Here is a 57,671-nt window from a genome sequence, read left to right as displayed (position 1 = left end):
TAAGAAAGTGCTTGTAATTATTGTTAAGAAAAATTTCATTTGTTTATTATTTTGAGACAAAGGACAAAGAAGATTTAGGAAGAAATTAGGAATTGAAGTTTTACCCCTTTAAAAATCTAACCTATTAAATTTTGAAGTTTTTTGATACTTATCATTTTAAGAATAATAAAAACTATCTTATCTTAGTCGATGAATTAACACCACATTTAAGACAATCAAACAATTATGAGTTCCTACGAATATTATAACTTTCCGATACAGTTGATAAACGGTTTTTTAGATGATTCTAAAAAAGTTTTGATTGATATTTCACATTATTGTATTTATAGAGTTTTTATAGATAATTTCGAGAAATATTCGGGTTCTTTTACAGGTTATCAGAAGGCTTGTGATGATTTTGGAATCGAATTTAAAAATGTTGCAGCAGCTTATCAAAATGGTAAAGATTTGTATGAAGCAACAATAGATAAAAGTCCGATGGTTGGAATGACTTCTGAAATGTATTGGGATTATATGACCAATGAAAAATCTGAATTTGAAAAGGTTTTACTGCTTGGGGATCTTGCTTTTAAAAGCATTTTAGGTGCAAAATCATATATAAAATTGGATAATAAATATTGGTTTAGCCGAATGAATGGTTCTGTAAAATCAATTGCGAAAGAAGAAATTTCTCCAAAACTTCAACGTTATTTGAACGAATATCAAACCAAAAAGATTAAGAATCAATTAATTGCTGGTTGGGGATTAGCTTCATATTCAAGATATAATCGCGGATTTTATGTGAGTTATAAAATGACATTAGATGATTTGGCTTATCATGCAGAAAAGATTAGAAAATCTACACAAGATAAAAAGATCAAAAATGATGTAAAATCAGCTCACGAAAAAGCATTAGAGAGATTGGAGAAGGAAGGTCAATAGTGTATATATTTTATAGAACAAAAAACCTGAAGATTAACTTCAGGTTTTTATTTTATTTACGTTTAAAAAGGTTTTTAAAAAATCCACCTTTATTATGGTTTTCTCCATAACCATAGCCATAACCATAGCCATAACCTTTTGTAAAGTCAACATCATTAATAACCATAGCCATATTCTTAAGTCTATTTTCTCTATATAAATCTCTTGGAATTGCTAGCATACGTTTATCTAAGTAGTTGGCACGAACTACGTACATTGTAATATCTGCATCGTCTGAAATTAATAGTGTATCAGTTACTAAACTTACAGGAGCTGTATCAACTATTACATAATCATAATGTTCCTTTCCATATTTAATAATATCATCAAATCGTCCATTCATTAATAATTCGGATGGATTAGGTGCTATTTGACCTGAATAAATAACATCGAATTTATAATGTGCAGGTTTTTTTATGATAATATCATCAATATTAACATCATTAGAAATTAAATATTCAGTTACACCATATTTATGTATATATTGATCAGAAATACCTAAATAATCTAATACTTTTGGACTTCGAATATCAGCTCCGATTAACAATACTGATTTTCCAGACATTGTTAAAATCTGAGTTAAGTTAGTTGATATAAATGATTTTCCTTCTCCACTAGTTGTAGATGTAATATAAATACATTGAGGATCTGTTGAGTTCTTTAATAAGAAATTTACATTTGTTCTTAAGATTCGGAAAGCTTCAGCAGCACTTGAGTTATCATTATTTTCTAATATAGAAATATTACTTTTCGGTACTTGTCCTGCGATAGGTGCTCCTACGGCATTTTCTACATCTTCTTTTGAATTAACTGTATTATTTAATAATTTGTATATATAAATTATTATAAAAGGTATTATAAGACCTACAATAAGCGCTCCTAAAAATATAATACTTTTTTTAGGGGAAACAGGTTCTTTTATACCATAAGCATAATCAATTACTTTAATATTTTCTGGTGTTGCAGCAGCTTTTATTTCATTTTCTTCTCTTTTCTGAAGTAAGAATAAATATAAAGCCTCTACAATTTGTTGTTGGCGAGATATATCTCTAAAACCACGCTCTTGACTAGGTACTTTTTTAATTTTTCCAGCAATTTGATTTTGCTTTCCTTGTATTGTATTTAAAATAGTTTGTGTGTTATTTCTATATAATTTTAAACTATTCTTCAGGTTTCTTTTTACATCATTTATTTGCTCTTGTAATTTAATAACATTTGGATGTTCATTTGTTACAGATTTTAACATATCTTCTTTAGCTAGGACTAGTTCGTTGTATGAAGATATTTCTGATGAAATAGATTTATCTTCTAAACCAATATTTGAAGGAAGTAAATCTGTACGAGACGTATTAAGAGCTCCATTCATATATTCAACTAATTGTAGTTGTGTAGAAGCATCTAATAATTTCTTTTCATTATCAGCAGCACTCTCTAAAAAAATATTTGCTTCAGAGGTAACATCTGTAATATTATTACTTTGTTTATATTGTTCTAATTGTTTGTCAACACCATCTAAATCGCCACTAACAATAGCTAACCTTGAATCAATAAACTTAGATGTAGCTTCAGTTAATTTATGGTTATCGCCTACAATATCTTTGTTGTAATTAATAATTAAATCATTAATTACTTTTTTAGAAATCTCAGGAACAGGACCTACTAATGAGAAGTTAATAATTTTAGAACTTTTTTCACTGTTAGGATCTATAGCAAGTTTCTTTTGGTAATTATCTACAGTCTTATCAATAGAATTTAAAACAATCAGATATTCATTATCAATTGATTTAGCTAAGTTTTTATTAGGACTGATAACAAAACTTCCAATCTTATCATTTATTTTTTGTCCAAAAGAATATTCCTTTTCTGTAGAAGTTGTTTTGTTTGTTAAAATAAATTTTGTTGTAGATTTTATTTGAACAATAAATTTAGCTTCTAAATCTTCATTGGTTTTATCAGCTTCGTTTAGAAAAATAATTTTAATAGGAGATTTCTCTTGAGTTAATTCAACTTCAGCTACACGACCTTTACTAAAATATTGAATATTTAAATTATTTTCTTCTACAACCTTAGTAATTAGTCGTTTTGATTTTAAAACATCAATTTGATCACCAACTTCAGCATTTGTTGAAGATCCCCCTCCAAGCATAGCTTGATCCATTAAACCAGCTAATTCACCTGTTGCAGATTCTTTCTCATTTAATAATATTTTAGCTGAAACTTGATATTGTTTCTGAGTATATTTAACATATAAAAAGGCTAAGGTTAAAGAAATAATAACTCCAAATACAAACCATTTCCAGTAATAAAGATATTGTTCTAAAATTTGTCTGATATTAATCGTTTCTTCAGACTCATCGAAGTATTGGTCTTCTAGGTTATTTTTATTTGTACTCATTTTTATTTAGAAATAACAGCAATTACAGATATTATAACACCAGCAACAGATATCCATAATGAATAGTTTGGTGTAAATTTAGATGATGAAATTTTAGCATTATTTGGTTCTACATAAATAACATCATTTTGGGCTAAATAATAAACAGGAGAGTTTAGTATTTCTTTGGATGTTAAATCGACGTTATATGTTTGTTTTTGTCCATTTTGTTCACGAATAACCATAATATTATTTCTAACACCATTAATAGTTAAATCACCAGCCATACCTAAAGCATCAAGTATACTTACTCTTTCGCTTGGAATTGTAAAATTACCAGGTTTAGCAACTTCTCCTAAAACGCTAATTCTAAAATTTGTAAAATTAATATTTACCCCAGGATTAACGATATATTTTGAGATTTTTGCTTTTAATTCATTTTCAGCTTCTGTTCTAGTTAATCCACCTACTTTCACATTACCAATTAACGGATAGTTGATATAACCATTTTCATCAACAGTATAAACCTTCGCATAAGGATTATTTTGCACCCCAGAATTTACTTGATAAACACTTTGTTGATTAAAAGGTTCTGTAGCTTTTATATCAGCAGCACTTACACTGATTGCTAGCATATCAGAAGATTGAATTTTAGGAATATATTCTTCGTATTTCGTAGTAGATTGTTGATCTCCTTGAAAGTAGACTAATTCTTTTTTTGATGCACAAGAAGAAATAGTGAGTATAACTATTACAATTAAAAGATTAAAAATTTTATTTTTCATAAATTAAGTTATCAAGTTTTTCAAATTCTGAGTTTTGAGATTTAAATTCTGGTACAATCTCTTTTATTTTAGCCACTAAATGCATGACTTGCTCATGTTTTTCTATGGTTGAAGACATTAAGCATAGTTCTTCAATTAGTTTTTTATTGTCTTGACATTTGTTTGTATTAACTTTTGCTATCATTATTTTTTCATGATGGGTCTTTACTGTATTTTCATCATTAGCCAATAACTCTTCATAGATTTTTTCACCTGGACGCAAACCTACAATTTTTATATCAATTTCTTCAGGATATTTAAAGCCACTTAATCTAATCATCCTTTTAGCAAGATCAATAATTTTCATTGATTCGCCCATGTCGAATACAAAAATCTCACCACCTTTTCCCATAATAGCCGCTTCTAATACTAATTGGCAGGCCTCTGGAATAGTCATGAAAAAACGTGTAATATCGGGATGTGTTACTGTCAAAGGACCTCCGTTTTCTAATTGACGTTTGAATAAAGGTATTACAGAACCATTAGATCCTAAGACATTGCCAAATCGAGTAACAATATAATTTGTTTTAGATTTTTCATTTGTACAATTTACATAAATTTCTGCCACACGTTTGGTTGCTCCCATCACGTTAGTCGGATTAACCGCTTTATCTGTTGAAACCATAACAAATTTTTCGGCACCAAATTCATTCGCTAAATCAGCAATAATTTTTGTTCCATAAATATTTGTATTAATTGCTTCATATGGAAATCTTTCCATTAAAGGAACATGTTTATATGCAGCTGCATGAAAAATAATTTGCGGATGATATTTATCAAAAAGGCTTAACATTCGTTTTCGATCTCTTACACTCGAAACGATATAATCTATTCTATTTTGTTTTTCTTCAGAAATTTCATTTTTTAAAGACTGTTGAACATCATATAGAGCCGATTCTGCCTGATCAATCAAAATTAGTTGAGCAAAATCCATCATAGCAAGTTGCCTTGAAATTTCACTTCCTATAGAACCTGCAGCACCAGTAACAAGTATTACCTTACCTTGTACATTTTCATTAATAATAGGGTTTTTCAACTTAATTGATTCACGACCTAATAAATCTTCAATTTTTAATTGTTTGATTTGAGCAGGCTTGTATGTACCATCAATCCAATTAGAAATAGGTGGAATTATTTTTATGTTTACATTCAAATCTTCTAATGATTTGGATAGATTTAATAATTGATTCGTTTTAATATTTTGAATAGAAATAATAATTTCTGAAATATCATTTCGTTCAATGAATTTATTATCAATATCATTTATAGAATAAATTTTAACACCATCTATAAATGTTCCAATTTTAGAAGGTTTATCATCAATAAAACCTACAACTTTATAATTAAACTGAGTATCATTTTGTAAAATATCTCGAGTAATTAATCCTGAATCTCCTGCACCGTAAATTAATATTTTTTGTTGTTCCTTATTTTTTGAGAAAAAATAATTATAAATCCATTTATAATATAATCTGGCAATAACCATTATTACTGTTGAAATAAATAAATGGACAAAGATAACAGAGTAAGACATTCTGAAAACATATGAAACAGGAGTGTTCTCCGAAAGATTAGATTCAATGAATTGTCTATAGATAAAAGAGATGAAGAAAAGAATCAGAAAAGCCGTAGTATTAGATACAAATACATTTTCAGCATCTTTTAACCCCGTTTTTTTTACAATTCCCTTATATGTTTTGAAGTATAGGAAACATAGAGTATATGCTGCTACAACAAATGGTAATTTAAATAATAATTTTTCTAAACTAAAAGAATTTAGAAAACTATTAAGTATAAAATTGGTTATTACATAGCTAAAGAAAACAATAAGTATGTCTAGCACTAATACTACCCATCTAGGAGCATTAAAGTGTTGGTTAAAAGGATTCAATATTTTAGTAATTTAAGTGGTGGTAAAGATAATAAAAAAATCAGGAATAGAGACTCCAAAAAATGGAAAAATCTATCCCTGATTAATATCTTAAATTAAGAGAGAATTATTTTACTCTGAAAACAACTCTTCTTGCTAATTGATGAGATGAAACTTGAGAGTTTTTGAACTCTTTATCTTCCCCTTCACCAACAGTAGTTAATTGAGAAGCATTAGCTCCTTGACTAACTAAAATAGCTTTAACATTTTCTGCTCTTCTACGAGATAAGTCTTTATTGAAAGCATCTCCTCCTACTGGATCAGCAAAACCTAAAATGTCAATTTGAGCATTTGGTTTAGCTTTTAAGTACTCAGATACAAATTTGATACCTCCAACAGATTGTTGGTATGGTTTGTCAGAGTTGTAATCGAAGTATACGTTGATAATACCTGAATTAATCATTTGCTCTAAGAAATCAGCATCGTTAATGACAGTTGTGTTTCCTCCTGCATTTTGTTTGATATATTCTTCAATATTATCTGGAATTCCGTTTCCGTTGTGGTCGATAGTAACACCTTTTGTGTCAACTACTGCACCTGGAGCTGAATCTGGTTCTTGATCTAAGTAATCAGCAACACCATCACCATCAGTATCTTTTAACATTTGTTCGATGTTAGAAATACGATCTTCTAAGTCAGAACGAGTTGGTTCGTAAACCCAGTCAGCATGTTTTTCGTTTTTACCTAAGTAAAATGTTAAACCTAAAGTAGCATTCCAAATTTCACCTCCAAATCCTGAACCTGATGTGTTAGCTGTGCCATCAAATGTTACATTTTGACGAATATTTCTTACGTAAGATACATCTCCTGTTAAAACAACACGATCAGTTAATCTTAATTGTGGTGTTAAACCAACCATAACATTTACCATGTTATCATTGTCGTCGAAAACTTTACCATCAGCACCTTTTGTCGCATCATTATTCATCCAAGAGTAACCTGCACCACCATGAGCTAATAATCCAATTCTATTTGTCCATGTTTCAAAATTCATGATTCGTCCTAAGTTCGCAACCCCTTGTAAATCTACACGGTAATAATTAGAACGGAAACGAGCTACATCTTCGCCTTCTTTGATACGATCATATCCACCATCTAATTTTAAACCAAATTTTGGATTGAACATATAACGTACACCAAAATCAGCATGGAAAAAACTTGGTGTTTCTGAATAATAACCTGGAGCGAATGCTTTTCTTGCTTTTACCGCACCTCCATTGGCCTCGATAGACCATTTGTTGTAATCGTTGTTAATTGTTTCAGTAGTTTCTTGCGCGTGAGCAAAAATTCCTAATCCAATTACACTTAATAGGTATGAAATCTTTTTCATGAGGATATATTTAATTGCAAATTTATATAAATACTTAAAAACGAATCAATCAAAAACTGTTAAAAAACACTATAACTAACGAAAGTCATGATTATGTCTTTATGATTATTTTAACTTGTTTAAAAAATATTCAATAATTGTGCCGAAATTAATTTTTGATTTTCTTATATCATTTTTAAATCATTTAAATTATTTTTGCATAAATATTTCCCAAAACAAACAATGGAACAATCAGCATTTCTTTTTTCGACCAGAGGATCATTAGAATTAGCACAAAAAATTGCCGATCAATATGGTCAAGAACTTGGTAAATCTAAAATTGTAGAATTTAGCGACGGAGAATTTGTACCCGCTTTTGAACAGCCAATTCGCGGAGCTCGCGTTTTCTTAATTGGTTCTACAATGCAACCAACAGACAATTTAATGGAATTACTTTTAATGTGTGATGCAGCAAAACGCGCATCTGCTAAAAGTATTACAGTTGTTATTCCTTATTTTGGTTTTGCTCGTCAAGATCGTAAGGATGCTCCACGTGTGCCAATTGGAGCAAAATTAGTTGCAAAAATGTTAATGACAGCTGGAGCAACTCGTGTAATGACTATGGATTTACACGCTGATCAAATTCAAGGATTTTTTGAAGTTCCTGTTGATCATTTATTTGCTTCAACAATTTTTGTTGAATACATTAAAGGTTTAGGCTTAGATAATATTTGTATTGCTTCTCCAGACATGGGAGGTGCTAAACGTGCAAATACATATGCTAAATACCTTAATGCAGATATCGTAATTTGTCACAAAGAACGTAAAGTTGCAAACCAAGTTGATAGCATGATGTTAATCGGTGAGGTTGAAGGTAAAAATGTTATTTTAGTGGATGACATGATTGATACAGCGGGTACACTTGCAAAGGCGGCTGAATTGATTATGGAAAAAGGAGCAAAATCTGTTCGTGCGATTGCAACGCATGGAGTTTTATCTGGACCAGCTTATGAGCGTCTTGATAACTCTCTATTAACGGAAATTGCTATAACTGATAGTATTCCATTAAAAAATACTTCCGTATCTAAAATAAAAGTATTATCTTGCGCTCCGCTTTTTGCTGATGTTATGCATCTAGTACATAGCAACAAATCTATTAGTCAACGTTTTGTTATCTAGTGGTTTAACTAAATATTAAATTATTTTTATTATATACATATTATTATGAAGTCAATTACAATTCAAGGTGTAAAAAGAGAAGACTTAGGTAAAGTGGCTACACGTAACCTACGTAATGCTGAACAAGTACCTTGTGTGGTTTACGGTTCTGGAGAGCCTATCCACTTTTCAGCTGATGAAAAAGCATTCAAATCATTAGTTTACACTCCAGATGCTCATACAGCAACTATCGAGTTAGCTGATGGAGCTAAAATTCAAGCAATTTTACAAGACATCCAATTTCACCCAGTAACGGATAAAATCTTACACGTAGATTTTTACCAATTAAACGAGGACAAACCAGTAACTATGGAAGTTCCAGTTCGTTTAGTAGGACGTGCTCGTGGTTTAGTAGCTGGTGGGGTTTTACGTTTCAATATGCGTAAATTAAAAGTTCGTGCTATTCCAGCAAACTTACCAGACGAAATCGAAATCGATATCACTCCAATGAGAATTGGTCACAAAATGTATGTAGAAACATTGAAAAATGATAACTACACATTCGCTCATCCAGATAACGCAGTAGTAGTAGCTATTCGTACTTCTCGTAACGCAGTTAAGGATGCTGATCAAGACGAAGACGAAGATTAAGAAATTTTCTTTTCAGATAATATTAAACCACTCATTTTTGAGTGGTTTTTTTATTTTTAAAAATTTAATAAGATAAATTTGTCCGATTTAAAATTAGTTGTATATTTGCTTCATAATTTATAATGAATAAAAGAAATTAATGTTTTCTAAAGCGTGCGAATATGGAATTAAGGCTTGTGTGTTTATTGCACAAGAATCTGTAGAAGGAAAGAGAGTCAATTTAAAACAAATTGCAAATTCTATTAATTCTCCAGAAGCTTACACAGCCAAAATTCTTCAACAATTAGTTAAAGCAAATGTGATTTCATCTGTCAAAGGAAAAATGGGAGGTTTCCAAATGGATGCAGCGCATTTAGAAGATATCAAATTAGTGAATATCATCAAAGCGATTGACGGAGATGGTCTTTATCATAGTTGCATTTTAGGTTTAGTAGAATGCGATACTAACAAACCTTGTGCTTTACATAGCCGTGTTTTTGCAATTCGTAATGATTTGCGAGGTATGCTAGAAAAGACATCGATGTTTAATTTGATTGATGATCTAGAGAAAGGAATTGCTTTTCTTAAGCATTAAAAAAATTTGATTAAAAATAAGATAAAAATATCCGATTATCCGAATTGAAAAATTATAACAATGAACCTATTAATAGAACTTCCTCAAACAACTGCTTCTCAGATGAGTTATACTGTAACAGTAAATCTAAATGAAGCGTGCGAAAGGCATCATAAAACATTATTTTTTTGTTGGAATATTCGTGCTGGAATAGATAAAGGAGTCGATATTCAACGAATTGTTGATTATGTAAATTGGTATGGGGAAAAAGTATTATTCAAAAAATTTGAGATAGAAGAAAATTACTTGTTTTCGCTTTTAGATGAAGATCATTACTTGGTAAAAAGAGCATTGAAAGAACATAGACGTTTGAGACGCTTGTTCAAAATAGATGCAAAAAATCCGATGAAAAGTTTGATTTATATCGAAGAAGAATTGGATTTGCACATCAGATTTGAGGAGAAACAAATGTTTCCTGAATTTGAGAAAAATGCAACACAAAAAAAGTTAAAAGTAATTAAAGAACAATTTAATTCACTTTTAACTAACACAGATTGGAAAGATCAATTTTGGTTATAGGATCTTTCATAACCATAAATTTTTACTTATAATTTTTTAGATGATTTTTGAAAAAGAAAAGCTCGATTTTGCAGGTCGAGCTTTTTGCTTTTTTATGTGTTAAGGAAATTATTTCTTAATCTTAATTTCAAATATTTTATCCCAGTTTTTACCTGTTAATAACATATTTCCGTTGTCTTTGAAAGCGATTCCGTTCAATTCTTGTGCTTGCGGATTTCCTTGTTTTCCTTTCAATTCAGCGAAGTTAAACTCTACTTTTACAGCGCCAGTTTGCGGATCAATTACCACAATATTACTGTTATCTGCATGTCCAGATTTTAGGTAAACATTTGCATAAATTAAACCATCGTGGTATTCAATTTCATTCAAATAACTATATGGTTGTTGACTGTCAAAAGCTTGAACAGTTCTTAGATAATTAAAGTTTTCATCAAAGAAATGAATACGTTGAGAACCTTCTGTTATGGCCAATTCTTTTCCAATTGTTGTAATTCCCCAACCTTCGATAATTTGAGCTGGCATATCAAATTTTTCAACTTGATTAAAGTTTAAATCATATTTATAAATCACACGATCTTGCCATGTTAATTGATAAATAAAACCATTCAGTTCTGTAATTCCTTCTCCAAAAACATCGTCTTTGATTTGATATAATTTTGTAGGTTCAGTTGCCCCCAATTTATATTCAATCAAACGTGTTTTTCCTCCGCGAAGTCCAGTTCCTTCGAAAATATTTCCGTTTTTGAAATAAAAACCTTGCGTAAAATAATCTGGATTATGTGGATAAGTTCCTACAATTTCATAATTCCATTGCGCAGCCGGCTCATTTGCATAAACCACAAACGTAAAATCGCGCGAATTTGTTTCTTCTTCTCCTTTGAAGAATTTCAAATTAACCGTATGATTTCCTAATCCAATTGTTTTTCCGTCAATCGTAAAATCAGCAGGAACTTCTTGTCCATCTACCGAAACAATAACTTTCGTAATTCCATCTAAATTAGTTAAAGGAATATCGATTTTGTCGCCAATTTTGTATTTGTTTTGTTCAATTTTCGAAACAATTTCAGTGATTGCAGTATTGTTTTTTCCAGTCGAATCTTTACAAGAAAATAACACTGAAGAGAAAACTGTTGCACAAACTGATGCTGCGATTAAATATTTTTTCATTTGATGTGTTTTATGTTTTACGAATTAGGTTGCTAATTCTACTACAAATATATTTTATTTTGTTCGATTCGGATTATTTTTTACAAAGGCATCCCAACTCGAATAAGAATTTGACGTCCCAGTTGTTTTACCCGAATTTAGATAATGACAAACCGCAACGGCAAGACCATCTGTGGCATCCAAACGTTTCGGAATTTCTTTCAAACCAAGTAAATGTTGTAACATGCCCGCAACTTGTTCTTTTGATGCATTTCCGTTTCCAGTAATCGCCATCTTAATTTTTTTTGGCGCATATTCTACCACAGGCATATCGCGATGCAGGCAAGCGGCAATACAAACGCCTTGTGCACGTCCAAGTTTTAACATAGACTGAACATTAACGCCAAAAAACTGCGCTTCAATGGCTAATTCATCAGGATGATATTGATCGATAATGGCTAAAGTTTTTTCGAAAATCTTTTTCAATTTCGTTTGCTGGTTCGGAAGTTTATGCAACAACAATTCGTCTAAAGTAATCAACTTTATTTTGTTATTTTTGACTTCAATCAAACCAAAACCCATCACCATTGTTCCAGGATCAATCCCTAAAATAATCTTTTCCATCGTTGCGAAGGTATTAAGATATTCTGAAAATTAAGCCGAATTTCGACTCGCATTAATATTTCCGAATAACGAACGCATCACAATTTGCTCATAGATTGATTTGAACTCACTTTCATGATGAATTTTGTTCAACGCAAATTGTTGAATCGTTAATAATGGTAACACAATTTTTTCGCGCATTTGTACCGAAGATTTGTTCAATGGTTCGTCTTGCATCAATTCTGTGTAACCCGAAATTTCTAAACATAATGCTTTTGATAATTCAAATTCATCGTGCAAAATATTCCAAAATTCACCATATTCAGGATCATTTTTCATATAAGATGTTAATGGAAAATAAGTTTTTTCCATCGACATCATACTATTCTGGATCAATGTTTTGAAGAAGCTCGAATTCTTGAATAAATCTTTTACATCCTCTAAATGACCTTGTTTTTTCAATTCATTTATAGCTGTTCCAACACCAAAATATCCCGGAACATTTTGTTTTAATTGACTCCAAGAACCCACAAATGGAATAGCACGCAAATCATCGAACTCTAATTTTTTATCACCACCTCGTTTACTCGGACGGCTTCCGATATTCGTTTTTCCATAATAGTTAAGCGTACTCATATTTTCTAAATAAGGTAAAAATGAAGGATGCGCTTTCAAATCTTCGTATTTCTGATAACTAATTGTGGCTAATTTATCAATCAAAATTCGCTCATCTGGCGAAATCTGACTTGTGCTTGTCGAGAAAACATCCGAAATAATACCAGCTGTGTACAATTGTTCAAAATTATATTTTGCCTGCGGCATTGTTCCATAATTCGACGTAATTGTTTGTCCTTGAATTGTAATTTGAATTTCGTGATTCGCAATTGTTTTCCCTTGAGAAGCGTAAAATTCGTGCGTTTTTCCACCACCACGCGCAGGAGGTCCACCACGACCGTCAAAGAAAATAACTTCGATTTGATTTTTATCCGAAACATTCGAAAGGATTTCTTTGGTACGATAAATTTCCCAATTCGCTTTGATGTAACCACCATCTTTTGTTCCGTCCGAAAAACCTAACATAATCGATTGACGTTGTTTTCTACGTTCTAAATGTTGCGCATAAATAGGTAAATTATACAATTTATTCATCGTATTTTCAGCACCATCTAAACCTCTAATCGTCTCGAAAAGTGGCATGATATCAAACTTAATTTCATCGTCTTGATAACCACAAAATTTGAATAAAGCATAAACATTTAAAACATCGAAAATGGTTTCAGAATTTGAAATAATGTATCGGTTAACACCTAATTCACCATTTCGTTGCTGAATTTTTTTTAATTGATAAACATTTTTGATTGTATCAATCACAATATCATCTTCAAAATCTTCTGGTTTAGCTGTAAAAGACGGATTTATTAACAATTCGATTTGTTCTGCTTCGCTTAAATCTTTCAGATTAATTCCAGTATATTTTTCAACAATTCGGTTAATCACTTTTTGATGAACACGCGAATCTTGACGAATATCCAAAGAAGCAAAATGCAATCCGAAAATATCAACACGTGTGATAAAATCATCTAAAATATCTAAGAAAACACCATTGTGTTGTTCAATTAAAATTGTACGAATCGTTTGTAAGCGCGTTTTGATTTCATCAATTGTAATTGTTCCATTTTCATTGAACATATTTTCGTAAATCAAATTACTCAACGCTTTTAAAGGTTCTGTAACATGCTTGAATGTTAATCTACGTTGAACAATTTTAAGATGATTGTAATAATTTTTTAAGATACTTGTACGCAATAAACTTGCAACTTTCCATGTAATTTCTGCTGTTACAAACGGATTTCCATCGCGATCGCCTCCAGGCCAAAAACCTAATTGAATAACAGGAGATTTTAGAGGTTCACTTTCTGTAAAAAACAATTGGTTGATTTCGTTGTATAATCGTCCAATTGTTTGATAATATACATTTCTCAAATAATAAATAATAGAAACAGCTTCATCGTAAGGAGTTGGTTTTTCTTCGTTGATAAAAGGTGTTTTTCCTAATTGTTGCAACAATAAATCAATTTTACTTACCGAATCTTGTTGAATTGCGTCGCGTAAATCTTGAATAATTTGTTGAACATTTGTTGGATAAAACTGCGTTGGATGGGCTGTAAAAACAACTCTTGTTACAAAATCTTCGATTCTGGTTTTTACTTGCTCCATTTTACCTTGCGCTTGTGCAATATGATAAATGCTTTCCAAACTTCCTTTTTCATTTTCGGAATGTAATGACGGAAATGCAGCATCTTCGATACTATCAAACAAAACAACTTGTCGCTCGATGTATTGTATCATTCGAAACATCAAATCGATTTGCTCTTGTTCGGTTTTTAAATCAGTGTATTTCTCAAAAAAATTGTTGATGATTTCATTTGGTGATTTACCTTCGGGTAAACCTTTTTGACTTTCATCATACAAAAACGGAATCAATGATCCGATGTTTTGCATTTTTTCGTAGGGAAGACTCATAAAGAGACTGTTGTAAATTTGAAACTTATTTTCCACAATTTGGTGGAATTTAAGTTCAGATAAATTCGTACTTCGCATTAATAGGTATTTTTTCTCTTAATAGTAAATTTACTTGTTTCGAGGTAATTATCCTATTTATTTTAAACCAAAAAAAGAGAATCATATTGATTCTCTTTTTTATTATGATCGATTATTTAATTCAATTAATGGTTCAATAAAGTCTCTTGTATTTGATAAACGAGGAACTTTATTTTGTCCACCTAATTTACCTCTTGAAGCCATCCATTCGATGAATAATTTTGTGCGTGCTTTGTGTACAATCGGTCGATTAAGTGTCATATTATTGTAACGTTTTGCTTCGTAATCGGAATTAACTTCTTGCAAACCTTTATCTAAACAATCAATAAATTGCTCAAAATTTTCAGGCTCTTTATCAAACTCTATCATCCATTCGTGAGCGCCTTTTTCTTTTCCTTGCATAAAAATTGGACCAGCACTATATTCAGAAACAATTGAATTTGTTTGCATACAAGCACGTTTCAAAGCTTCTTCTGCATTTTCTATCATCAATTCTTCGCCAAATGCATTGATATAATGTTTTGTTCGTCCAGAAACAACAATTCTGTGTGGATTAGTTGAGGTAAATCGAACCGTATCACCAATAATATAACGCCATAAACCACCATTTGTTGTAATTACCATGGCGTAATTTTTACCAACTTCAACTTCTTTAATCGTTAAAAATCGTTGAGCTTCTGAACCAAATTCTTCCATTGGAATAAATTCGTAAAAAATTCCGTTGTCTAATAATAACAACAACTCTTTACTATTTAATTGATCCTGAATTCCAAAAAAACCTTCGGAAGCATTATATAATTCGAAATAATTTAATTTTTTCTGAGTAATTAAATTATAATTTTCTGCATAAGGTTTGAAGCTGATTCCACCATGAAAAAACACTTCGAGATTTGGCCACAATTCGTCCAAATAATTCTTTCCAGTTTCGGCTAATAATTTATTCAAAACGACTAACATCCACGAAGGAACACCAGTTAAAGAACTAACATCTTCATTTTTTGTTGCATTAATAATAGCATTCATCTTTACATTCCAATCAGACATTAGAGAAATCTCACGATTTGGAATGTTTTTCATTTCTGCATAAAAAGGTAAATTATCAATCAGAATAGCTGATAAATCACCAAAACGCGTATCATATTTTTGATAAAGTTCACTACTTCCACCAATTCTTAAGTTTTTGTGCATAAAAATATCCGTTTCGGGATAAGCGTTTAAATACAATGCAAACATTGTTTTTCCTGCTGCGTAATGGCAATCTTCTAAGGATTCATTACTAATCGGAATAAATTTACTTTTGGCATTTGTTGTTCCAGAAGATTTCGCAAACCATTTTATTTTTCCATGCCAAGTAACATCTTTTTCACCTTTTCTTGCTAATTCAATATAAGGTTGAAAATCCTCGTAATGCACTGCAGGGACTTGCTCTTGAAATTTATGTGTCGTTTTGATTTCGTCAAAATGAAATTCTTTTCCGTAAATAGTCGATTTGGCTTTTTTGATATTCTCAAATAACACACGTTGTTGCGTACCAACTGGATTTTTGATACTTTCCTCGATGATATTCATTCGGCTACGCATCATAATTTCCATAATCTTATTGACTATTCCCATCCGCTAAAAGTTTTGTAGATTTACACAAAATTAATTAAACTTTTTTAGCAAGATGCAGTTTGAAGGACAAATTCGTAAAATGACAACTGAAAATGGAACGCCAATCAATTATTATTGGAATTTCAAGAATGATTTTATTGTTATGAATCAATTGTTAGGAAAAAAAATCAAGATTAACTTTGATCATTACGAATGTTTAAACTGTCACGAGGACAAAGAGATTTATCAGATGGGATATTGTAAAAATTGTTTTTTTACAGTTCCAGAAGCTAATCCAAGTATTATCAATCCAGAACTTTCTACAGCACATTTGGGAATTGCGCAACGTGATTTAGAGTTTGAAACGAAATTCGAATTGCAACCGCATATTGTGTATTTGGCAAATTCTTCGGGAATAAAAGTTGGTGTAACACGTTTAACTCAAGTGCCGACTCGTTGGATCGATCAAGGAGCATCAGAAGCTATTATTATTGCACGAACGGATAATCGTTACGAAGCTGGAATGATAGAGGTTTCGTTGAAAAATGTTATTGCAGATAAAACAAATTGGCAAAGAATGTTGAAAAATGATGTGCCAGAAATTAATTTGTTTGAAAAGTATCACGAAATCAGAAATGAAGTGAATCCAGATTTTCAACAATTTTTGGTTGATGAGCCAGAAGTTTGGAAGTTAGACTATCCAGTTTTATCTTATCCAGAAAAAGTAAAATCATTAAACTTGAAAAAAACGCCAGAAATAGAAGGTGTTTTGAAAGGAATAAAAGGTCAATACTTGATTTTTGAAGACAATACCGTTTTCAATGTTCGAGGTCACGAAGGTTTTTATGTGAATTTTAAAGTGTAAAATTTATTTTACAATAAAATATATTCAAAAGTCGATTTTGTAACAGAATCGACTTTTTTTGTTTCTATCTATTTGATTTCAATAAAAATACTTGTTTTTTATCTTATTTATTTTTACATTAGTTATAATCAATTAACACAAAAAATAGGAATTATGAAAGCAAGTGCATTACTTATGGTTGGTGGTATTTTGGCTTTAACAGCATGTAATAAAAAATCAGATTTGCCAGATTATAAGGTGAAAGAAGCAGTTTTAGATGTTTACAAATACAGAGCAGATAAGCCAGATTCACTTTTTTCGAAAGTAGAAGGCGTAAATGTGGATGATTTGAATGCGGTGGTTAAACAATATGGGCCAGTTGATGTCTACAACTTTGAGAAAATGACGCCTCTTGAAGATGGTGACAAAACAGTTTACGAAGCAGTTTATAAAGTATCTTTTAAAGGAGCAGAAGGTACAGAAACTTTTAAAGTACGAAAAATTGATAAACTAGACGGAATTGTTGTTGGCTATGCAAGTGATGTAAAACCTGTTGCTGAACCAAATGATTCATTGGCTGTAAAAAAGGATTCGGTGAAATAAATATAAAAAAAGAATAAATACGTAATGATTTATTGAAAAAGTTTGTATATTCGTTATCAATAATGAAACAAAACGGATTAGATACAATCATTTCAATTACGACGACTTCTAGTGTTCACACTTAGAGGAGTTTTGTTATGTATTTAATTCTAAAAAAATAATGCAAAAGCATCTTCTCAAAAGGAAGATGCTTTTTTTATGATCAAAATTTAAATTATGAAAGTTTTAAAATTCGGAGGAACATCAGTCGGATCGGTAGAAGGTATTCGCGCGGTCGTAGAAATTGTTAAACAGGAAAAGCAACAAAATAACTCGATTATTTTGGTTGTGTCTGCTATTTCTGGTTTGACCAATTTATTAACCAAAATGTCTGAAGAAGCTTCATCAGGAAATTTTGATGAAAATGATTTAAAACTTTTTCAAGACAAACATTTCGAAATTGTAAAAGCTTTAATCGATGTGCCGAATCAAAATCCGATTTTAACAAAATTAAAATTGTTGATGAATGAGTTGGAAGCATTATTAGAAGGGGTGGAAATTCTGAAAGAATTAAGCCCTCAAACAAAAGATTTGATTTTGAGTTTCGGCGAAAGATGTAGTGCTTTATTAATAGCAAAAGTAATGCAAGAGCATGTTGGAAATTCATTGGCGATTAATGCATCAGATTATATTTTGACTGATCATAATTTTGGTCAAGCGAATGTTATCGAGGAAAAATCGTTTCAGAATATTCAACAATTAGCAAAAGATTATTCGGATAAATTATTAGTTGTAACAGGGTTTATTGCTGCTAATGAAGAAGGACGAGTGACAACTTTGGGAAGAGGAGGTTCTGATTACACTGCGGCTTTGATTGGTGCGGCTTTACATGCAGAACAAATTGAAATTTGGACAGATGTAAATGGAATGATGACGGCGGATCCTCGTTTTGTGAACAAAGCTTTTTCGTTAGAAAATTTATCGTATACAGAAGCGATGGAATTGTCGTATTTCGGTGCGAAAGTGATTTATCCGCCAACAATGGCTCCAGCTTTTAAACTTCGAATTCCGATTTTAATTAAAAACACATTTCAACCGGATTTTGAGGGAACAAAAATTCAGTTCGATTCGCAACCAACAGATTATCCAATTAAAGGAATTTCGTCGATCAAAGATATTGCATTAGTCAATATAAAAGGAAGCGGCTTGGTTGGCAAATTGGGCTTTAGTGGAAAACTTTTTTCACTTTTAGCGCAACATCATATCAACATTGTGTTGATTACGCAATCTTCGTCAGAGCATAGTATCACGCTTGCCATTCATCATAATGAAGTCGAAAAAGCAAAGCAATTAATTGAAGAAGAGTTTTGTTTGGAAATTGCAGTAAAATGGTTGGAACCAATTGAAATTGAAGAAAATCTCGGAATTATTGCAATTGTTGGAGAAAACATGAAGAAAATGGTTGGTGTTTCGGGCAAGTTATTTTATGCATTAGGACGAAATGGAATCAATGTCAGAGCGATTGCGCAAGGTTCTTCGGAGTATAATATTTCGGTTGTGATTAACGAAAATGATTTGTCAAAAGCTTTAAATGCGGTACATGATGCGTTTTTTAATCATTTGAAAAAAACAATTCATGTTTTCAATGTTGGAGTAGGAAATATTGGGTCGACATTTTTAAATCAATTAGAAAAACAGAAAGATTTTTTAGCAAAAAATAATGATATCGAAATAAAATTGGTTGGATTATCAAATTCAAAAAAAATGATGTTTGATGAAAACGGAATTAATTTATCGAATTGGAAAAATGAATTAGAAAATTCTTCTTCTCCAGCTGATTTGAATGAATTTATCCAAAAAATGAAACAGTATAATTTACCAAATTGTGTTTTTGTAGATAATACTGCGAGTTCTGATTTGCCAAATTATTACAAACAAATTTTTGAAAGCAGTATTTCGGTTGTAACATGTAATAAAATTGCGAATTCATCTTCTTATCAAGAGTATAAAAAATTGAAAGAAACTGCTCGAAAATATGGCATTGATTTCCTTTATGAAACGAATGTTGGAGCAGGTTTACCAATTATTAGCGTGTTGAAAGATTTAAGAATGAGTGGAGATCAAATCTTAAAAATTGAAGCAATTTTATCAGGAACAATTTCGTATATATTTAATCATTTTAAAGGTGAAAATACATTTGCCGAAATTGTAAAAAAAGCGCAAGAATTAGGTTATACAGAACCAGATCCTCGCGATGATTTGAGTGGAATAGATTTTATGCGAAAAATGTTGATTCTTGCTCGTGACAATGGTTACGAAATTGAAGCGGGAGATGTAAAAATCGATTCTATTTTGCCTAAATCTTGTTTAGAAGCTGCAACTGTAGAAGATTTTTATCAAGAATTAGTCAACGAAAATGATTATTTCGAAAAGATAAAACATCAAGCAGATGAGGAGCAGAAAGTGATTCGTTACATCGGGATTTTAGAAGATGGAAAAATATCAATTTCGTTAGAATTGGTGGATAATCAACATCCGTTTTATGCCTTGTCTGGAAGCGATAATATTATTTCTTTTACAACAGCGCGTTACAAGGAACGTCCTTTGGTTGTGAAAGGACCTGGAGCTGGTGCAGAAGTTACAGCAGCTGGCGTTTTTGCAGATTTAGTTAATATAAGTTCAATACGATAAAAGATGAATCAAATAATCGAAAATAAATATAAGCTTGATCAAGCGAAGTTTTTAGATAAAGTACATGTTTTTGCTCCTGCAACAGTTGCCAATATGATCTGTGGATATGATATTTTGGGCTTTGCGGTGGATTATCCAGGTGATGAGGTAATCATGAAAAAGACAGAAAAGTTAGGAATCGAAATTCTGACAATTACAGGTGACGAGGGTAAATTGCCTTTGGATGCGATGAAAAATACAGTTTCTCATTCGGCATGGAAATTATTTTGTGATTTAGGTCTACAAGATTCTTTTGGATTATCGATAGAATTACACAAAAAAATGCCAATTGGAAGTGGTTTAGGTTCAAGCGCGGCGAGCACAGTTTCTGGACTTTTTGCATTGAATGAATTATTAGGAAAACCACTTTCTAAAAATGAGCTTTTGCCTTATTGTATGGAAGGCGAACGATTGGCTTGTGGCGCTGCTCATGCGGATAATGTTGCGCCATCGTTGTTTGGAGGAATTACGTTGATTCCTTCTTATGAGCCGATTTTGGTGCGTTCTTTACCTGTTCCTGAAAATTTATATGTCACACTGATTTACTCAAAAGTAGAAGTGCCAACAAAGGATGCGCGCAAATTAATTAAAGATAAAGTGCAATTGAGTAAAGCAATAAAGCAATGGGGAAATATTGCAAGTTTGGTTGCAGCGCTTTATGAGAATGATTACGAAGAAATTGGTCGTTCGATGCAAGATGATATTGTCGAACCAAATCGTTCTTTATTGATTCCATATTTTAATGAAATGAAAAGTATTTCGCTCGAAAATAATGCATTAACATTCGGTATTTCTGGTTCTGGACCAACAGTTATGGCGTTATCTAAAAGTAAATTGGGTGCAGAAAATATCGAACAAAAACTAAATGATTTTTTGACGATAAAAGAAATTGAACATTTATCATTTGTCTCTAAAATTAATCAACAAGGACCTTACATAAAATACTAAAAATGGAATTATATAGTACAAATAATCATAATAATAGAGTCGATTTTAAACAAGCCGTTTTTCAATCTTTGCCAGAAGATAAAGGATTGTATATGCCTTTGTCGTTACAAAAAATAGATGATGAATGGATCAATTCGATTGAAAATTATTCATTTCAAGAGATTGCGAAAAAGGTTACAAATCATTTATTAAAAGATGATTTTTCTGAAGAAACGATTAATAATTTGATTGATGAGGTAATCAATTTTCCTGCGCCTTTGGTGTTTTTAGAAGATGATTTAGCTATTTTGGAATTATTTCACGGACCTTCTTTTGCTTTTAAAGATTTTGGAGCAAGATTTATGAGTCGCGTGATGGCGTATTATTCGAAAAAAGATAATGAATTGTTAGATATTTTGGTCGCAACTTCTGGCGATACAGGAGGCGCTGTCGCACTTGGCTTTCTGGGAGTAGAAGGAACGAGAGTAACGATTTTGTATCCAAAAGGAAAAGTGTCGCTGATACAAGAATTGCAATTAACGGCGAATGGAAAAAATATTCGTGCCATAGAAATCGACGGAACTTTTGATGATTGTCAAGCCTTGGTAAAGCAAGCTTTTTTAGATAAAGATTTAATGAAAAATCTAAATTTAACCTCAGCAAATTCAATTAATATTGCTCGCTTAATTCCGCAATCTTTCTATTATTTCGAGGCATTTGCCCAAGCAAAAAGAAAAGGTTTTGAGAAAGTATCATTTGTTGTTCCGAGTGGGAATTTTGGGAATATTACGGCTGGTATTTTGGCTTCAAAATTAGGATTGGAAGTGGAACAATTTGTTGCGGCTACAAATGCGAATGATACTATTCCGTCGTTTTTAGAAACCGAAAATTATCAACCAAAACCTTCTGTACAAACGTTATCGAATGCAATGGATGTTGGAAATCCGAGTAATTGGGTTCGCGTGATGGAATTTTTTGAGCAAGATGTGGGGCAATTAAAATCAAAAATGGTTTCAAAAGCTTTTTCAGATATTGAAACGACAAATGCAATTGTTAAAATTAATCAAGAATATGATTACATTGCTTGTCCGCATACGTCGATTGCGTGGTTGGCAGCGAAGGAATACCAAGCGAAAAAGCAAGATGAAAAAGAGTTAGTGGTATTTTTATCGACAGCGCATCCGTGTAAATTTCCTGAAGTTTTTCCGAAAGAAATACGAGATAAAATTGTCTATCCAAAAGAAGTCGAAGAATTGAAATCGAAACAATCGAATAAAGTTAAAATGAACAATAATTTTGATGAGTTAAAAAATTGGTTGTTGAATAATTAATAAATTAAAAAGCAAAGTTTCTAACTAAATAGAAGCTTTGCTTTTTTTGAATAGTATATTAATGATGGAAAAATTATCCAATCATTAACGAAAAGAGTGTGTTGTCTGTGTTAAGATATTGATAGTCGAAATGATGATTTTCTAATCTAAAAATTAAACCATCTAAATCTTCTTTTTTGTCTAATTCAATGCCAACTACTGCTGGACCTGTTTCTTTGTTATTTTTTTGCGTGTATTGGAAATAGGTGATGTCATCATTTTCACCCAAAACTTCGTTCACTAATTCTTTTAAAGCGCCAGCACGTTGAGGAAAATTGATAATGAAATAATGTTTCAAACCTTCATATTGCAAACTTCTTTCTTTTATTTCTTCCATTCGCGTAATGTCGTTGTTGCTTCCACTAAGCACGCAAACCACATTTTTTCCTTTGATTTCTTCCTTGAAAAAATCTAAAGCCGAAACACTCAAAGCGCCTGCTGGTTCTACAACAATTGCGTCTTCATTGTACAAACGCAAAATGCTCGAACAAACTTTTCCTTCTGGAACAGCACAAGTTGTTTCTAAACCTTCTGCACAGATTTTGTAGGTTTTTTCACCTGCTTTTTTTACAGCTGCGCCATCTACAAAAGGGTCAATCTTCGCTAATGCAACAGATTGTTTTTGTTTGATAGCTTCTGCCATACTTGCTGCGCCACTCGGTTCTACGCCAATAATTTTGGTGTTTGGACTAAGTGTTTTCATCACAGAAATAACGCCAGATGCTAAACCTCCACCGCCAATTGGCACGAAAATATAATCGATTGGTTGATTGCATTGATTCAAAATTTCTAAAGCAACAGTTCCTTGTCCTGCGATTACTTTTTCGTCATCAAAAGGATGAATAAATGTAATATTTCCTTCTTGGGATAATTGATGTGCAAAAGCCGATGCATCATCAAATGTATCACCATGTAAAATGATTTCGATTTGATCTTTCCCAAACCATTTTACTTGTTTTATTTTTTGTTGAGGTGTCGTCGTTGGCATCACAATTTTACCTTTGATATTTAATTGTTGACACGAATACGCCACACCTTGTGCGTGATTTCCTGCACTTGCGCAGATTACACCATTATTTTTTTCTTGTTCTGATAACTGAACGATTTTATTATAAGCACCACGTAATTTGTATGAACGGACGACTTGTAAATCTTCTCGTTTTAGATAGACATTCGCATCAAATTGACGACTTAAATTTTCATTGAAATCGAAAGGAGTGTTTTTGGCAACTCCTTTCAAATTCATTTGTGCTAAGTTTACTTCGTCAAGCGAAACGCCTAAGGTCTCAGTTTTCTCACTTCTAAGTCCCTTTGTCATAATTCACTATTTTCTTAGTTATTTTAATATTTGATTATGCCGTTTTTATGGTTTTCATAGCAGTCATTGCTTTACGAAGTTTTTTTCCCACAGTTTCGACAGGATGATTACGTAAAACATCATTTATGTGTACCAATGTCGCATTGTCAACAGCATTGTCTTTTCCTTCGTTGTAATTTTTTCCGACAACGTCTACGTTTACTTTTGTCATAAAATCTTTTAACAAAGGTTTACAAGCCTGATCGAAAAGATAACAACCATATTCTGCTGTATCAGAAATTACACGATTCATTTCGAATAATTTTTTACGAGCAATTGTATTTGCAATCAATGGTGTTTCGTGTAATGATTCGTAGTAAGCAGATTCAGGTTTAATACCTGCTTCCACCATAGTTTCGAAAGCTAATTCAACTCCAGCACGAACAAAAGCAACCATTAAAGTGTAATGATCAAAATATTCTTGTTCAGTAATATTTGCATCTCCAGCGGGTGTTTTTTCAAAAGCAGTTTCTTCAGTTTCAGCTCTCCATTTTAATAAGTTTTTATCATCATTCGCCCAATCTTCCATCATTGTTTTACTAAACTCACCAGAAATAATGTCGTCTTGATGTTTTTGGAATAATGGACGCATAATATCTTTTAATTCCTCTGATAGTTCAAAAGCTTTAATTTTAGCAGGATTACTTAATCTATCCATCATACCGCTAACTCCACCATGTTTTAAGGCTTCTGTAATTACTTCCACACCATATTGAACTAATTTTGAAGCATAACCAGCATCAATTCCGTTTTCAATCATTTTTTCGAAAGAAAGAATAGAACCTGTTTGTAAAAGACCACATAAAATGGTTTGCTCTCCCATCAAATCTGATTTTACTTCCGCAACAAATGATGATCTTAAAACTCCCGCTCTGTGACCACCAGTTCCTGCACAATATGCTTTTGCTTGATCAAAACCTTTTCCTTCGGGATCATTTTCTGGGTGAACGGCAATTAATGTAGGAACTCCGAATCCTCTTAAATATTCTGCACGAACTTCCGAACCTGGACATTTTGGTGCAACCATTATTACTGTAATATCTTTACGAATTTGCACACCTTCTTCTACGATATTGAATCCATGAGAATATAAAAGTGTAGCACCTTGTTTAATAAGTGGTTGAACAGTATTGATAACTTGCGTATGTTGTTTATCCGGCGTTAAATTCGCAACAACATCAGCATTTGGGATTAATTCCTCGAAAGTTCCTACTGTAAAATTATGACTTGTTGCATTTTTCCAAGAATCTCTTTGTTGTTCAATCGCTTCTTTGCGTAACGCGTATGAAACATCTAAACCGCTGTCTCGTAGATTTAATCCTTGGTTTAACCCTTGCGCACCGCAGCCTACAATCACAATTTTTTTGTCTTTTAATGCGTCTGTACCTTTTGCGAATTCTGAGTTATTTAGAAATTCTGCTTGTCCTAGTTGATATAATTGACCTCTTAATGATAGTGAATTAAAGTAATTAGTCATTTTTGATTTTTTAATAAAATTATTTGTTGAATTATTCGTCTTTACATTGTGAAAACTGAGGTTCCTTCGTTTAGGAATTCATTTTCGATTACTTCTTTTGATGGCTCGTCTTTTTCGAATTGTAATAATTTTTCATGGAAACCAGCACTTGCTTTTATAATGGCTATTCTAGCTCCACGAACAAATTCTATTAAGCCATATTTAGTCAGCTCTTGTGTTAGATTATCAATTTCCTCACGATGACCAGCTGTTTCAAAAACTGTATAATCATTGCGAATCACAACTGTATTCGCGCCATATTGACGTAATAAACGTTCAACGTATGCCTTTTCAGCAATAATGTTAGTGGGTACTTTGTATAAAGCTTGTTCTTGCCAGATTAATTCATCATTATTATTGAAATAAGCTTTAAGAACATCGATTTGTTTTTCAATTTGCATGCAAAGTTTTCGAACGACTTCTTCAGATTCTTCAATTACAATTGTAAATCGGTGTACATTTTCTATTTCTGATGGAGAAGTGCTTAAACTTTCAATATTAATTTTTCGTCGAGTAAAAATTCCTGCAACTCTTCCCAAAATTCCTATGGAATTTTCTGTATATAGCGTAATTGTATATTCTTGTTTTGAGTCCATAATAATTTATTTTAATCTAATTTCAGAAACACTTGTACCTTGTTCTACCATAGGAAATACATTGTTTTCTTTTCCTACCATAACTTCTAAAAGATAAGAACCATCATGCTCTAACATCTCTTTTAAAGCATTTTTCAAGTCGTTTCTTGCTTCTATTTTTTGACCTTCTATTTGGTAGGCTTTTGCAAGTGCTACAAAATCTGGACTTGTAATATCTACGAAAGAATAGCGTTTGTCGTTGAATAATTCTTGCCATTGACGCACCATTCCAAGGAAGCTATTGTTTAGGATTAATATTTTTACTTTAGCTCCAAATTGCATAATCGTTCCCATTTCTTGTAACGTCATTTGGAAACCACCATCTCCACAAACCATGACAATGTCTTTTTCTGGTGCTCCATACCATGCTCCAATTGCTGCAGGTAAACCAAATCCCATTGTTCCTAATCCTCCTGATGTAACCAAAAGCTTAGAATCTTTGAATTTCGCGTAACGACAAGCCGACATCTGATGTTGTCCTACGTCTGTCACAATAACGGCTTCTCCTTTAGTTAATTCATTTAAGGTATTGATAACCTCAGCCATAGATATCACATCAGTTGTTGGATGGAATTCTTTATTAATAACTTCTGTACGTTCTTCTTTTTCGAGATCTCTAAATTCTTTTAACCATTGAGAATGATCATTAGGATGAATCAAATTTGTTAATAACAGAAGTGTTTTTTTACAATCTCCCCAAACAGGGACAGCAACTTTTACATTTTTACCAATCTCTGCTGGGTCAATATCAAGATGAATCACTTTGGCTTGTTTTGCATATTTGTCTAAGCGTCCAGTTACGCGATCATCAAACCTCATTCCTATGGCAATTAATACATCGCAATCATTTGTTTTAACATTAGGTGCATAATTACCATGCATACCTAATAAACCTACATATTGTGGATGATCAGTATCTAAAGAACTTAATCCCATCAAAGTTGTTGCTACAGGAATTCCAGATTTTTCTAAGAAATCGTTTAATTCTTGTTCAGCTTTTCCAAGTAATATTCCTTGACCAATAATCGCAAATGGTTTTTTTGCTTGATTAATAAGTTTAGCAGCAGCTTTTATATATTCAGTTCTTATCTCTGGTTCTGGTCTATAACTGCGAACATGCGTGCATTTCTCATACTTTTTCTTTTCGATAAGTTGTATTTGAGCATTTTTTGTAATGTCAATTAAGACAGGTCCTGGTCTTCCAGAGCGAGCAATATGAAATGCTTTTGCTAGAACATCATTTATTTCTTCTGCATCAGTAATTTGATAATTCCATTTCGTGATAGGATTAGTAATATTGATAACGTCAGTTTCTTGAAAAGCATCCGTTCCTAAAAGAGAAGCGAAAACTTGCCCTGTGATACATACAATAGGATTGCTATCAATCATGGCATCTGCAATTCCAGTGACTAAATTCGTTGCGCCTGGACCACTCGTGGCAAAAGCTACACCTACTTTTCCTGAAGTTCTTGCATAACCTTGCGCAGCGTGAATGCCTCCTTGTTCATGACGAACTAAAATGTGTTCTAATATATCTTTGTAATCATACAAAGCATCATATATAGGCATAATTGCGCCACCAGGATAGCCAAAGACTGTTGTAACTCCTTCGGACAATAAAGCGTTAATAATCGCTTGTGAACCTGAAATTTGAGTTGGTTTATTGGTCAGTAAGACATCCTTCTGAAGCGTTTCCGACTTGCTTTGCGTATTTGTATAAGACTCCATTTTTTACTTTTAATGCGGGTTGTTTCCAGTTATTTTTTCGATTTTCTAATGTTTTTTCATCAATCAAAAGGTTTAATTCATTTTTGTTGATGTCAATTTCGATGAGATCATTATTCTCGACTAATGCGATTGGACCTCCTTCAAAAGCTTCTGGTGTTATGTGACCGACGACAAATCCGTGCGTTCCGCCACTAAATCGTCCGTCTGTAATCAAAGCGACTTTATCTCCTAATCCAGCTCCAATAATGGCAGATGTTGGTTTCAACATTTCTGGCATTCCAGGACCACCTTTCGGACCTTCGTTTCGGATGACGATAACGCTTCCAGCTTTGATTTGTAAATCTTCGATTGCTTTTAAAACTTCAACTTCGCTATTAAAAACTTGTGCTTTTCCTTTAAAATAAAAACCTTCTTTTCCAGATATTTTAGATACCGATCCGCCAGGAGCAAGGTTTCCGTAAAGCATTTGTAAGTGTCCAGTTTCTTTTATGGGATTAGATAATGGACGAATAATATTTTGTTTAGAGAAATCTAAATCAGGAACCGATGCTAAATTTTCGGCTAATGTTTTTCCAGTAACCGTTAAACAACTTCCATCGATTAAATCTTCTTGTAACATATACTTTAAAACAGCAGGAACTCCACCAACTTTACTCAAATGTTCCATCAAGTATTTTCCACTAGGTTTTAAGTCTGCTATTACTGATGTTTTATCGTTAATTGCTTGTATATCGTCTAATGATAATTTGATATTCATAGTCGCTGCAATTGCTAATAAGTGCAAAACAGCATTTGTGCTTCCGCCTAAAACAACAATTGTTTTGATTGCATTTTCTAAAGAATTCTTCGTGATGATATCACTTGGTTTAATATCTTTTTCTAATAAAATTCTTAGATAATGTGCCGCAGTTGTACATTCGTTTTTCTTTTCTTGACTAAGAGCAGGGTAAGACGAAGAATAAGGTAAACTCATTCCCATTGCTTCAATCGCCGCTGCCATTGTGTTTGCTGTATACATTCCGCCACAAGCACCTGGACCAGGACAAGCATTCTGAATGATTCCACAAAAATCTTTGTCATCAAGATTTCCGTTTAATTTTTTTCCTAATGCTTCGAAAGCAGAAACAATGTTTAATTCCTCTTCTTTGTAATGTCCCGGAGCAATTGTTCCACCATAAATCATGATCGAAGGACGGTTTAAACGTCCCATTGCCATAATCGATCCTGGCATGTTTTTATCACAACCAGGAATAGTAATTACGCCATCGTAAAAGTGTCCTGCACAAACAGTTTCGATAGAATCTGCAATGATTTCTCTACTTACTAAAGAGTAGCGCATTCCTGAAGTTCCGTTGGTAATTCCATCGCTAATTCCGATAGTGTTGAACTTCAATCCGATTAGGTTTTCGGCTTTCATTCCATCTTGTACCAACTGTGCAAATTGATTTAGGTGCATATTGCAAGTATTTCCATCGTACCCCATGCTTGCAATTCCGATTAATGGTTTTTTAAGGTCTTCGTTTGTTAAGCCAATCCCATGTAACATCGCTTGTGACGCGGGTAAAGTGTCATCTTGCGTAACGGTTCGACTATGTTTGTTTAGTGCTTTGTTGTTGTTTTTCATCACTATTTATTTGACATTGTTTGTATTAAAAACATAAAAAAAAGCCACCCTGAATAAAGGTGGCTCATAAAAAATCGTTCAAAAAATTTGTCATAAAACCACCTTTCCTAATCGTAAGACCAAGACTAAAATAATAATGATAATAATGACGAAATTGTTTTGCATAATATTGTTTAATTAATTTTTCTCCATAAAAAAAGCCACCTCGTTAAGAAGTGGCTTTAATTGTTATTTTGTACGTACACAACTAATTACCACTCCCTGGGATAAGAATGACTAAAATAATCAAGTTGATAATGTTGTGAACTAATTTCATTTTCTTTTTTTGATAAGCCAAAGCTAGGATTAATTTTTTTAACTTAGCTCAACTTTTTTTATAAATTTTCCGAAAAATTTTCATTAATTGAAAATTCGCATTTTAACATTGCTTTTTTTAAAGATTGTTTAAAAATAAGTTTATAAAATTTTATATTTGCAAAACTTTGGAACAGAAAACTATTCACAACGTTTTTAGCTTATACGATTCTTCAGATTTCGTACAGAAGCTTATTGTCAATTTTAAAAATAATCCACAGCATAAAGTCAATATCAAAGGTTTTTTAGGTTCAGGATTGAGCATTATAACTGGTCATTTATATGATCGTGTTGCGCGTCCTACGATTCTAATTTTTGATGATAAAGAAGAAGCGGCTTATGTGTTAAATGATTTGGAAACTTTGTTTGATAAAGAACAAATTCTATTTTTTCCGTCTTCTTATAAGCGTCCTTACGAAATTGAGGAAGTAAATAATGCAAATGTTGTTATTAGAACAGAGGTTTTAAATGTATTATCGCATTCGAAACGCCCAAAAATTGTGGTGACATATGCGGAAGCCTTGTCTGAAAAAGTAGTGACAAAAAAAGCGCTTTCTACGAATACACTTAAAGTGAAGGTTGGAAATGATTTAGGAATTGATTTCTTAACGGAGGTTTTATCTTCTTATAATTTTCATCGTGTTGATTTTGTTTCTGAACCGGGAGAATTCTCGATTCGTGGTGGAATTATAGATGTTTTTTCGTTTTCGAATGAGCATCCTTATCGAATTTCGTTGTTTGGTGATGAGGTGGAAACCATCAGAACGTTTGATATCGAGAATCAATTGTCCATTGCAACGACAAAAGAAATTACGATTATTCCAAATCTTGAGAGTAAATCGATTAACGAAAAACGAGAAAGTTTCTTAGAATATATTTCGAAAGATAGTTTAGTTATCGCGAAAAATATTTCTGTTTTAGCGAAACAAATCACCAAGAATTTTGAACAAGCGGAAGTTGCTTTTTCAGAATTGAAAGGAGAAATTAAACAAGCAGAACCGAATCATTTATTTTTGAATGAGAATGCATTTCTTCAACAAATTTCATCTTATGGAGTTATTGAATGTTCCATGAAATCTTATTTTGAAACAGTTGAAGAAATAGAATCACCATTCAAACCTCAACCAAGTTTTAATAAGCAATTCGAGTTATTAATTGATGATTTGAATGAGCATAAAGCCGAAGGTTTCAAAAATGCACTGATTTGTTCCAATGAAAATCAAATCAAACGTTTCGAAGAAATTTTTGATGATATCGGAAAAGAAGTTTCATATATTCCCGTTTTGGGATCTATTTATCAAGGTTTTATTGACGAAGAAATCAAATTAACGTGTTATACAGATCACCAGATTTTTGGTCGATATCATAAATTCAATCTTCGAAATTCATTTTCCAAAAAAGAAGCGATTACGCTAAAGGAAATCAATTCGTTGCAAGTTGGAGATTTTGTGACGCATATAGATTATGGGATCGGAAAATTTGCAGGTTTGGTACGATTGAATAATAATGGCGTAACGCAAGAATCAATCAAATTGATTTATCAAAATAATGATATTCTGTATGTTAATATTCATTCGTTGCATAAAATTGCAAAGTTTAGAGGAAAAGATGGCGCTGAGCCAAAAATTTCAAAACTTGGATCTCCAGCTTGGAAAAATTTAAAGAATAAAACCAAAGCTAAAGTAAAAGAAATTGCTTTCGATTTGATTAAATTATATGCGAAACGCCGTGCCAGAAAAGGTTTTGCGTATTCGCCTGATACGTATTTGCAAAATGAGTTGGAAGCATCTTTTATTTATGAAGATACGCCCGATCAGTACAAAGCGACGCAAGATGTAAAAACGGATATGGAATCTGAACGCCCAATGGATCGTTTGGTTTGTGGAGATGTTGGTTTCGGGAAAACAGAGGTTGCGATTCGTGCGGCGATGAAAGCAGCTGTTGATGGAAAACAAGTTGCTGTTTTAGTGCCAACAACGATTTTAGCTTTTCAACATTTCAAGACATTTTCAGAGCGTTTACGAGATTTGCCTGTGAAAGTTGCTTATCTCAATCGATTTGTAACAGGAGCAAAGAAAAAAGCTGTTTTAGATGGTTTAAAATCTGGTCAAGTTGATATTGTGATAGGAACGCATCAATTGGTTAATCCAAAAATTGAATACAAAGATTTGGGATTATTAATTGTGGATGAGGAACACAAATTTGGTGTTGGTGTAAAAGATAAATTGAAAACACTTCGCGAAAATATTGATACATTAACCTTGACTGCGACGCCAATTCCGCGTACACTTCAATTCTCGTTGATGGCTGCGCGTGATTTATCGGTTATCAAAACTCCTCCACCAAATAGACAACCTGTCGATACGCAATTGGTTGGTTTTAATGAAGAGATTTTCCGTGATGCGATTATGTATGAAATGCAACGTGGTGGACAAGTTTATATCATTCACAATCGTGTGCAATCGTTAAAAGATATTGCTGGAATGGTACAACGATTAGTTCCTGATGCGAGTGTGGCGATTGGTCATGGACAAATGGATGGGAAAGAATTAGAAGCCGTTTTACTCGATTTTATTGATGGTCGATATGATGTTTTTGTGTCAACAACTATTATCGAATCTGGTTTAGATGTTCCGAATGCGAATACGATTTTAATTAATGATGCGCAGAATTTCGGTTTGGCAGATTTGCATCAAATGCGTGGACGTGTTGGTCGTAGTAACCGCAAAGCGTTTTGTTATTTGGTTGCGCCACCACTTTCGGTTTTAACGGACGAAGCGCGTAAACGTTTGCAAGCAATTGAGCAGTTTTCTGATTTAGGATCAGGATTCAATATTGCGATGAAAGATTTAGAAATTCGTGGAGCTGGAAATCTTTTAGGTGCTGAACAAACAGGATTTATGATGGATATTGGATTCGAAACGTATCAAAAAATCTTGAATGAAGCGATAGAAGAATTGAAAGAAACGGATTTCAAAGATTTGTTCGAAGATCAAAAATCGGAAGAAGTAAAATCGTATGTGTCGGATGTGCAAATTGATTCGGATTTACAAATTATGTTCCCAGACGAATACATTGAAAGTTCGGAAGAGCGTTTATTGCTGTACAAAGAATTAGCTGATGTCGAAACTGAAACATATTTACAAACGTTTAAAAATAATTTGATTGACCGCTTTGGAAAATTACCAATTGAAGCCGAAAATTTATTGGAATCAATTCAACTGAAATGGATCAGTAAAAAATTAGGTTTCGAACGTTTGGTGATGAAAAATGGTGTTTTATTGGCTTATTTTATTAATAAACCACAAAGCGAATTTTATCAGTCAGATGAATTTAGATTAATTTTAAATTACGTTCAAAATAACCCTAAAAACATCAGTTTTAAGGAAAAATCACCCAAAAAAGGAGAAGAGTACCCAACATTGTTAGTACGATTTGAACATATTAAAACTGTGAATGAAGCACTACAAGGTCTACAAAATTTATTAATTCATTAACTTTTTTAAGTTTTAATTAGTAATCTAATAAAATACATAGGGAGAATTGACCAAGTTGTTAGTTCTCCTTTTTTTATTCAATTATCAAACTTCCGATATAAATAAATAATATATAATTTATCATATAAAGAACTACAACTTACTGAAAACTAATTCACATAAATAATATGATATTTTATTATTATTTTTATCGATAAAATATTAGTTGGAAAAATAGTAAAGTAGTTATGGAAACAGCATCAAGTTATATTCCTATTCTCATTCTTTTTGTGATTGCTTTTGCGTTTGTAGCGGGTACTATCGTTGCGACGCATTTTCTTGGGCCATCGAGAAAGACAGACGAAAAATTAGAGAATTTCGAGTCTGGGATTGAGAAAGTTGGAAATGCAAGACAGCCATTTGCAATTAAATACTTCTTAGTAGCCATTTTATTCGTGTTATTCGACGTAGAGGTAATCTTCTTTTACCCATATGCAGCGAATTTTAAAGAGTTAGGTTGGGAAGGTTTTGCAGCAGTTGTAACATTCGTTGGATTATTCTTTGTGATGTACTTGTATGTACGCAAAAAAGGAGCTCTTAATTGGGAAAAATAGAGCGATTAAAATTCTAAAATAATAGTATAATGATTCATAATAAAAGACCAGTAACACACAATACCAATGTGAAGATTGTAGAGTCTCCAGGAGGTTTTGAAGGTGAAGGTTTTATGGCGATGCAACTATCAAAAGTAGTTGGATTAGCGCGTAAAAACTCTATTTGGCCTTTACCATTTGCGACAAGTTGTTGCGGAATCGAGTTTATGGCGACTATGGGTTCGACATACGATTTGGCACGTTTTGGATCTGAGCGTTTGGCTTTTACGCCTCGTCAGTGCGATTTGTTGATGGTAATGGGTACAATTTCTAAAAAAATGGCACCAGTTCTGAAGCAAGTTTACATCCAAATGGCAGAACCTCGTTGGGTGATTGCTGTTGGCGCTTGTGCAAGTTCGGGAGGAATTTTTGATACATATTCGGTCTTACAAGGAATTGATGAAGTAATTCCAGTAGACGTATATGTGCCAGGTTGTCCGCCTCGTCCAGAAGCAATTATCGATGGTGTAATGCGTATTCAGGAGTTGGTAGAGAGCGAAAGTGTTCGTCGCAGAAGTAGCGAAGAATATCAACAACTTTTAGCAAGTTATGGAATTAAATAAGTTGAAATAATGGACAATTCATTTATAAAAGACCGTTTGGTTCAGAAGTTTCAAGAAAATATATACGGATACGAAGAGCATTTCGGTGTATTGACTTTATACGCTAACAAAGATTTCAATCTAAAGATTTTACAATATTTATATGATGATGAGCAATTATCTTTCAAATTTTTGAAGGATTTAACTGCTATTCATTATCCTAATAATGTTGGAGAAGAATTGGTTGTAACCTATTTAGTTTATAATCTATATGAAGGAGTTGAGGTTCGATTAAAATTTGCTTTACCAATCGAAAAACCTTCGATTTTTACCGCAACTAAATTATTCGAAACAGCTAACTGGTTAGAGCGCGAGGCGTATGATTTCTATGGAGTTGATTTTGTAGGACATCCAAATTTAATTCGTGTCATGAATGTTCCAGAAATGGATTATCATCCGTTACGCAAAGAGTTCCCATTAGAGGATCAAACACGTAAAGACAAAGACGACGATATGTTTGGTCGTGGTGGAGATTTTAATTACGGAGGTTTTAATGTAAAAGCAAATTAACCATGGGAAAAGAGAAAACTAAAAAATTAAAGCATCTTGATCTTCCAGATGGTTCGTTAGAAAAAAGCACAATTACCTTAAACTTAGGACCTACGCATCCTGCAACACATGGGGTATTTCAAAATATTTTAGAGATTGATGGTGAAATCATCAAATCTGCGGTTCCTACAGTTGGGTATATTCACCGTGCTTTTGAGAAAATTGCTGAACGCAAACCTTTGTACCAAATTACACCTTTAACAGACCGATTGAACTATTGTTCGGCGCCGTTAAATAACTTAGGTTGGCACATGACAGTTGAGAAATTCGTTGGAATTGAAGTTCCAAAACGTGTTTCTTATTTGCGTGTTATCATTATGGAATTGGCTCGTATGGCAGATCATATTGTATGTAACTCGATTATGGGTGTTGATACAGGAGCATTTACAGGATTCCTTTATATGATGAAATACCGCGAGTTGATTTATGAGATTTACGAAGAAATTTGTGGTTCTCGTTTAACAACAAATATTGGTCGTATCGGTGGTTTCGAACGTGATTTTTCTGAAGTTGCTTGGACAAAAATCCATCGTTTCGTGAGAGAGTTTCCAGATGTCTTAACAGAGTTTGAAAACTTATTTTTACGTAACCGTATTTTTATGGATCGTACGCAAGGAGTAGGAGGAATTTCGGCTGAACGTGCATTAAATTATGGTTTCACAGGACCAAATTTACGTGCGGCTGGTGTAGATTATGATGTTCGTGTAGCGAAACCATATTCTCGTTACGAAGAATTCGAATTCGATATTCCAGTTGGTACAACGGGAGATTGTTACGATAGATTCTTAGTTCGTGGTCAAGAAATGTGGCAAAGTTTAAGTATCATTAAACAAGCAATTGCAAAAATTGATGCATTAGAAGGAGAAGAAGCAACGCAATATCATGCTGATGCTCCAGACTTTTATTTACCACTAAAGAAAGATGTTTACACAAAAATGGAAGCGTTAATCTATCACTTCAAAATTATTATGGGAGAGGTAGATATGCCAAAAGGAGAAATTTATAATTCAATCGAAGCTGCAAATGGTGAGTTGGGTTATTATTTCGTTTCTGATGGTGGACGTTCGCCATACCGTTTACATTTCCGTAGACCTTGTTTCATTTATTATCAAGCTTATCCAGAATTGATTGAAGGATCAATGATTTCAGATGCCATTATCACAATGAGTAGTTTGAATTTGATTGCTGGAGAATTAGATGCTTAATAAAAATTATTAAAAATGGCAATTCAATTTTCAGAAGAAACACAACAAAAAGTAGATAAAATCATTGCACGTTATCCATCGGATAAAAAACAAAGTGCATTGATTCCTTTACTTCATGTCGCACAAGCTGAGTTTGGTGGTTGGTTAGACACTCCTCATTTAGATTATGTTGCAGAAGTATTAGAAATTTTACCAGTAGAAGTTTACGAAGTAGCTTCATTTTATTCGATGTTTAACTTAAATCCTGTAGGGAAATTTGTGTTAGAAGTTTGTCAAACAGGACCTTGTATGTTAAGAGGTTCAGACAAAATTATTGAACACATCAAAACAAAATTAAATATTGAAGCTGGTGGAACTTCGGCAGATGGTTTATTTACATTAAAACCAGCCGAATGTTTAGGAGCATGTGGTTACGCGCCAATGCTACAGTTAGGAAAAACGTATCGTGAGAATTTAACGATCGAGAAAGTAGACGAATTAATCGAGGAATTGAAAAAATTAGCATAATGGGACAAAAATTACTGTTAAAAAATATTGATGTTCCAGGAATTCGTCAGTATCAAGCTTACCGCGAAAACGGTGGTTATGCAAATGCTGAAAAAGCATTTAAAATGACAACTGATGAAATCTTAGAAGAAGTAAAAACTTCTGGTTTAAGAGGTCGTGGTGGTGCAGGTTTCCCAACTGGAATGAAATGGAGCTTTTTGGCAAAGCCAGAAGGTGTTCCAAGACACTTAGTGGTAAATGCAGACGAATCTGAACCAGGAACGTTCAAAGACCGTTTCTTGATGGAATATATTCCTCATTTATTAATTGAAGGAGTTCTGATTTCATCATTCTGTTTAGGTTCTAATACATCATTTATTTATATCCGTGGAGAATATGCGTGGGTTGCAGAAATTTTAGAAGAAGCAATCGACGAAGCAAAAGCTGCTGGTTGGTTAGGTAAAAACATTCAAGGAACAGGTTTCGATTGCGAAATTTATGTTCAACGTGGAGGTGGAGCTTATATCTGTGGTGAGGAAACGGCATTGTTAGAATCGTTAGAGGGTAAACGTGGAAATCCACGTCTTAAACCACCTTTCCCAGCTGTTAAAGGTTTATGGGGAAGACCAACGGTTGTAAATAATGTAGAAACAATTGCTGCAATTGTTCCAATTATTGAAATTGGAGGAGAAGCGTATTCTAAAATTGGAGTTGGACGTTCTACAGGAACAAAATTAATTTCAGCTTGTGGTAATATTAATAAACCAGGCGTTTATGAAATTGATATGACAATTACGGTTGAAGAATTTATTTATTCAGACGAATATTGTGGAGGTATTCCAAACGGAAAACGTCTTAAAGCATGTATTCCTGGAGGAAGTTCTGTGCCAATTGTTCCAGCAAACTTATTGTTAAAAACTGCCGAAGGTAAACCTCGTTACATGAATTACGAAAGTTTATCAGAAGGAGGTTTCCAAACAGGAACAATGATGGGTTCTGGAGGATTTATTGTTTTAGATGAAGATCAAGATGTTGTTTACCATACGTATACATTAGCTCGTTTTTATCGTCACGAATCATGTGGACAATGTTCACCTTGTCGCGAAGGAACAGGTTGGATGGAAAAAATCTTGAAACGAATCGATGAAGGAAAAGGAAAAATGTCTGACATCGAATTGTTATGGGATGTTCAACGTAAAATCGAAGGAAATACAATTTGTCCATTAGGAGATGCAGCGGCTTGGCCAGTAGCAGCGGCAATTCGTCACTTCCGTGATGAGTTTGAATGGCATATTAATAATCCGGAAGAATGTTTGACGCGTAATTTTGGTTTAGCACATTATGCTGATCCAATCGAAATTAAAGAAACCGCAAATTAATACGAAGATGGCAGAAGAAACACCATTATTTAAAGTTACTATCGATAACGAAACGATTGAAGTACCTGCGGGAACAACGATCCTTCAAGCCGCTCGTATGATTGGTAAAGAAGTAGCACCTCCAGCGATGTGTTACTACGGTAAATTAGAAAATACAGGAGGAAACTGTAGAACATGTTTGGTAGAAGTATCAAAAGGTAGTGAAGCAGATCCTCGCCCAATGCCAAAATTGGTTCCGTCTTGTCGTACAACAGTTATGGATGGAATGGTTGTAGGCAATAAAACGTCTGAGCGTACAGTTGAGGCACGTAAAGGTATTGTTGAATTATTATTAATCAACCATCCTTTAGATTGTCCAGTATGTGATCAGGCAGGAGAATGTAAATTACAAGATTTAAGTTACGAACACGGAGCAGAAGCGACGCGTTACGAATTTGATCGTCGTACATTCCCTAAAGAAGATTTAGGTCCAAATATTCAGTTGAACATGAACCGATGCATTTTGTGTTATCGTTGTGTAAAAACTGCGGATCAAATCACAGGTTGTCGTGAGCATGGCGTAATGAATCGTGGAGATCACGCTGAAATTTCAACGCATATCAACAAAAGTTTAGATAACGAATTCATCGGAAATATTATTGATGTTTGTCCAGTAGGAGCATTAACAGATAAAACGTTCCGCTTCAAAAATCGTGTTTGGTTCTTGAAACCAGTTGATGCGCATCGCGATTGTCCGACTTGTTCTGGTAAAGCACAAGTGTGGTTCCGTGGGAATGAAGTTTTCCGTGTAACAGCTCGCAAAGATGAATTTAACGAAGTAAAAGATTGGATTTGTAACACATGTCGTTTCGATAAAAAAGATATCAACGATTGGACGTTAGAAAAACCATCAGAAATTTCTAAAGATTCTGTTGTTCGTCAAGGTCATTACTTTGAGAATAAAGTGGAGCCAAAAGAAACACTTCCGAAAGTAATCAAACGCGATCCAAAGATTTTATTAGATATTCACTCGGTTTCAGAAGTAAATGAACCAAATCGTGATTTATCTAAAATTGATGGACCAGCAACAAGTAAAGATTTTAAAGATTAATCATTCGTAAATAAAATTAACAAAAATGACAGAAGAATTTATTGCTGATGCATTAGAAAAGTTAGCTTTAGTAGGCGTAATGATTGGTTTTGCATTAGTTGTTGCCATGTACTCTACTTGGGCTGAGCGTAAAGTTGCAGCATTCTTACAAGATCGTATCGGACCAAACCGTGCAGGTATTTTTGGTTTATTACAACCACTTGCCGATGGTTTAAAATTATTCTCAAAAGAGGAAATTACACCAAAAGATTCGAATAAATTTTTATTCATCTTAGGTCCATCTTTGGCAATGATTGTAGCTTGTATGACAGGTGCAGTTATTCCATGGTCGACAGCTTTCGAGATTGGAGATCGTGTAGTTGTTCCTCAAATTGCAGATGTTAACATCGGGTTTTTATACATTTTAGGTGTGTTAAGTTTAGGTGTTTATGGAATTATGATTGGTGCTTGGGCATCGAACAACAAATACTCTTTAATGGGAGGTTTGCGTGCAGCTTCGCAGATTATTTCGTACGAATTACCAATGGGAATTGTGTTAATCACAATTTTGATGATGACAGGTTCTCTAAAATTGAGTGATATTGTACATTATCAACAAGAACATGCATGGTTTATCTTATTACAACCATTAGGATTTATCATTTTCTTGGTGTGTTCGTTTGCAGAAACTAACCGTACTCCGTTCGATTTACCAGAAGCAGAAAATGAATTAATTGGAGGTTATCACTCAGAATATTCTTCGATGAAGATGGGATTCTTCTTATTTGCAGAATACATCAACATGTTTATCAGTTCTGTGGTAATTTCTACCATCTATTTTGGTGGATACGATATCCCATTTGTAGACGATGCAACATTAGTAAACTCTATCGGAGTGAATGGAACGGCAATTCTTAATTTCCTTTCATTATTCGGTAAAGCTTGTTTCTTCATCTTCTTCTATATGTGGGTGCGTTGGACAATTCCTCGTTTCAGATATGACCAATTAATGGATTTAGGTTGGAAAAAATTATTGCCTTTAGCATTAATCAATATGTTAATTACAGGCTTAGTGATTTTATTATTAAACAAGTAGAATCATCAAAATCATTAAAAGTATGAAACCAATTACAAATAGAGTAAAACAAGTAGAACGTAAACCCCTTACTTTTTGGGAAAGTATCTATTTGATTTCTATCGCAAAAGGGTTGATGATTACATTGAAGCACTTCTTTTCGAAGAAAGCAACAATTAGTTATCCAGAAAAACAAAGACCGTTTAGTCCTGTATTTAGAGGATTACACGTTTTGAATAGAGACGAAGAAGATCGCGAAAATTGTACGGCTTGTGGACTTTGTGCTTTGGCTTGTCCAGCAGAAGCGATTACAATGGAAGCGGCAGAAAGACTTCCTGGTGAAGAAAACCTTTACCGTGAAGAAAAGTATGCAGCGAAATATGAAATTAACATGTTACGTTGTATTTTCTGTGGATTCTGTGAAGAAGCTTGTCCAAAAGATGCTGTTTATTTATCGCAAACAGTTCCACCAGCAAGTTTCAAACGTCAAAACTTTATCTATTCGAAAGAAGATTTATTAATCCCGAAAAAAGCTACAAATTAATGGAATTACCTATCATTTTATTCTATGTTTTGTCGAGCTTAACGGTGTTAAGTGCGCTACTAATGGTGTTCAGTAAAAATCCTGTACATTCCATTTTATATTTAATCGTAACATTCTTCTGCATCAGCGGACATTATGTATTGCTAAACGCACAGTTTTTGGCAATTGTAAATGTCATTGTCTATGCCGGAGCAATTATGGTATTGTTCTTATTCGTGGTGATGTTGATGAACTTGAATAGTGAAAAGAAATCATTTGGTCGACCAGCAAAAATAGTAGCAGCGAGTTTAATCTCTTTGTTATTTGTTGCCTTGACAATTGGTATTTTCTCACAAAATCAAGCTTCTGCAAACACAGCTGTAGAAATGGGAACAGGTGATTTAGGATTGATTCACAACTTAGGATCATTGTTATATTCAGAATATGTTTTACCATTCGAGTTGAGCAGTATTTTGTTTATTTCTGCAATGATTGGAGCGGTGATGTTATCGAAAAAGGACGAAGAATTATTGGATTAAATATAAAAAGTAAAAGATGTTACCAATCAGTTATTATATTACTTTATCATTAATCCTATTCGGAATAGGAATGGCAGGTGTTATGCTACGTCGTAACGCAATTGTCATTTTTATGTGTATAGAATTGATGTTAAATTCTGTGAATTTGTTGTTAGTAGCGTTCTCAAAAATGCACTATCACGCAAATTCAGTATTAGAAAAAGGAACAGATGCACAACTTTTAGTATTCTTTATTATGGTTGTAGCCGCAGCTGAGGTTGCTGTAGGATTATCAGTAATAATTTTATTGTTCCGAAAAGTATACTCGGTAGATATTAATGTGTTAAATCGTTTAAAAGGTTAAGAATGGAGCAGTATATATGGTTAATTCCTTTGATTCCATTCATAGGATTTTTGATTAACGGTTTAGGACGAAATGTACTTTCAAAAAGCTTAGTTACTTTCATCGGAAGTGGAGCAGTTTTGGCAAGTTTCATTTTATCAATCATGGTTTTTATGTCAGTTCCATCAGGAGCAGATGCACAACCATTAATTTTTAAGGCATTTGATATTATCAATATTCCAACTTTACAAGTTCCGTTTGCATTTCAAATTGATGCATTAACGAGTTTGTTTTTGTTAATTATTACAGGAGTTGGATTTTTAATTCACGTGTACAGCTCGGCTTACATGAGCGAAGACAAAGGATTTGCAAAATTCTTTTCTTACCTAAATTTATTCATCTTCTTCATGTTGATTCTTGTAATGGGAAACAACTTTGTGATGATGTTTATTGGATGGGAAGGGGTTGGACTTTGTTCATTCTTATTAATTGGTTTTTGGTTTACAAATCCAGAATATATCAAAGCAGCAAAGAAAGCTTTCATCATGAACCGTATCGGAGATGTTGGATTCTTATTGGCGATGTTTTGGATTTTCAAAGAATTTGGAACGTTAGAATATGTAAAAGTATTCAGCCAATTAGCAATTGATCCATCTGCATTTACAGGTTTTGTATTGACAGGAATTACATTATTGTTATTTTTAGCAGCAACAGGTAAATCGGCTCAATTACCATTATTCACATGGTTACCAGACGCGATGGCAGGACCAACGCCAGTTTCAGCACTTATTCACGCTGCAACAATGGTAACAGCAGGTATCTTTATGATTACACGTTGTAACGAATTATTTTCGGCAGCACCAATCACATTACAAGTTATTCAGTACGTAGGAATTGCAACAGCTTTTGTTACTGCAACGATTGCAATGCGTCAAAACGATATCAAAAAAGTATTGGCTTATTCTACAGTTTCTCAATTAGGATTAATGTTCGCAGCAATTGGATCTGGAGCGTATATCGCAGCAGTTTTCCACGTAATGACGCATGCATTTTTCAAAGCATTATTATTCTTAGGGGCAGGTTCTGTAATTCACGGAATGCACCACGAGCAAGATATGCGCAAAATGGGAGGTTTGAGCAAATACATGAAAATTACACATATCACTTTCTTGATTGGATGTTTGGCAATCGCTGGTATTCCAGGTTTATCAGGTTTCTTCTCGAAAGACGAAATGTTATTAGGAATGTTTGTTTCTAATCCAGTTGTTTACGGAATCGGATTTATCGTTTCTGTGATGACAGCATTCTATATGTTCCGTTTATATGCAATGACTTTCTTAGGAGATTTAAGAGATAAAGAAGCTCATCCGCATGAAAGTCCAGCTGCAATGACAATTCCATTAATCATCTTAGCAGTTCTTTCTGTTTTTGCAGGTTATATCGGAATTCCAGCGTTGTTTATGCAAGACGGACATAAACTTCAAACTTTCTTAAGTGGAGTTGTATCAATCGGAGAAGCTCATCATGTTTCTCATGCAACAGAATGGATGATGATGGGAGCTTTATTACTTTGTGTACTTGGTGCAATTTATTATGCAATCAAGAAATATACAAACCATGTAGATGGTGAAGCAACAGGAATTGCAAAATTCTTTGAAGACAAATGGTACATCGACGAGTTATATGACAATGCAATTGTAAAACCATTGTTCGAGTTGGGTGATGTCTTGAAAAAATATGTAGAAAAAGCAGGAATTGCAGCTTTTGTTTTAGGAGTTGGAACTGTTTCTGGTCGCGCATCAAAAAATGTACGTCAGCTACAAAACGGAAATGTAGGATTCTATATTATGCTAATGGTTGTAGGAATCGTGGCAGGTATCGCAATCTTTTTTATGGGGTATTTAATTTCAAAATAGGTTAGTAATGCTTTTATCTTTATTTATCATTTTACCATTAATAGTAGGAGTTTTTATGCTATTAATGCAAGGTCAAAAACCACAAAGATGGTTAGGAGCATTCGTTGGTGGAGCGTTGTTGGCGTTGTACTTGTTTATCACTTGCAAAGGTGGAAACAACGAGTTAACGTTTCAAACACAATGGTTCAATTTCAACAGCGTTAAAACTTATTTCGCGTTAAATGCTCAAGGTTTGGGAGGATTAATGATTCTATTAACTAACCTTACTTACTTAGCTCTTTTTGTTTATTTATCAACAACAAAACAAAAATATAGCAATACATTCTATGGATTATTGTTAATCACTTTAGCAGGATTAAACGGAGTTTTCTTAGCAGAAGATTTAATTTTATTCTATTTCTTCTGGGAAGTTGTCTTAATTCCGGTTTATTTCTTAATCGGATTATTTGGAATTGGAAAAGACAAAATTCGCGCAAATATGACATTCTTCTTATACACGATTTTAGGATCGATGTTTATGTTAGGAGGAATTATTTACATCGGATTTTTCTTACAACCAGCATCATTTTTATTAACAGATGTTGTACAAGTTACAGGACCGCATTATTCAACAAACACAGCGTTGGCATTGTTATTCTTAATCGCTTTTGTGATTAAAATTCCAATCTTTCCATTTCATACATGGCAACCAACAATCTATAAAACATCACCAACTCCATTAACAGTTGTACTTTCAGCTTTGATGGCGAAAATGGGATTATTTGCAGTGGTTACTTGGTATTTGGGAATGTTTCCAACGATTTCAGAATTGTTCAAATACATTACTTATTTAGCAATTTTCGGATTAGTTTATGCCTCGTTAATAGCTTTGAGTGCAAAAAATGTGAAGAAAATTATTGCATATAGCTCGATTGCTCACTTAGCTTTAATTTTTGTGTCATTATTTTCTGAATTAGCAAATGGTGTAGCAGGAGCTTATTTCCAAATGTTTTCACATGGTTTAGTTGTTTTAGGATTATGGTTATGTGTAGATATTATGGAAAGAAAATATGATTTGACAGACATCAAATCGATTGGTGGTTTAGCAAAAGTTGATCCAACATTATCTATCTTATTCATGATATTCGGTTTAGCAAACGTAGCATTACCATTGACAAGCTCATTCATCGGAGAGTTTATGATGCTTTCTGCATTATTTACACACAATCCAGTTTTATGTGTAGTAGCTTGTTTAGGTGTTATTTTATCTGCCGTTTATACGTTGAGATTATCAAGCGCATTATTGTTTGGAGAAGTGAAAAACATCAAACAAAAAGATGCTCAAAAAGGAGGTTTTGGACCAATTGCAGTTATTTCTGTAATCGCAATCATCGTGATTATTTTAGGAGTTTATCCAACACCAATTTTTAATTTATTAGCACATTAATCATTTTTGAATAAATAGATATGAATACGATTATTTTATCAGCACTTTCAGGTATTATTTTGATGTTTAGTGGATTCTACATCAAAAATAATCGTGCCTTAAATATACTTTCTGTTGTTCTGTTTTTCGGAATGATTGTAGGAGGAATTTTCGAATTGAAAGGTTGCTCAATGTTCGCAGGAAAATTCGATAATATGATTGGACAATCGCTTTACGGCGTTTCGTTCTTTATCGCATTGGCAGGATTGGCAATTTTTTACTTATTGTTGAACAAAGATTTGTTTGGAAAAGTAGGAAAACACGTGGCAGAATATTATGCCTTAATTTTCTTCTCTTTTACAGGAATCGCAGTTTTAGCACAATTCCACAACTTAGTAATTATGTTCTTAGGAATCGAATTAATGTCAATTCCAATGTACATTATTGCAGGAACAAACAAAGAAAGTCTTAGAAGTACAGAAGCTTCTGTAAAATATTTCTTGATGGGAGCTTTCTCAACAGGAATTTTGATGTTAGGTGTAACATTTTTGTACGGCGCAACAGGAACTTTTATGGTTGATCAATTGGTAAACTATAACAAAGATTTCGAAACAATTTATTACGCAGGATGGTGTTTAATCATCTTCGCATTTTGTTTCAAAGTTTCTGCAGCACCGTTCCACGCATGGACACCAGACGTTTACGACGGAACACCAACTGTGTTTACATCGTTTATGTCGACAATCATCAAAGGAGGATCATTTTTAGGATTTATTTTAGTCCTAAAATCATTCCCAACAAATGTAGAATATGCCGAATATTACCGTTTATTATTCGCGTCAATTATCATTTTGACGTTATTTATCGGAAACTTCGGAGCAGTTTCTCAAAAATCTGTCAAACGTTTGATGGCTTATTCATCAATCGCGCAAGCAGGTTTCATGTTATTTGTTTTGTTCAATATCAATTCAGCTTCTAAAGAGGCTTTGATGTTCTATACGATTGCTTATTCAGTTGCGAACTTCATTATTTTCTATGCGATTGATCAATTCAAAAATCCAAAATTTGAGAGTTTCATTGGTTTAGGAAAAGCAAATCCAGTTTTAGCAGCAGCGATGACAATTTCATTAATTTCATTAGCAGGTATTCCATTAACAGGAGGTTTCTTTGCGAAATTTATGGCGTTGAGTATTGGAGGAACAAACGATAAAAACCTATTTTTGATTGTAATTGCATTGGTTATGGCAGTTTTGAGTATGTATTATTACTTCAAAATCATCAACTACATGTATTTCAAAAAAGGGAAAAACAAATTAAAAACACAAGACGGGTTAACAAATTTCCTTTTAATTATCGGAATGGTAATCTTAATTGTGATGGGAATTTTTCCAGGAATATTATCGTCATTTTTACAAACGCCAATGTGGTAATTGGAGAATGATTATTATATAGTTTTTTATTATTTATTATTTAAAAGCTCGTGTCAAGTACTTGACACGAGCTTTTTTTTATATGGGATTATTTTGCAAAGAGTGTAAACCCTAACTTATCAACAACACATTATTGATAAATAAAGTTAAAACCCATAAAATCATTTCGATAATCAATTTATCTTTAGAGTAAATCTTACGATTCTTCAGATGAAAAGTCAAGCGTTTAACTCAGTCAATTAGTTTCAACAATTAGCAGAAGAAATCAATAAAATGCAACAAGCATTTGCAGAAGGAAACATTAGTTCTTTAGATTTGTACCTAATGGAAGAGGAGGATGTATTGCAATACCTAAAAATTTGCAAAAGTACATTATACAATTACAGAAAGAAAAACCTTTTAAAAGCCTACAATTATTTTGGTCGAAACGTCTACTTAAGACACGAAGTTTACCAAGCAATAATCAATCAATTACTCAAATAAATCAAGAGGCTTTTAAGCCTCTTTTTATTTATAATAAATTTAATAATACTCAATAAGATCATCATTAAAGATAACAATTAACAACCAATTCTTTTTTTGAATCCTTTTTTAGACAAAAAAAGAGACAGAAGATTTAACCAAAAAGAAAAACTTCCCCGTTTGAAAGAGGTCAGGAGAGTGTAAATCAAATGTAAAACAAAACCACTACAACCACACAAACACCGAACAAACACCGAAGCGCTGCGGTACTTATCAACAGAACAACCACAGCACAACCACAGAAATATACAGACGAATACAAATAAGTACATTTCATTCCAAAGCATTGCAAATCATTCCAAATGTTTCCATTTGTATGCAATAATTGAATTAATACGGATATCCATTACGAACTTCACCATAGAAATTAAAAATCAAGTAAAACATTTAAAACCAAAAAGTATGGGTAAAGTTATTGACAGTATCATTTCAGGTACATCCGGTCGTACAGGTCGAATAGTAGTCGCAAATGTCAACGGTTACGAAATATCACGCATTCGTCCTAAAAAATTATCAAAAGCACCAACTCCAAAACAAGCATTAATCAAAGAACGTTTCAACAAATCAGTCTTATTTCTTGCGAGTTACAAAGAATATGCAAAAGCATTTTTCGGAACAAAAGTAGGATTACGTTCCACATACAATTCTGCAATGAGCAATGTCATGAATGCATTAGTCTGTGATATGGATAATTTACAAATACTACCTAATTATCATCAAATTCAATTTTCAAAAGGAAAAGGAATAGATCTACAACCCTTAGCCATCAGTTCTCCAACTCCGTTAACAATTCAGATCGATTGGGAAAACAACTCCATGGGCTCTAATGGCGAAACAGATTACATGGTGGCATTACTTGCAGAAGACAACGACCTTAATGTAGGAACCCAGTTTTTTCAAACCAATGCAATCCGTGTAGACTTAACATATCAACTAAGTTTATTACCAAGATATCAAGGTAAAGAATTACATATATGGATTGCCTTTGTCAATCCAGAAAACCTATTTGCATCTAATTCTGTTTACGTAGGAAAAATCATAGTAAACTAACATTGACTATGATTCAGAAAAGAGAGAAAAAACCGTTTATATCATAACAAATCACATAAGTTGATGTCCAAGATACAAACGGTTTTTCTTTTTTTATCAAAAGAAAAAACTTCACCAAAGACACAAAAAAAAATCCCTCTCGAGAGGGCATAGAAGAGTGTAAACCCTAACTTATCAAGCTAAATTCATTTCAGCTTCACATTATTTTCTAATCAAATTCCAAATCAAAAAATTGGCATTAAATCGATGACGTTAAGAAAATGATTGAAGAGCAGCGTTAAAAAGATTTTAGCTCGTAGAGTTTTTAAAATCTTTAGCGAAGCGAAAACCATTTTTAGTCCAATCGATTTACAGCCAAGTCTTTTTTGGTTACTTTTTTTGACTGTTCCCCGAAGGGCATATGAATACCAATTAATTAAAATAGATATTCAATGAATAAAAAAAGTAACAGAAGGTTGTTAACTAAATAAAAACAACCAACCCCCAACCTTCACCTGAATCTCAATCTTTTTTGTATTTTTGAAGTTAAAGTTTAATGATTAGTTAGAAATGAGAAAATTCACTTTACTAATCTGCTTATGTTTGGTTCAATTAGCTTTTGCACAACGTAAAGGATATTGGCAACAAAAGGTAGATTATAAAATAGATGTTGATATGAAAGAAAAATCATATCAATACGATGGAAAAATGCAATTGAAATACACCAACAATTCAGGTCAAAGCCTGAATAAAGTTTATTTTCATTTATATTTTAATGCTTTTCAACCAGGAAGTATGATGGATAATCGTTTACAAAACATTTCAGATCCTGATAAAAGAATGGCAACAAATATCGGAACAAAAGAAAATCCTAAATATGTTAGCCGTATTTCTGAATTAAAACCAGATCAAATTGGTTATCAAAAAGTAACATCTCTTAAACAAGATGGTAAAGCCGTTTCATATAAAGTAGACGGAACAATCTTAGAAGTTACATTAGCAAAACCAATTGCAGAAGGACAAACTTCTACTTTCGATATGGTTTGGAATGCACAAGTTCCCGAACAAATTCGTCGTTCTGGACGTAATTCGAAAGATGGTGTAGAATTTTCTATGGCACAATGGTATCCTAAAATGGCAGAATTCGATCCAGAAGGATGGCATTTAGATGAATACATTGGTCGCGAATTTTTTGCGCCTTTTGGTAATTTTGATGTCACAATTAACATCGATAAAGATTATGTAATCGGAGCTTCAGGAGAATTACAAGACCCTAATAGTGTAAAAGGTTATGTAAAAAATCCAACAATCAAAACAAAGAATGGAAAAGTAGCTTGGAATTTCAAAGCTGAAAATATTCACGATTTTGTTTGGGCTGCAGACAAAGAATTTATTGTAGAACATGCAAAATCAAAGCATGGTGTTGAGGTATATTTAGTTTACCAAGACAATGATAAATCTTCTGCATGGAAACAAGCAATGCCTTACGCATTAGGTTTCTTCGATTATAATTCTGAACACTTTGGCGAATATCCTTGGAAAACATATTCAATCATTCAAGGTGGTGACGGTGGTATGGAATATGGTACTGCAACTTTAATTGCTGGAGGAAGTAATTTAAATAGCTTAATCGGAACTATTTTCCACGAAGCAGCTCACTCTTGGTACCAACAATTATTTGGTATCAATGAAACATACAACGAATGGTTCGACGAAGGTTTTACATCATATGTAGAGCAAATGGCGCACCTTAATGTTGTAGATAAATTAAAAGTAATGCCTTCTAATCCAAATCCAGATGCCTACAAAGGATATATTAATTTAGCACTTTCTGGTAAAGAAGAACCTGCAAGTTTATTAGCAGACTATTATAATACAAACTATGCATACTCTTTAGAAGCATATTACAAAGGTCAAGTTTTAGCAATTCAATTAGGATATATTATTGGAAATGATAATTTAAACAAAACATTCCTAGAATTCTATAAACAATGGAAATTCAAACATCCATCAGGGAATGATTTCAAACGTGTAGCAGAAGAAGTTTCTGGAATTAATCTTAAATGGTACTTCAATTTATTCTTGAACACAACACGCAAAATTGATTACGCTGTAGAAGCTGTAAACGGAAACACAATCACAATTGCAAACAAATCAGATTTTGCAATGCCTATCGATTTGTTGGTAGAATATACAGATGGCTCAAAAGAATTATTCTACATTCCTTTACGTGAAATGCGTGGAGAAAAACCAGCAGAAAACTTAGTAGAATACCAAGGTGCAAAAAGAATTATTTTAGAAGATTGGTTCTGGACAAAACCTACCTATGATGTTAAAGTTTCGAAAGAAGTTAAACAAGTTACCATCGATCCAACAAAACGTTTGGCAGATGTAAACGATAAAAATAACGTATTTACAAAATAATGTTATTAGCAGTAAATATTGGAAATACTAATCTTCGTTTCGCAGTTTTCAAAAGTGAAACGGAGATTATTACATGGACAATCAATTCAAAACCTTACCGTACCGAATACGAGTTTTTTGCAAAATTCTCGAACATGTACGAGCCTTTCGGAATTTCGAAAAATGATATTACAGATATTGTGATAGGTTCGGTTGTACCACCACTTACAGCAAGCGTTAAGATTGCATTACAAAAGATTCACAAGTTCAAACCAATGGTTGTAGATCGTAATACGCCATCAGCAATCAAGCATAAGTCAAACCAAATGGGAACAGATTTATATGCGAATGCCGTAGCTGCACATTATCAAAATTATCAAGGCAAAAAAATTGTCATTGATTTTGGAACTGCACTAACTTTCTTAGGCATAGACGAATCAGCAAATGTCGGTGGAGTAGTAATTGCTCCCGGAATTATTACTGCCTTAAATTCTTTAGTAGGAGAAACAGCTCAATTACCAACAGTCGAACTAAAAGCACCAAAAACTGTTTTAGGATCAGATACAGAATCTTGCATGCAATCAGGAATGGTTTATGGGTTTTTAAGTATGGTCGAAGGAATGATCGATCGTATCAATGCCGAAGAAGGAGAACAATCTTATGTAATTTCAACAGGAGGAGTTGGCGGTGTTTACAAATCATTGACAGATAAAATTGATATCGATGATCGTCTACACACAATAAAAGGTCTTAAAATATTATACGAATTGAATAAAGATTCATTTCAGAAATAAATCTATTTTTAGATAAAAACAATTAAAAAGCTCGCTCATTGCGAGCTTTTTTCATTTTATATCAAATCATTTCAAAAAAATGTCTAATTTTCTGTAACCTTTTTACAAACCTTGAGTCTATTAAGTAAGAAAGCAATTAACACACGTGAAATTATTTGTACTAAATCGAAAAAGTAAAGAAGAAATTTTAGTCGATCGACTAAAAAAGAACGATGCTTTGGCGCAAAAAGAACTCTACGAACAAAACTCCAAAAAGATGCTGAGCGTTTGTAGAAGTTACATCGAAGACATGCATTATGCAGAAGATTGTATGATTAACGGTTTTTGTAAAGTCTTTAATCATATCGAGAAATTTCAAAATAAAGGAAGTTTCGAAGGTTGGATGCGTCGAATTATGGTCAACGAATGTTTAACTTTTTTACGTGCAAATAAAACATTGATTTATGTTGATGATGTAAGAGTTTCTAATTATGATGAAGCAGATGAAGAAGTAGAAGAAACATGGTTAAATTTTAATGTGCAAGACGTGTTAGATCAACTTTCAGAACCTTATAGACTGGTGTTTAATCTTCATATTCTCGAAGATTATTCGCATCAAGAAATTGCAGAAATGCTCAATATTTCGGTATCGACCAGCAAAACGCAATTGTTTCGAGCAAAGGCAAAACTGAAAGAAATTGTTCTAAGTAAAAAGAAAATGACAAATGAAAAACAACGATAAAATATCAAACTATATAAAAAACGATTTAGAAAATCGTGAGCTAAAACCTTCGCACGATGCGTGGGACAGAATTCAGGCTCGTATGGATGTCGCTCCATCACCACAAAAATCAAACTACAAATGGTGGTTATCTGCTGCGGTTGTGGCGTTATTTACAGTTACTACGTCTGTTTATTTATTTACGAATCAATCTAAAAATGATGAACCAAAAGAATTGGTAAATCATCAGGAACAAAATAATCCGCAACAAATTCAATCAGATTCTAATACAGTTCATTCTTCAGAATCGATTTTAGCGAATAATGAAAAGATTGATTCTTCTAAAAAAGAAGTTGAAATTCAGCCTCAAGAAGAGAAGAAACCAATTCAACATGGTAAAGTTCAAGTGGCGATAAACGAAGAATCTCAACAAGTTGAAATGGCTTTTCCAACGAAGAAAGAAGCTATTGCAGAGAAGAAAGAAGAGTTAAAATCAGAAGCTCAACCAAAGAAAAATATTGCAGCTAACACAACATTAGATTCTGTAAAAGTGAACAAAAAGAAGAAGAATTTTGTAGATCCAAATATGTTGTTGTATTCGATCGAAAATAAAGAAAATCTAAAGGAGTCAAACCAATCGCGCGTGGTTTCTATCGGCTTCAAATAAAACATTAATATCCCTAAATTAGCAAGATTATGATAAAAAAACTTATCGTAGCAGGATTATTATGCTTATCAGCTACATCACTATATGCTCAAAAATTTACATTTGATTTGAATGATAAAAATGACGAAAAAATCAGTCCAATTGTAAAAGATCGCATTAGCGAATTTACGTTAGTGATTCGTCAAATTGTGCAGGAAGAAAAATCTGCAATGGAAAAGAAAATTGCGGCAGTTGACAAAGAATTAGCAGAAGGAAAACTGAATGCTTCTGAGGCTACAGCGAAGAAAGAAGCGATTGCAAATGTGTATTCGGGAACGATAAATGATCGTATTCAGGAAGTGAATTTTAACTTAGATGATATCATCAAACAACAAGTTGCATTTTCGATTATGAATGGCGAAGATCCAATTACGCCAAAAACGAAACAAGATGTGACGAAACGTTACCGAATTGCGAATCAAATTAACGGTTATGCTTCTTTTGGATACATGGCGTTTACAGGAAAAAAAGACGAAGAATTGAACAAACACGAGAAGTTTTCGAGCAATTTAACAGTAGGTTTAATGTATGAAAGACAATTATCCTTAACGAGTCCAGTTAACTTTTTAGCAGGAGCATTATTCTCTTGGAGAACTTACAGAATTGACGATGATATGCGTTTTAATCGTGATGAAAATGGAGATGTTGGTTTAATAAAACATGACAAATCGTTAGACAAATCGAAGTTGCGCTCGGCTTATTTTATGGTTCCAGTTGGATTTAAATACAATTTTTCGAAAGTCAAAAATATTACCGAAGATTTTGCATATCGTCCGCAAGGAAAACACTATATCGCAGCATATATGTATGGAGGAACGTTGTTATCATCGAATAATATTTACAAAGGAGATGGTGTTCGCAGCAAAAATCGTGGAAATTATAATGTGAATAATTTTATCTACGGAGCCGAAGTAACAATTGGTTTAGGATTGATTGATGTCTTTGTGAGAAAGGATTTTAATAATTATTTTAAAGATAATACATTCGATAATCGTAAAATGATTCAGTTTGGCATAAATCTTGGATTATAACAATTATCTCAATCATAGTTTTAGTATTGAAATTTTATAACATAACATTTTTTTTAATATAATGAACCTCAGATTTATCTGAGGTTTTTTATTTGTAGAAAAATTTTCTAAACCTGTTCAAAAAAATTGTAAATTAGTACAAATCCAATGAGAGATGGTAAAATCTAAACTTAGTTGGCAAACACTTCTTCTCGTCATCATTTTTCTATTATTAATGATGGTTAACTTCACGTTTGTCAAAGCTTTTTGGTTTGGAGGAAATTTTTGGATAGACGAACCTTTTTTACGCATTGGCGTTTTCATGATTTCTTTACTTGCATCGATGTCTATTTTATACGATTTAACGTTTAATTTGACCTTATTTACGTTAAAAGAAGAAACGTTCGAAATCAGAACAATTTTCAAAAAAGATGAAATTCCATATCGAGCAATTTATTATTTGTACGAAGAAGAAGACATTTTTCGCTTGAATCGCAATCAAATTCTAACTATTCAAACCAAAAAATCAAAGTTCAGATTACGAAGTTTTTTTGATTCAAATTATGATCAAGTAAAAACTAAACTAACCGAAAAAGCAGAACAATACGTTAATTTATTAGCTTAATGATATTAAAAAAACGTCGCTCATAGAGCGACGTTTTAATTATTACTATTATTTTTTAAGTAAATCAAAATGTTTTGTATTAGGACTAAAATTGCAAGCGACGTAAAAAACATAAAGCCAACATAAATGGCAACTTGTTTGTCTTGACCAATTTTTATGAAGATAAAATAAGCCAAAAGCGTTCCCATGATTTGCATCAAAACGGCGCGCCAAGCAATTTTTTTTACAACAGTAGCATCTTTGGTTCTAAATCCAGCAATTCCTTGATAAATTGTCGGAAATATCAACATAATAAATGCGATTATTTTTAGAGGTGTTTCCATTTATACTTTTATTTCTTTCTGCATTTGTTCTACAACTTCGTAAGTCGCAGGACAAATTAGCGTGTTTTTTATGGTAAGATGATTAATTTGATAAAACTTTTTGCGATCTGTATGTGGATATTCACGGCAAGCTTTCGGGCGATCTTCGTAAACCAAACAATAATTTTCACTATCCAAAAACGGACAAGGAACTTGCTGCAAAACGTAGTCGTTATCTTCATCAATTCGTAAATATTTATCAATAAATTGACTTGGTTTGATTCGAAAAACATGCGCTAAACGCTCAATATCTTTTTGTGTAAAAAGTGGACCAGTTGTTTTGCAACAATTCGCGCAAGAAAGACAATCAATACGATTGAAAACATCTTCGTGAATTTCTTCCATTTTCTGATCCAAGTTTTTAGGCGGTTTCTTCTTCAACTTCTCCAAAAACTTTTTGTGTTCGCGTTGTTTTTCTTTTGCTTTCGCAAAATATTCTTCTAAGAAATGATCTCCCATTTTTCTATCTCTCCTTCTTTTACTTCAAAAATCTCCGCGCAATCAACCATTTTAAGGTTTTCAAATTGTTTGAATCGCTCAGGATCTCTTTGTTCTAACTTCTTTAATAAATGGTTGAATTCATATTGCATTTGACCTGTTGTAACCTCAATTTTAATCTTTGTAAAATCAAAATCAATTTTATTTAGGTCAAAATTATATCCTCGTCTTGTGGCTTCGTCCCAAACTTCTGCTAAATATTGATTAATCGCTTCAAGCGGTTTTTCAATTGCTTTGAAACGAGTTAATTGCGGATGATTTTTATAACCTTTTGTATTGCCTTCCAAAACATTTTTTGCCAAAAGCGTTTCGCGCCAAAGTGCTACAATTCCTTTTGCATCGAGATATTTCGGATGAACAGACCAAATTCGCATGGATAAAATATTTAATCTAATTTAGATAACACTTTATAAACTCCATGATGCTCAATATCTCTAACTTTTGCAACGTAAGAAATATTATCATTTTCGAAATTCGTTAATTCTAAAATCATTTTTTCTCCTATTGGAAAAGGAAAATTTTTATCTGTAACTTCAATAATTTCTAAAGTAATAACACACGGATTTACTTTATTGTAATCAATCTTAGATTTAATATATTCAGATTTATTTTCTGATGTAAATTCTGTGTGATATTTCTTATCAAATACTATTTTAGAATATTGATTATCTGAAATTTTATCAATTACAATTATATTCTTAAAATCATCACAAGTTTTTGCTATTTGTGCTTGACAATAATTTATCATTACAAATACTATTATGAATAAGTTTGATTTTAAAAAGTTCATTTTTATTTCTCTTTTTTGATCTCTTCTACATTTTTTACACCACGTAATCTGCAAAACTCTTCGATAACATTGTGATGAGAAACCGTTTTATCTTTAAAATAATTGACAAAATATTTCTTTTCTTCTTCAGTTGCTTCTAACTGATTCAAGATATTCATTAAGTGCATTTTCATGTGACCTTTCTGAATTCCAGTTGTAACCAAAGAACGTAATGCACCAAAGTTTTGCGCTAAACCAGCAACAGCAACAAATCCCATCAATTCTTTAGCATTCGGTTTCCCAAGAATTCCCATTGCTAATTTTACTAACGGATGCAAAGCTGTCAATCCACCAATTGTACCAAGCGCAGTTGGTAAATCAATCCAAAAACGGAAAATTCCATCTTTCACTTCGCAATGCGTTAATGAAGAATACTGTCCATCTTTCGCCGCATATGTATGCGCACAAGCTTCTACAGCACGGAAATCGTTACCTGTTGCAATCACAACCGCATCAATTCCGTTCATAATTCCTTTGTTGTGTGTTGTTGCACGATATGGTTCTATTTCTGCAATGCGAACAGCGCGCGAAAACTTTTCTACAAACTCTTCTGACGTTACATTTCCTTCTGCTAATTGCTCAACAGGACAAGAAACTTCTGCACGAACAATACAATCTGGCGTATAATTCGATAAAATACACATCACGATTTGAACAGAATCTTTTTCATCATCTGTAAAAGTAGAATCAGCTTCTATCTCGTTGCGTAATGTTTTGGCAAATTGCTCTAAACAAGAATTGATAAAGTTTGCACCCATCGAATCCATTGTTTCGAAAGACGCTTTTATTTGATAATAGTTTTCTAAATCAGCAGTTTTATCAATTAATTCCAAAGCTAAAATACCACCACTACGCGCACGCATGTTTTTTGTGATATCATTTGTCGTTTCGATTAATTGATTTTTAATCGTTGTTTCAAATGCATTTTGCAACTTTTCTTTGTCACCTTCGTACATAAAATGAACGTGACCCAATTTTGTTGTGGATAAAATTGTTGTTTTGAAACCACCACGTGTTTGCCAAAATTTCGCCGCTTTAGAAGCCGCAGCAACAACAGACGACTCTTCAACAGCCATAGGAATGGCATATAATTCGTCGTTGATTAAAAAGTTTGGTGCTAAACCAAAAGGCATATAGAAATTAGAAACTGTATTTTCTGAAAACTCGTCGTGCAGTTTTTGTAAATCTGCATCATCATTCCAATATTGTTTCATGATTTGAATTGCTTTTTCATCGCCATTCAAATATTCATTGACAACCCATTCAATTTTTCCTTCTTTCGATAATTTCGAAAAACCTTCTACTGCTTGATGCTTCATATTGGATATTTTTTTATAAGACAAAAGTACAAACGTTTTGAATGTTATAAGATACTTCTTCTGTTTTTTGATTAATTTTTAACGATTTAGTAGAGTAGAGGATTTGGTTAAACACAATAAATATAGAATTAGTTATTGTACTATAACTTTTTGAAGAAAATATCCACTTCAAAATTGATATTCTAAAATATAAAAAACACCTTTTACTTAACATAAAAGGTGTTATAGATATTTTTTGAATTATTATTAGGTCATTCTACGAAAGGTGAAAAAATAAGATTATTTTTAGTGAAAATA

52 protein-coding genes (1 of these 52 only partly in view) are annotated in these 57,671 nt (G+C 32.8%); 33 read left to right on the top strand and 19 right to left on the bottom strand.

Annotated features, from left to right (window positions below):
• Positions 1-39, bottom strand: partial view of an HAEPLYID family protein gene (locus HXZ69_RS03410; protein ID WP_038336266.1) — the 5' end (the start) only. Its footprint begins 801 nt before the window's first position; only the first 39 of its 840 coding nucleotides appear in the window; the start codon lies at positions 37-39; its stop codon lies off the left edge, out of view.
• A 186-nt stretch (positions 40-225) separates the two neighbouring features.
• Here HXZ69_RS03410 and HXZ69_RS03405 point away from each other — a divergent pair, with 186 nt between their 5' ends.
• A complete protein-coding gene (locus HXZ69_RS03405; RefSeq protein WP_219034502.1) occupies positions 226-921 on the top strand; it encodes a hypothetical protein in 696 nt (231 codons plus the stop codon).
• Positions 922-973: 52 nt separating this feature from the next.
• On the opposite strand, the gene HXZ69_RS03400 is transcribed toward HXZ69_RS03405, so the two are convergent.
• From HXZ69_RS03400 to HXZ69_RS03385, 4 genes are all read right to left on the bottom strand, one after another.
• Positions 974-3,355: a GumC family protein gene (locus tag HXZ69_RS03400; protein WP_286494994.1), complete on the bottom strand. Its 2,382-nt coding sequence runs from the start codon at positions 3,353-3,355 to the stop codon at positions 974-976.
• Between the two features lie 2 nt (positions 3,356-3,357).
• Positions 3,358-4,119, bottom strand: coding sequence for a polysaccharide biosynthesis/export family protein (locus tag HXZ69_RS03395; RefSeq protein ID WP_125348880.1), 762 nt, complete (start codon positions 4,117-4,119; stop codon positions 3,358-3,360).
• Positions 4,109-6,049: a polysaccharide biosynthesis protein gene (locus HXZ69_RS03390; protein WP_286494991.1), complete on the bottom strand. Its 1,941-nt coding sequence runs from the start codon at positions 6,047-6,049 to the stop codon at positions 4,109-4,111. Before HXZ69_RS03390 ends, HXZ69_RS03395 begins: the two co-directional genes overlap by 11 nt.
• Positions 6,050-6,155: 106 nt before the next feature.
• Positions 6,156-7,418 carry an OmpA family protein gene (locus HXZ69_RS03385; protein ID WP_286494989.1) on the bottom strand — a complete coding sequence of 421 codons (1,263 nt, stop codon included), beginning with the start codon at positions 7,416-7,418 and terminating at the stop codon, positions 6,156-6,158.
• Between the two features lie 222 nt (positions 7,419-7,640).
• Between HXZ69_RS03385 and HXZ69_RS03380 the strand changes: the two genes are divergently transcribed.
• The 4 genes from HXZ69_RS03380 to HXZ69_RS03365 all read left to right on the top strand — a co-directional run bounded on the left by HXZ69_RS03380 (position 7,641) and on the right by HXZ69_RS03365 (position 10,338).
• The gene (locus HXZ69_RS03380; protein WP_038336277.1) at positions 7,641-8,576 is read left to right on the top strand and encodes a ribose-phosphate pyrophosphokinase; all 936 of its coding nucleotides are present in this window, start codon (positions 7,641-7,643) and stop codon (positions 8,574-8,576) included.
• Positions 8,577-8,621: 45 nt separating this feature from the next.
• The gene (locus tag HXZ69_RS03375; protein ID WP_038336278.1) at positions 8,622-9,206 is read left to right on the top strand and encodes a 50S ribosomal protein L25/general stress protein Ctc; all 585 of its coding nucleotides are present in this window, start codon (positions 8,622-8,624) and stop codon (positions 9,204-9,206) included.
• A gap of 139 nt (positions 9,207-9,345) precedes the next feature.
• On the top strand, positions 9,346-9,780 hold the full coding sequence (locus tag HXZ69_RS03370; RefSeq protein ID WP_286494986.1) for an RrF2 family transcriptional regulator: 435 nt from the start codon (positions 9,346-9,348) through the stop codon (positions 9,778-9,780).
• 60 nt (positions 9,781-9,840) lie between these two features.
• Entirely contained in the window at positions 9,841-10,338 is a 498-nt protein-coding gene (locus HXZ69_RS03365; RefSeq protein WP_221854727.1) for a hemerythrin domain-containing protein, read from the top strand.
• 108 nt (positions 10,339-10,446) lie between these two features.
• On the opposite strand, the gene HXZ69_RS03360 is transcribed toward HXZ69_RS03365, so the two are convergent.
• The 4 genes from HXZ69_RS03360 to HXZ69_RS03345 all read right to left on the bottom strand — a co-directional run bounded on the left by HXZ69_RS03360 (position 10,447) and on the right by HXZ69_RS03345 (position 16,302).
• The gene (locus HXZ69_RS03360; protein ID WP_286494984.1) at positions 10,447-11,505 is read right to left on the bottom strand and encodes a glutaminyl-peptide cyclotransferase; all 1,059 of its coding nucleotides are present in this window, start codon (positions 11,503-11,505) and stop codon (positions 10,447-10,449) included.
• 54 nt (positions 11,506-11,559) lie between these two features.
• Entirely contained in the window at positions 11,560-12,108 is a 549-nt protein-coding gene (ruvC, locus tag HXZ69_RS03355) for a crossover junction endodeoxyribonuclease RuvC (RefSeq protein ID WP_125348885.1), read from the bottom strand.
• Between the two features lie 30 nt (positions 12,109-12,138).
• Positions 12,139-14,610, bottom strand: a complete 2,472-nt coding sequence (locus tag HXZ69_RS03350) for a phosphoenolpyruvate carboxylase (protein WP_286494982.1) — start codon at positions 14,608-14,610, stop codon at positions 12,139-12,141.
• A 180-nt stretch (positions 14,611-14,790) separates the two neighbouring features.
• Positions 14,791-16,302 (bottom strand): GH3 auxin-responsive promoter family protein, encoded by a 1,512-nt coding sequence (locus tag HXZ69_RS03345; protein WP_286494981.1) that lies wholly within the window; start codon positions 16,300-16,302, stop codon positions 14,791-14,793.
• A gap of 52 nt (positions 16,303-16,354) precedes the next feature.
• Here HXZ69_RS03345 and HXZ69_RS03340 point away from each other — a divergent pair, with 52 nt between their 5' ends.
• The 5 genes from HXZ69_RS03340 to thrC all read left to right on the top strand — a co-directional run bounded on the left by HXZ69_RS03340 (position 16,355) and on the right by thrC (position 22,695).
• Positions 16,355-17,146 carry a DUF2797 domain-containing protein gene (locus tag HXZ69_RS03340; RefSeq protein WP_221854722.1) on the top strand — a complete coding sequence of 264 codons (792 nt, stop codon included), beginning with the start codon at positions 16,355-16,357 and terminating at the stop codon, positions 17,144-17,146.
• A gap of 153 nt (positions 17,147-17,299) precedes the next feature.
• Positions 17,300-17,728 (top strand): hypothetical protein, encoded by a 429-nt coding sequence (locus tag HXZ69_RS03335; RefSeq protein WP_147280028.1) that lies wholly within the window; start codon positions 17,300-17,302, stop codon positions 17,726-17,728.
• 216 nt (positions 17,729-17,944) lie between these two features.
• Positions 17,945-20,398: a bifunctional aspartate kinase/homoserine dehydrogenase I gene (thrA, locus tag HXZ69_RS03330; protein WP_286494979.1), complete on the top strand. Its 2,454-nt coding sequence runs from the start codon at positions 17,945-17,947 to the stop codon at positions 20,396-20,398.
• 3 nt (positions 20,399-20,401) lie between these two features.
• Complete coding sequence (locus HXZ69_RS03325) at positions 20,402-21,385, top strand: homoserine kinase (RefSeq protein WP_286494978.1); 984 nt, start codon at positions 20,402-20,404, stop codon at positions 21,383-21,385.
• A 2-nt stretch (positions 21,386-21,387) separates the two neighbouring features.
• Positions 21,388-22,695: a threonine synthase gene (gene thrC, locus HXZ69_RS03320; protein ID WP_286494977.1), complete on the top strand. Its 1,308-nt coding sequence runs from the start codon at positions 21,388-21,390 to the stop codon at positions 22,693-22,695.
• A gap of 73 nt (positions 22,696-22,768) precedes the next feature.
• Here thrC and ilvA read toward each other — a convergent pair whose 3' ends face one another.
• From ilvA to ilvD, 5 genes are read right to left on the bottom strand one after another with little or no spacing between them, the layout of a single operon-like run.
• The gene (ilvA, locus tag HXZ69_RS03315) at positions 22,769-24,052 is read right to left on the bottom strand and encodes a threonine ammonia-lyase IlvA (protein WP_221854717.1); all 1,284 of its coding nucleotides are present in this window, start codon (positions 24,050-24,052) and stop codon (positions 22,769-22,771) included.
• A 34-nt stretch (positions 24,053-24,086) separates the two neighbouring features.
• The gene (gene ilvC, locus HXZ69_RS03310) at positions 24,087-25,568 is read right to left on the bottom strand and encodes a ketol-acid reductoisomerase (RefSeq protein ID WP_286494976.1); all 1,482 of its coding nucleotides are present in this window, start codon (positions 25,566-25,568) and stop codon (positions 24,087-24,089) included.
• Positions 25,569-25,609: 41 nt separating this feature from the next.
• Entirely contained in the window at positions 25,610-26,203 is a 594-nt protein-coding gene (gene ilvN, locus HXZ69_RS03305; protein ID WP_180905464.1) for an acetolactate synthase small subunit, read from the bottom strand.
• 6 nt (positions 26,204-26,209) lie between these two features.
• Positions 26,210-27,970 (bottom strand): biosynthetic-type acetolactate synthase large subunit, encoded by a 1,761-nt coding sequence (gene ilvB, locus HXZ69_RS03300; RefSeq protein ID WP_286494975.1) that lies wholly within the window; start codon positions 27,968-27,970, stop codon positions 26,210-26,212.
• Positions 27,903-29,594 (bottom strand): dihydroxy-acid dehydratase, encoded by a 1,692-nt coding sequence (gene ilvD / locus HXZ69_RS03295; RefSeq protein ID WP_221854713.1) that lies wholly within the window; start codon positions 29,592-29,594, stop codon positions 27,903-27,905. The genes ilvB and ilvD overlap by 68 nt, the downstream gene beginning before the upstream one ends.
• A gap of 482 nt (positions 29,595-30,076) precedes the next feature.
• Between ilvD and mfd the strand changes: the two genes are divergently transcribed.
• From mfd to HXZ69_RS03180, 23 genes are all read left to right on the top strand, one after another.
• Entirely contained in the window at positions 30,077-33,445 is a 3,369-nt protein-coding gene (gene mfd, locus HXZ69_RS03290; RefSeq protein WP_286494974.1) for a transcription-repair coupling factor, read from the top strand.
• A gap of 227 nt (positions 33,446-33,672) precedes the next feature.
• Positions 33,673-34,038, top strand: a complete 366-nt coding sequence (locus HXZ69_RS03285; protein WP_115002285.1) for an NADH-quinone oxidoreductase subunit A — start codon at positions 33,673-33,675, stop codon at positions 34,036-34,038.
• Positions 34,039-34,067: 29 nt separating this feature from the next.
• Positions 34,068-34,640 carry an NADH-quinone oxidoreductase subunit B gene (locus tag HXZ69_RS03280; RefSeq protein ID WP_038333376.1) on the top strand — a complete coding sequence of 191 codons (573 nt, stop codon included), beginning with the start codon at positions 34,068-34,070 and terminating at the stop codon, positions 34,638-34,640.
• Between the two features lie 9 nt (positions 34,641-34,649).
• Positions 34,650-35,189 carry an NADH-quinone oxidoreductase subunit C gene (locus tag HXZ69_RS03275; protein ID WP_038333373.1) on the top strand — a complete coding sequence of 180 codons (540 nt, stop codon included), beginning with the start codon at positions 34,650-34,652 and terminating at the stop codon, positions 35,187-35,189.
• Between the two features lie 2 nt (positions 35,190-35,191).
• Positions 35,192-36,433, top strand: a complete 1,242-nt coding sequence (locus HXZ69_RS03270) for an NADH-quinone oxidoreductase subunit D (RefSeq protein WP_038333370.1) — start codon at positions 35,192-35,194, stop codon at positions 36,431-36,433.
• Between the two features lie 15 nt (positions 36,434-36,448).
• Positions 36,449-36,940 carry an NADH-quinone oxidoreductase subunit NuoE family protein gene (locus tag HXZ69_RS03265; protein WP_115002287.1) on the top strand — a complete coding sequence of 164 codons (492 nt, stop codon included), beginning with the start codon at positions 36,449-36,451 and terminating at the stop codon, positions 36,938-36,940.
• Positions 36,940-38,298, top strand: a complete 1,359-nt coding sequence (nuoF, locus tag HXZ69_RS03260) for an NADH-quinone oxidoreductase subunit NuoF (protein WP_221854711.1) — start codon at positions 36,940-36,942, stop codon at positions 38,296-38,298. The genes HXZ69_RS03265 and nuoF overlap by 1 nt, the downstream gene beginning before the upstream one ends.
• A 7-nt stretch (positions 38,299-38,305) precedes the next feature.
• On the top strand, positions 38,306-39,388 hold the full coding sequence (locus tag HXZ69_RS03255) for an NADH-quinone oxidoreductase subunit G (protein WP_038333449.1): 1,083 nt from the start codon (positions 38,306-38,308) through the stop codon (positions 39,386-39,388).
• Positions 39,389-39,413: 25 nt separating this feature from the next.
• Positions 39,414-40,463, top strand: coding sequence for an NADH-quinone oxidoreductase subunit NuoH (gene nuoH, locus HXZ69_RS03250; protein WP_019974862.1), 1,050 nt, complete (start codon positions 39,414-39,416; stop codon positions 40,461-40,463).
• A gap of 22 nt (positions 40,464-40,485) precedes the next feature.
• Positions 40,486-40,986 (top strand): NADH-quinone oxidoreductase subunit NuoI, encoded by a 501-nt coding sequence (gene nuoI / locus HXZ69_RS03245; protein ID WP_038333352.1) that lies wholly within the window; start codon positions 40,486-40,488, stop codon positions 40,984-40,986.
• On the top strand, positions 40,986-41,504 hold the full coding sequence (locus tag HXZ69_RS03240; protein ID WP_125348899.1) for an NADH-quinone oxidoreductase subunit J family protein: 519 nt from the start codon (positions 40,986-40,988) through the stop codon (positions 41,502-41,504). The genes nuoI and HXZ69_RS03240 overlap by 1 nt, the downstream gene beginning before the upstream one ends.
• A gap of 16 nt (positions 41,505-41,520) precedes the next feature.
• A complete protein-coding gene (gene nuoK / locus HXZ69_RS03235) occupies positions 41,521-41,847 on the top strand; it encodes an NADH-quinone oxidoreductase subunit NuoK (RefSeq protein WP_125348900.1) in 327 nt (108 codons plus the stop codon).
• A 2-nt stretch (positions 41,848-41,849) separates the two neighbouring features.
• Positions 41,850-43,742, top strand: a complete 1,893-nt coding sequence (gene nuoL / locus HXZ69_RS03230) for an NADH-quinone oxidoreductase subunit L (RefSeq protein WP_125348901.1) — start codon at positions 41,850-41,852, stop codon at positions 43,740-43,742.
• A gap of 7 nt (positions 43,743-43,749) precedes the next feature.
• On the top strand, positions 43,750-45,168 hold the full coding sequence (locus tag HXZ69_RS03225) for a complex I subunit 4 family protein (RefSeq protein WP_125348902.1): 1,419 nt from the start codon (positions 43,750-43,752) through the stop codon (positions 45,166-45,168).
• Between the two features lie 20 nt (positions 45,169-45,188).
• Complete coding sequence (locus HXZ69_RS03220; RefSeq protein ID WP_286494973.1) at positions 45,189-46,577, top strand: NADH-quinone oxidoreductase subunit N; 1,389 nt, start codon at positions 45,189-45,191, stop codon at positions 46,575-46,577.
• A gap of 273 nt (positions 46,578-46,850) precedes the next feature.
• Positions 46,851-47,060, top strand: a complete 210-nt coding sequence (locus tag HXZ69_RS03215; protein ID WP_219034519.1) for a helix-turn-helix domain-containing protein — start codon at positions 46,851-46,853, stop codon at positions 47,058-47,060.
• A 441-nt stretch (positions 47,061-47,501) separates the two neighbouring features.
• A complete protein-coding gene (locus tag HXZ69_RS03210; protein WP_219034520.1) occupies positions 47,502-48,149 on the top strand; it encodes a DUF6266 family protein in 648 nt (215 codons plus the stop codon).
• Between the two features lie 549 nt (positions 48,150-48,698).
• Positions 48,699-50,552 carry a M1 family metallopeptidase gene (locus HXZ69_RS03205; RefSeq protein ID WP_219034521.1) on the top strand — a complete coding sequence of 618 codons (1,854 nt, stop codon included), beginning with the start codon at positions 48,699-48,701 and terminating at the stop codon, positions 50,550-50,552.
• On the top strand, positions 50,552-51,325 hold the full coding sequence (locus tag HXZ69_RS03200; protein ID WP_257468124.1) for a type III pantothenate kinase: 774 nt from the start codon (positions 50,552-50,554) through the stop codon (positions 51,323-51,325). Before HXZ69_RS03205 ends, HXZ69_RS03200 begins: the two co-directional genes overlap by 1 nt.
• 145 nt (positions 51,326-51,470) lie before the next feature.
• Positions 51,471-52,046, top strand: coding sequence for an RNA polymerase sigma factor (locus tag HXZ69_RS03195; protein ID WP_219034522.1), 576 nt, complete (start codon positions 51,471-51,473; stop codon positions 52,044-52,046).
• Positions 52,030-52,692 carry a hypothetical protein gene (locus tag HXZ69_RS03190; protein ID WP_219034523.1) on the top strand — a complete coding sequence of 221 codons (663 nt, stop codon included), beginning with the start codon at positions 52,030-52,032 and terminating at the stop codon, positions 52,690-52,692. The genes HXZ69_RS03195 and HXZ69_RS03190 overlap by 17 nt, the downstream gene beginning before the upstream one ends.
• A gap of 29 nt (positions 52,693-52,721) precedes the next feature.
• Positions 52,722-53,762 (top strand): PorT family protein, encoded by a 1,041-nt coding sequence (locus tag HXZ69_RS03185; protein WP_286494968.1) that lies wholly within the window; start codon positions 52,722-52,724, stop codon positions 53,760-53,762.
• Between the two features lie 154 nt (positions 53,763-53,916).
• On the top strand, positions 53,917-54,366 hold the full coding sequence (locus tag HXZ69_RS03180; RefSeq protein ID WP_147280029.1) for a hypothetical protein: 450 nt from the start codon (positions 53,917-53,919) through the stop codon (positions 54,364-54,366).
• Positions 54,367-54,401: 35 nt separating this feature from the next.
• On the opposite strand, the gene HXZ69_RS03175 is transcribed toward HXZ69_RS03180, so the two are convergent.
• Genes HXZ69_RS03175 through HXZ69_RS03155 form a run of 5 tightly spaced genes read right to left on the bottom strand, consistent with a single transcriptional unit; the run spans position 54,402 to position 57,374 of the window.
• The gene (locus HXZ69_RS03175; RefSeq protein ID WP_125348911.1) at positions 54,402-54,689 is read right to left on the bottom strand and encodes a hypothetical protein; all 288 of its coding nucleotides are present in this window, start codon (positions 54,687-54,689) and stop codon (positions 54,402-54,404) included.
• Complete coding sequence (locus HXZ69_RS03170; RefSeq protein ID WP_171623750.1) at positions 54,690-55,187, bottom strand: YkgJ family cysteine cluster protein; 498 nt, start codon at positions 55,185-55,187, stop codon at positions 54,690-54,692.
• Positions 55,169-55,600, bottom strand: coding sequence for a pyrimidine dimer DNA glycosylase/endonuclease V (locus HXZ69_RS03165; RefSeq protein WP_286494966.1), 432 nt, complete (start codon positions 55,598-55,600; stop codon positions 55,169-55,171). Before HXZ69_RS03165 ends, HXZ69_RS03170 begins: the two co-directional genes overlap by 19 nt.
• 11 nt (positions 55,601-55,611) lie before the next feature.
• Positions 55,612-55,974, bottom strand: coding sequence for a hypothetical protein (locus HXZ69_RS03160; RefSeq protein ID WP_286494965.1), 363 nt, complete (start codon positions 55,972-55,974; stop codon positions 55,612-55,614).
• 44 nt (positions 55,975-56,018) lie between these two features.
• Complete coding sequence (locus tag HXZ69_RS03155; RefSeq protein ID WP_286494963.1) at positions 56,019-57,374, bottom strand: hydroxymethylglutaryl-CoA reductase; 1,356 nt, start codon at positions 57,372-57,374, stop codon at positions 56,019-56,021.
• Positions 57,375-57,671 lie beyond the last annotated feature (297 nt).

The sequence above is a fragment of the Empedobacter sp. R132-2 genome (assembly GCF_030324375.1).
Classification (GTDB): Bacteria; Bacteroidota; Bacteroidia; order Flavobacteriales; family Weeksellaceae; genus Empedobacter; species Empedobacter falsenii_B.
Note: the sequence above shows the minus strand (reverse complement) of the source record. Positions and strands in the feature narration are given on the sequence as shown.

What these genes read in the sequence shown, in the direction of transcription:
- HXZ69_RS03255 (WP_038333449.1), top strand. Translation starts at nt 38,306, where the DNA reads ATGGCAGAAGAAACACCATTATTTAAAGTTACTATCGATAACGAAACG.
- HXZ69_RS03220 (WP_286494973.1), top strand. Translation starts at nt 45,189, where the DNA reads ATGAATACGATTATTTTATCAGCACTTTCAGGTATTATTTTGATGTTT.
- ilvA (WP_221854717.1), bottom strand. Translation starts at nt 24,052, where the DNA reads ATGACAAAGGGACTTAGAAGTGAGAAAACTGAGACCTTAGGCGTTTCG.
- HXZ69_RS03345 (WP_286494981.1), bottom strand. Translation starts at nt 16,302, where the DNA reads ATGGGAATAGTCAATAAGATTATGGAAATTATGATGCGTAGCCGAATG.
- ilvN (WP_180905464.1), bottom strand. Translation starts at nt 26,203, where the DNA reads ATGGACTCAAAACAAGAATATACAATTACGCTATATACAGAAAATTCC.
- HXZ69_RS03360 (WP_286494984.1), bottom strand. Translation starts at nt 11,505, where the DNA reads ATGAAAAAATATTTAATCGCAGCATCAGTTTGTGCAACAGTTTTCTCT.
- thrC (WP_286494977.1), top strand. Translation starts at nt 21,388, where the DNA reads ATGGAATTATATAGTACAAATAATCATAATAATAGAGTCGATTTTAAA.
- HXZ69_RS03180 (WP_147280029.1), top strand. Translation starts at nt 53,917, where the DNA reads ATGGTAAAATCTAAACTTAGTTGGCAAACACTTCTTCTCGTCATCATT.
- HXZ69_RS03375 (WP_038336278.1), top strand. Translation starts at nt 8,622, where the DNA reads ATGAAGTCAATTACAATTCAAGGTGTAAAAAGAGAAGACTTAGGTAAA.
- HXZ69_RS03325 (WP_286494978.1), top strand. Translation starts at nt 20,402, where the DNA reads ATGAATCAAATAATCGAAAATAAATATAAGCTTGATCAAGCGAAGTTT.
- HXZ69_RS03365 (WP_221854727.1), top strand. Translation starts at nt 9,841, where the DNA reads ATGAACCTATTAATAGAACTTCCTCAAACAACTGCTTCTCAGATGAGT.
- HXZ69_RS03190 (WP_219034523.1), top strand. Translation starts at nt 52,030, where the DNA reads ATGAAAAACAACGATAAAATATCAAACTATATAAAAAACGATTTAGAA.
- HXZ69_RS03400 (WP_286494994.1), bottom strand. Translation starts at nt 3,355, where the DNA reads ATGAGTACAAATAAAAATAACCTAGAAGACCAATACTTCGATGAGTCT.
- HXZ69_RS03205 (WP_219034521.1), top strand. Translation starts at nt 48,699, where the DNA reads ATGAGAAAATTCACTTTACTAATCTGCTTATGTTTGGTTCAATTAGCT.
- HXZ69_RS03165 (WP_286494966.1), bottom strand. Translation starts at nt 55,600, where the DNA reads ATGCGAATTTGGTCTGTTCATCCGAAATATCTCGATGCAAAAGGAATT.
- ilvC (WP_286494976.1), bottom strand. Translation starts at nt 25,568, where the DNA reads ATGACTAATTACTTTAATTCACTATCATTAAGAGGTCAATTATATCAA.
- HXZ69_RS03210 (WP_219034520.1), top strand. Translation starts at nt 47,502, where the DNA reads ATGGGTAAAGTTATTGACAGTATCATTTCAGGTACATCCGGTCGTACA.
- HXZ69_RS03185 (WP_286494968.1), top strand. Translation starts at nt 52,722, where the DNA reads ATGATAAAAAAACTTATCGTAGCAGGATTATTATGCTTATCAGCTACA.
- HXZ69_RS03170 (WP_171623750.1), bottom strand. Translation starts at nt 55,187, where the DNA reads ATGGGAGATCATTTCTTAGAAGAATATTTTGCGAAAGCAAAAGAAAAA.
- HXZ69_RS03270 (WP_038333370.1), top strand. Translation starts at nt 35,192, where the DNA reads ATGGGAAAAGAGAAAACTAAAAAATTAAAGCATCTTGATCTTCCAGAT.
- HXZ69_RS03370 (WP_286494986.1), top strand. Translation starts at nt 9,346, where the DNA reads ATGTTTTCTAAAGCGTGCGAATATGGAATTAAGGCTTGTGTGTTTATT.
- HXZ69_RS03265 (WP_115002287.1), top strand. Translation starts at nt 36,449, where the DNA reads ATGGCAATTCAATTTTCAGAAGAAACACAACAAAAAGTAGATAAAATC.
- HXZ69_RS03285 (WP_115002285.1), top strand. Translation starts at nt 33,673, where the DNA reads ATGGAAACAGCATCAAGTTATATTCCTATTCTCATTCTTTTTGTGATT.
- HXZ69_RS03200 (WP_257468124.1), top strand. Translation starts at nt 50,552, where the DNA reads ATGTTATTAGCAGTAAATATTGGAAATACTAATCTTCGTTTCGCAGTT.
- HXZ69_RS03225 (WP_125348902.1), top strand. Translation starts at nt 43,750, where the DNA reads ATGCTTTTATCTTTATTTATCATTTTACCATTAATAGTAGGAGTTTTT.
- HXZ69_RS03240 (WP_125348899.1), top strand. Translation starts at nt 40,986, where the DNA reads ATGGAATTACCTATCATTTTATTCTATGTTTTGTCGAGCTTAACGGTG.
- HXZ69_RS03340 (WP_221854722.1), top strand. Translation starts at nt 16,355, where the DNA reads ATGCAGTTTGAAGGACAAATTCGTAAAATGACAACTGAAAATGGAACG.
- HXZ69_RS03280 (WP_038333376.1), top strand. Translation starts at nt 34,068, where the DNA reads ATGATTCATAATAAAAGACCAGTAACACACAATACCAATGTGAAGATT.
- HXZ69_RS03160 (WP_286494965.1), bottom strand. Translation starts at nt 55,974, where the DNA reads ATGATAAATTATTGTCAAGCACAAATAGCAAAAACTTGTGATGATTTT.
- HXZ69_RS03380 (WP_038336277.1), top strand. Translation starts at nt 7,641, where the DNA reads ATGGAACAATCAGCATTTCTTTTTTCGACCAGAGGATCATTAGAATTA.
- HXZ69_RS03405 (WP_219034502.1), top strand. Translation starts at nt 226, where the DNA reads ATGAGTTCCTACGAATATTATAACTTTCCGATACAGTTGATAAACGGT.
- HXZ69_RS03275 (WP_038333373.1), top strand. Translation starts at nt 34,650, where the DNA reads ATGGACAATTCATTTATAAAAGACCGTTTGGTTCAGAAGTTTCAAGAA.
- HXZ69_RS03385 (WP_286494989.1), bottom strand. Translation starts at nt 7,418, where the DNA reads ATGAAAAAGATTTCATACCTATTAAGTGTAATTGGATTAGGAATTTTT.
- nuoH (WP_019974862.1), top strand. Translation starts at nt 39,414, where the DNA reads ATGACAGAAGAATTTATTGCTGATGCATTAGAAAAGTTAGCTTTAGTA.
- thrA (WP_286494979.1), top strand. Translation starts at nt 17,945, where the DNA reads ATGAAAGTTTTAAAATTCGGAGGAACATCAGTCGGATCGGTAGAAGGT.
- HXZ69_RS03155 (WP_286494963.1), bottom strand. Translation starts at nt 57,374, where the DNA reads ATGAAGCATCAAGCAGTAGAAGGTTTTTCGAAATTATCGAAAGAAGGA.
- HXZ69_RS03350 (WP_286494982.1), bottom strand. Translation starts at nt 14,610, where the DNA reads ATGAGTCTTCCCTACGAAAAAATGCAAAACATCGGATCATTGATTCCG.
- HXZ69_RS03395 (WP_125348880.1), bottom strand. Translation starts at nt 4,119, where the DNA reads ATGAAAAATAAAATTTTTAATCTTTTAATTGTAATAGTTATACTCACT.
- ruvC (WP_125348885.1), bottom strand. Translation starts at nt 12,108, where the DNA reads ATGGAAAAGATTATTTTAGGGATTGATCCTGGAACAATGGTGATGGGT.
- nuoF (WP_221854711.1), top strand. Translation starts at nt 36,940, where the DNA reads ATGGGACAAAAATTACTGTTAAAAAATATTGATGTTCCAGGAATTCGT.
- HXZ69_RS03335 (WP_147280028.1), top strand. Translation starts at nt 17,300, where the DNA reads ATGAAAGCAAGTGCATTACTTATGGTTGGTGGTATTTTGGCTTTAACA.
- HXZ69_RS03215 (WP_219034519.1), top strand. Translation starts at nt 46,851, where the DNA reads ATGCAACAAGCATTTGCAGAAGGAAACATTAGTTCTTTAGATTTGTAC.
- nuoK (WP_125348900.1), top strand. Translation starts at nt 41,521, where the DNA reads ATGTTACCAATCAGTTATTATATTACTTTATCATTAATCCTATTCGGA.
- ilvD (WP_221854713.1), bottom strand. Translation starts at nt 29,594, where the DNA reads ATGAAAAACAACAACAAAGCACTAAACAAACATAGTCGAACCGTTACG.
- nuoL (WP_125348901.1), top strand. Translation starts at nt 41,850, where the DNA reads ATGGAGCAGTATATATGGTTAATTCCTTTGATTCCATTCATAGGATTT.
- ilvB (WP_286494975.1), bottom strand. Translation starts at nt 27,970, where the DNA reads ATGGAGTCTTATACAAATACGCAAAGCAAGTCGGAAACGCTTCAGAAG.
- HXZ69_RS03175 (WP_125348911.1), bottom strand. Translation starts at nt 54,689, where the DNA reads ATGGAAACACCTCTAAAAATAATCGCATTTATTATGTTGATATTTCCG.
- nuoI (WP_038333352.1), top strand. Translation starts at nt 40,486, where the DNA reads ATGAAACCAATTACAAATAGAGTAAAACAAGTAGAACGTAAACCCCTT.